Source organism: Variovorax rhizosphaerae (assembly GCF_037889975.1).
GTDB classification, from domain to species: domain Bacteria; phylum Pseudomonadota; class Gammaproteobacteria; order Burkholderiales; family Burkholderiaceae_C; genus Variovorax; species Variovorax rhizosphaerae.
Window position 1 is genome coordinate 113653 of the sequence record NZ_JBBKZT010000014.1, and the last position, 57671, is coordinate 171323.

General features: G+C 66.0%; 45 protein-coding genes (2 of these 45 only partly in view). 26 read left to right on the top strand and 19 right to left on the bottom strand.

Going from position 1 to position 57671, the window contains the following annotated elements; genetic code table 11:
• The 3 genes from mdeB to WKW82_RS27075 form a co-directional block, all read left to right on the top strand.
• A protein-coding gene (gene mdeB, locus WKW82_RS27065; RefSeq protein WP_340345627.1) for an alpha-ketoglutarate dehydrogenase crosses the window boundary here: on the top strand, window positions 1–742 show its 3' end. 1901 nt of this gene lie to the left of the window's left edge; 742 of the gene's 2643 nt are visible here — the last part of the coding sequence; its start codon lies off the left edge, out of view; it ends in the stop codon at window positions 740–742.
• Between the two features lie 195 nt (window positions 743–937).
• Window positions 938–1183, top strand: coding sequence for a DUF2281 domain-containing protein (locus tag WKW82_RS27070; RefSeq protein ID WP_340345629.1), 246 nt, complete (start codon window positions 938–940; stop codon window positions 1181–1183).
• Between the two features lie 41 nt (window positions 1184–1224).
• A complete protein-coding gene (locus WKW82_RS27075) occupies window positions 1225–1638 on the top strand; it encodes a putative toxin-antitoxin system toxin component, PIN family (RefSeq protein WP_340345631.1) in 414 nt (137 codons plus the stop codon).
• Window positions 1639–1685: 47 nt separating this feature from the next.
• On the opposite strand, the gene garD is transcribed toward WKW82_RS27075, so the two are convergent.
• The 3 genes from garD to WKW82_RS27090 all read right to left on the bottom strand — a co-directional run bounded on the left by garD (window position 1686) and on the right by WKW82_RS27090 (window position 5620).
• Window positions 1686–3236 carry a galactarate dehydratase gene (garD, locus tag WKW82_RS27080; protein WP_340345708.1) on the bottom strand — a complete coding sequence of 517 codons (1551 nt, stop codon included), beginning with the start codon at window positions 3234–3236 and terminating at the stop codon, window positions 1686–1688.
• A 123-nt stretch (window positions 3237–3359) separates the two neighbouring features.
• Complete coding sequence (locus WKW82_RS27085) at window positions 3360–4514, bottom strand: L-talarate/galactarate dehydratase (protein WP_340339095.1); 1155 nt, start codon at window positions 4512–4514, stop codon at window positions 3360–3362.
• 146 nt (window positions 4515–4660) lie between these two features.
• On the bottom strand, window positions 4661–5620 hold the full coding sequence (locus WKW82_RS27090; protein ID WP_340345633.1) for a Bug family tripartite tricarboxylate transporter substrate binding protein: 960 nt from the start codon (window positions 5618–5620) through the stop codon (window positions 4661–4663).
• A 302-nt stretch (window positions 5621–5922) separates the two neighbouring features.
• Between WKW82_RS27090 and WKW82_RS27095 the strand changes: the two genes are divergently transcribed.
• Window positions 5923–6924 carry a LacI family DNA-binding transcriptional regulator gene (locus tag WKW82_RS27095; RefSeq protein ID WP_340345635.1) on the top strand — a complete coding sequence of 334 codons (1002 nt, stop codon included), beginning with the start codon at window positions 5923–5925 and terminating at the stop codon, window positions 6922–6924.
• A 20-nt stretch (window positions 6925–6944) separates the two neighbouring features.
• Here WKW82_RS27095 and WKW82_RS27100 read toward each other — a convergent pair whose 3' ends face one another.
• Both WKW82_RS27100 and WKW82_RS27105 read right to left on the bottom strand, forming a co-directional pair.
• Window positions 6945–7955, bottom strand: a complete 1011-nt coding sequence (locus tag WKW82_RS27100) for a hypothetical protein (protein ID WP_340345636.1) — start codon at window positions 7953–7955, stop codon at window positions 6945–6947.
• On the bottom strand, window positions 7927–8697 hold the full coding sequence (locus tag WKW82_RS27105; protein WP_340345637.1) for an SDR family NAD(P)-dependent oxidoreductase: 771 nt from the start codon (window positions 8695–8697) through the stop codon (window positions 7927–7929). Before WKW82_RS27105 ends, WKW82_RS27100 begins: the two co-directional genes overlap by 29 nt.
• Before the next feature lie 247 nt (window positions 8698–8944).
• Here WKW82_RS27105 and hppD point away from each other — a divergent pair, with 247 nt between their 5' ends.
• The 3 genes from hppD (at window position 8945) to WKW82_RS27120 (ending at window position 12610) form a co-directional block, all read left to right on the top strand.
• On the top strand, window positions 8945–10030 hold the full coding sequence (gene hppD / locus WKW82_RS27110; RefSeq protein ID WP_340345638.1) for a 4-hydroxyphenylpyruvate dioxygenase: 1086 nt from the start codon (window positions 8945–8947) through the stop codon (window positions 10028–10030).
• Window positions 10031–10260: 230 nt separating this feature from the next.
• On the top strand, window positions 10261–11187 hold the full coding sequence (phhA, locus tag WKW82_RS27115) for a phenylalanine 4-monooxygenase (protein ID WP_340345640.1): 927 nt from the start codon (window positions 10261–10263) through the stop codon (window positions 11185–11187).
• Between the two features lie 46 nt (window positions 11188–11233).
• The gene (locus WKW82_RS27120) at window positions 11234–12610 is read left to right on the top strand and encodes a class II 3-deoxy-7-phosphoheptulonate synthase (protein ID WP_340345641.1); all 1377 of its coding nucleotides are present in this window, start codon (window positions 11234–11236) and stop codon (window positions 12608–12610) included.
• Between the two features lie 821 nt (window positions 12611–13431).
• Here the strand turns inward: WKW82_RS27120 and WKW82_RS27125 are convergent.
• Window positions 13432–13941, bottom strand: a complete 510-nt coding sequence (locus tag WKW82_RS27125; protein ID WP_340345710.1) for an Lrp/AsnC family transcriptional regulator — start codon at window positions 13939–13941, stop codon at window positions 13432–13434.
• A gap of 91 nt (window positions 13942–14032) precedes the next feature.
• On the opposite strand from WKW82_RS27125, the gene WKW82_RS27130 reads away from it, so the two are divergent.
• On the top strand, window positions 14033–17623 hold the full coding sequence (locus WKW82_RS27130; protein ID WP_340345642.1) for an indolepyruvate ferredoxin oxidoreductase family protein: 3591 nt from the start codon (window positions 14033–14035) through the stop codon (window positions 17621–17623).
• A 15-nt stretch (window positions 17624–17638) separates the two neighbouring features.
• Here WKW82_RS27130 and WKW82_RS27135 read toward each other — a convergent pair whose 3' ends face one another.
• Window positions 17639–17764 carry a hypothetical protein gene (locus WKW82_RS27135; RefSeq protein ID WP_340345643.1) on the bottom strand — a complete coding sequence of 42 codons (126 nt, stop codon included), beginning with the start codon at window positions 17762–17764 and terminating at the stop codon, window positions 17639–17641.
• 75 nt (window positions 17765–17839) lie between these two features.
• On the bottom strand, window positions 17840–18889 hold the full coding sequence (locus WKW82_RS27140; protein WP_340345644.1) for an AEC family transporter: 1050 nt from the start codon (window positions 18887–18889) through the stop codon (window positions 17840–17842).
• 53 nt (window positions 18890–18942) lie between these two features.
• On the opposite strand from WKW82_RS27140, the gene WKW82_RS27145 reads away from it, so the two are divergent.
• Window positions 18943–20148, top strand: coding sequence for a CaiB/BaiF CoA transferase family protein (locus WKW82_RS27145; protein ID WP_340345645.1), 1206 nt, complete (start codon window positions 18943–18945; stop codon window positions 20146–20148).
• 78 nt (window positions 20149–20226) lie between these two features.
• Here WKW82_RS27145 and WKW82_RS27150 read toward each other — a convergent pair whose 3' ends face one another.
• From WKW82_RS27150 to WKW82_RS27190, 9 genes are all read right to left on the bottom strand, one after another.
• Entirely contained in the window at window positions 20227–21174 is a 948-nt protein-coding gene (locus tag WKW82_RS27150; RefSeq protein WP_340345647.1) for an aldo/keto reductase, read from the bottom strand.
• On the bottom strand, window positions 21150–22451 hold the full coding sequence (locus tag WKW82_RS27155) for a TRAP transporter large permease (RefSeq protein WP_340345648.1): 1302 nt from the start codon (window positions 22449–22451) through the stop codon (window positions 21150–21152). The genes WKW82_RS27150 and WKW82_RS27155 overlap by 25 nt, the downstream gene beginning before the upstream one ends.
• 164 nt (window positions 22452–22615) lie before the next feature.
• Window positions 22616–23137, bottom strand: a complete 522-nt coding sequence (locus WKW82_RS27160) for a TRAP transporter small permease (RefSeq protein ID WP_340345650.1) — start codon at window positions 23135–23137, stop codon at window positions 22616–22618.
• 118 nt (window positions 23138–23255) lie between these two features.
• Entirely contained in the window at window positions 23256–24290 is a 1035-nt protein-coding gene (locus tag WKW82_RS27165) for a TRAP transporter substrate-binding protein (protein WP_340345652.1), read from the bottom strand.
• 102 nt (window positions 24291–24392) lie between these two features.
• Window positions 24393–25595, bottom strand: a complete 1203-nt coding sequence (locus WKW82_RS27170; protein WP_340345653.1) for an MFS transporter — start codon at window positions 25593–25595, stop codon at window positions 24393–24395.
• A 75-nt stretch (window positions 25596–25670) separates the two neighbouring features.
• On the bottom strand, window positions 25671–27287 hold the full coding sequence (locus WKW82_RS27175; protein ID WP_340345654.1) for an indolepyruvate oxidoreductase subunit beta family protein: 1617 nt from the start codon (window positions 27285–27287) through the stop codon (window positions 25671–25673).
• Window positions 27284–29467, bottom strand: coding sequence for a thiamine pyrophosphate-dependent enzyme (locus WKW82_RS27180; protein WP_340345656.1), 2184 nt, complete (start codon window positions 29465–29467; stop codon window positions 27284–27286). Before WKW82_RS27180 ends, WKW82_RS27175 begins: the two co-directional genes overlap by 4 nt.
• A 14-nt stretch (window positions 29468–29481) precedes the next feature.
• Complete coding sequence (locus tag WKW82_RS27185) at window positions 29482–30162, bottom strand: c-type cytochrome (protein WP_340345711.1); 681 nt, start codon at window positions 30160–30162, stop codon at window positions 29482–29484.
• 194 nt (window positions 30163–30356) lie between these two features.
• Window positions 30357–31550, bottom strand: a complete 1194-nt coding sequence (locus WKW82_RS27190; RefSeq protein ID WP_340345657.1) for a PQQ-dependent sugar dehydrogenase — start codon at window positions 31548–31550, stop codon at window positions 30357–30359.
• Window positions 31551–31654: 104 nt separating this feature from the next.
• Between WKW82_RS27190 and WKW82_RS27195 the strand changes: the two genes are divergently transcribed.
• The 6 genes from WKW82_RS27195 (at window position 31655) to dctA (ending at window position 38538) form a co-directional block, all read left to right on the top strand.
• Window positions 31655–32635 carry a LysR family transcriptional regulator gene (locus WKW82_RS27195; protein WP_340345659.1) on the top strand — a complete coding sequence of 327 codons (981 nt, stop codon included), beginning with the start codon at window positions 31655–31657 and terminating at the stop codon, window positions 32633–32635.
• Between the two features lie 63 nt (window positions 32636–32698).
• Entirely contained in the window at window positions 32699–33559 is an 861-nt protein-coding gene (locus WKW82_RS27200) for an HTD2 family dehydratase (RefSeq protein ID WP_340345660.1), read from the top strand.
• A gap of 140 nt (window positions 33560–33699) precedes the next feature.
• Window positions 33700–34890, top strand: a complete 1191-nt coding sequence (locus WKW82_RS27205; RefSeq protein WP_340345662.1) for a CaiB/BaiF CoA transferase family protein — start codon at window positions 33700–33702, stop codon at window positions 34888–34890.
• Between the two features lie 8 nt (window positions 34891–34898).
• On the top strand, window positions 34899–35729 hold the full coding sequence (locus WKW82_RS27210; RefSeq protein ID WP_340345663.1) for an HpcH/HpaI aldolase/citrate lyase family protein: 831 nt from the start codon (window positions 34899–34901) through the stop codon (window positions 35727–35729).
• A 42-nt stretch (window positions 35730–35771) separates the two neighbouring features.
• On the top strand, window positions 35772–37118 hold the full coding sequence (locus WKW82_RS27215; RefSeq protein WP_340345665.1) for a class-II fumarase/aspartase family protein: 1347 nt from the start codon (window positions 35772–35774) through the stop codon (window positions 37116–37118).
• Between the two features lie 88 nt (window positions 37119–37206).
• Window positions 37207–38538 carry a C4-dicarboxylate transporter DctA gene (gene dctA / locus WKW82_RS27220; protein WP_340345667.1) on the top strand — a complete coding sequence of 444 codons (1332 nt, stop codon included), beginning with the start codon at window positions 37207–37209 and terminating at the stop codon, window positions 38536–38538.
• 54 nt (window positions 38539–38592) lie between these two features.
• On the opposite strand, the gene WKW82_RS27225 is transcribed toward dctA, so the two are convergent.
• Entirely contained in the window at window positions 38593–39537 is a 945-nt protein-coding gene (locus WKW82_RS27225) for a LysR family transcriptional regulator (RefSeq protein ID WP_340345668.1), read from the bottom strand.
• A gap of 148 nt (window positions 39538–39685) precedes the next feature.
• On the opposite strand from WKW82_RS27225, the gene WKW82_RS27230 reads away from it, so the two are divergent.
• From WKW82_RS27230 to WKW82_RS27240, 3 genes are all read left to right on the top strand, one after another.
• Window positions 39686–40657, top strand: a complete 972-nt coding sequence (locus WKW82_RS27230) for a Bug family tripartite tricarboxylate transporter substrate binding protein (RefSeq protein WP_340345670.1) — start codon at window positions 39686–39688, stop codon at window positions 40655–40657.
• Window position 40658: 1 nt separating this feature from the next.
• Window positions 40659–42683: a 4-oxalomesaconate tautomerase gene (locus WKW82_RS27235; RefSeq protein ID WP_340345672.1), complete on the top strand. Its 2025-nt coding sequence runs from the start codon at window positions 40659–40661 to the stop codon at window positions 42681–42683.
• Window positions 42684–42798: 115 nt separating this feature from the next.
• Window positions 42799–44082 carry a porin gene (locus WKW82_RS27240; protein ID WP_340345674.1) on the top strand — a complete coding sequence of 428 codons (1284 nt, stop codon included), beginning with the start codon at window positions 42799–42801 and terminating at the stop codon, window positions 44080–44082.
• A gap of 472 nt (window positions 44083–44554) precedes the next feature.
• On the opposite strand, the gene WKW82_RS27245 is transcribed toward WKW82_RS27240, so the two are convergent.
• Window positions 44555–46516, bottom strand: coding sequence for a solute carrier family 23 protein (locus WKW82_RS27245; RefSeq protein ID WP_340345676.1), 1962 nt, complete (start codon window positions 46514–46516; stop codon window positions 44555–44557).
• Window positions 46517–47045: 529 nt separating this feature from the next.
• Here WKW82_RS27245 and xdhA point away from each other — a divergent pair.
• The 8 genes from xdhA to WKW82_RS27285 all read left to right on the top strand — a co-directional run.
• The gene (xdhA, locus tag WKW82_RS27250; RefSeq protein ID WP_340345678.1) at window positions 47046–48614 is read left to right on the top strand and encodes a xanthine dehydrogenase small subunit; all 1569 of its coding nucleotides are present in this window, start codon (window positions 47046–47048) and stop codon (window positions 48612–48614) included.
• A gap of 2 nt (window positions 48615–48616) precedes the next feature.
• On the top strand, window positions 48617–51040 hold the full coding sequence (gene xdhB, locus WKW82_RS27255; RefSeq protein WP_340345679.1) for a xanthine dehydrogenase molybdopterin binding subunit: 2424 nt from the start codon (window positions 48617–48619) through the stop codon (window positions 51038–51040).
• 10 nt (window positions 51041–51050) lie between these two features.
• Complete coding sequence (locus tag WKW82_RS27260; protein ID WP_340345680.1) at window positions 51051–52010, top strand: LysR family transcriptional regulator; 960 nt, start codon at window positions 51051–51053, stop codon at window positions 52008–52010.
• 107 nt (window positions 52011–52117) lie between these two features.
• The gene (locus tag WKW82_RS27265) at window positions 52118–53653 is read left to right on the top strand and encodes an ABC transporter ATP-binding protein (RefSeq protein ID WP_340345682.1); all 1536 of its coding nucleotides are present in this window, start codon (window positions 52118–52120) and stop codon (window positions 53651–53653) included.
• Window positions 53640–54794: an ABC transporter permease gene (locus WKW82_RS27270; RefSeq protein WP_340345683.1), complete on the top strand. Its 1155-nt coding sequence runs from the start codon at window positions 53640–53642 to the stop codon at window positions 54792–54794. Before WKW82_RS27265 ends, WKW82_RS27270 begins: the two co-directional genes overlap by 14 nt.
• Window positions 54795–54880: 86 nt before the next feature.
• Window positions 54881–55801: an ABC transporter permease gene (locus WKW82_RS27275; protein WP_340345684.1), complete on the top strand. Its 921-nt coding sequence runs from the start codon at window positions 54881–54883 to the stop codon at window positions 55799–55801.
• Window positions 55802–55858: 57 nt separating this feature from the next.
• Window positions 55859–57037: a BMP family ABC transporter substrate-binding protein gene (locus WKW82_RS27280; RefSeq protein WP_340345686.1), complete on the top strand. Its 1179-nt coding sequence runs from the start codon at window positions 55859–55861 to the stop codon at window positions 57035–57037.
• Window positions 57038–57281: 244 nt separating this feature from the next.
• On the top strand, window positions 57282–57671 hold the 5' portion of the coding sequence (locus WKW82_RS27285; RefSeq protein WP_340345687.1) for an adenosine deaminase. 651 nt of this gene lie beyond the right edge of the window; the window shows 390 of its 1041 coding nt (coding positions 1–390); it begins with the start codon at window positions 57282–57284; its stop codon lies beyond the right edge, outside the window.

Below are 57671 nucleotides of genomic sequence, written 5' to 3' on the forward strand. Positions count from 1 at the left end.
CCAGCGCTCGCGCGGCTTCCTGCTGGGTGCGACCTCGGGCCGTACCACGCTCGGCGGCGAAGGCCTTCAGCACCAGGACGGCACCAGCCACCTGGTCGCCGCGACCATCCCCAACTGCAAGGCCTACGACCCGGCCTTCGCGGGCGAGATGGCGGTGATCATCGATGCGGGCATCCGCGAGATGATGGTCGAGCAGCAGGACGTGTTCTATTACGTCACGCTGATGAACGAGAACTACGCGCAGCCGAGCCTGCCGGCGGAAGTGCATGGCGATGTATTGCGCGGGTGCTATCGCTATGGTCGCTTCCCTGCCGATGCCGCCGAGACGCAGGTGACGCTGATGGGCTCAGGCGCGATCCTCACGGAAGTGATCAAGGCCGCAGAGTTGCTGGCGGTCGAGGGCATCGCGACGGAGGTGATCAGCGTGACGAGCTGGAGCGAGCTGGCGCGCGACGGCGCGACCTGCGAGCAGGCCGGCTTGCGCGAAGAAGTATCAGGCCAGTCGTTCATTGCACAGCAGCTTGCTCGCGGCAACGGGCCCATCATCGCCGCCACCGACTATGTGCGCGCCGTGCCGGAAAGCGTGCGTGCCTACCTGCCGGCAGGCCGCCGCTACGTCACGCTCGGCACCGATGGGTTTGGCCGCAGCGATACGCGGGCCGCGTTGCGCGACTTCTTCGGGGTGGATGCCGCGAGCATCGTGCAGGCCGCGCGGCATGCGGCGCTGCAGCCACGTCCTTGAGCGCCGGATACGGGGATTGGCCGGGCCGTCGTTTGGGGACACAGCAGCTTGTATCGGCTACGGATGCTGCGGGAGGCCGAGCCTTTTTCCTTCATCGCTGTGTAGTCTGAAGTTCGGGCCACCGTGCAACACCGTGTTGCCGAACTACGGTACAAATGAAGATCGGCCGCCGCGTGCGGCTCAGGAGTCTTAGCCATGACCGCACTCGAGATCCGCTTGATTGAACGCCTGAAGCAACTGCCACCCGGCCGTATCGCCGAAGTGGCGGACTTCGTGGAATTTCTCACCGCACGAGAGCAACGCGCAGCCGCCATCGAAGGTCTGCGCGCACTGGACAAGCGCTTGCCTGACGACGAAGAGATGCCGCCCGAATTGGAGCAGGAACTCATGGAGGAGATCCGTCGCGATCGGGCCGAACGTCGTCAGGGCAACGGCAACTGATGGTGGGCTTTTCGGTCACGCCCGCCACGGAGGGCCGGCTGGTGCTGGACACCAACGTGGTCGTCAGTGCGTTGTTGTGGGGAGGCCCTCCGCGCCATCTGCGCAACCTGGCGCTGGACGGCCAGATTGTCCTGGTCAGCAGCCCGGTTCTGCTCGCCGAGTTGCATCGCATCCTGAACTACCCCAGGCTGACCCAGCGGCTGGTGCAGTTGGATACGAGCGTGGCCGAGCTGGTGACGCAGTATCAAGCCATCGTCACGATGGTTCACCCCTTCGACGTGCCCCGCGTTGTACCCAACGACGTTGACGATGACCACGTGGTGGCCGCGGCAGTGGCCGGCCAGGTCGAACTGATCGTCTCAGGCGACCGCGACTTGCTCCAGATGCAAAGCCATGCAGGCATCGCGATCCTCAACCCACGAGATGCTTGGGAACGCATCGCGGCGCAGCGCTGAGCAGGGGACGCGGCGTCCCTCGGGTGGACGCCAGCACAGTGATCTGTTCAGGTGACTGGCGCCGGATTGAACAGCACCAACGCGTTGTGCAGCTTCCAATGCTCCGCCCACGTCTTCTTGCGCCCGCTCGCCACGTCGAGCATCAGCTGGAACATCTCCCAGCCCACGTCCGCAATCGTCTTCTCACCCGTAGCGATGGTGCCCGCGTTGATGTCCATGAGGTCGTGCCAGCGACGCGCCAGGTCGGCGCGCGTGGCGACCTTGATGACAGGCACTTCCGCCAGGCCATAGGGCGTGCCGCGCCCGGTGGTGAACACATGCAGGTTCATCCCGGCGGCGAGTTGCAACGTGCCGCAGATGAAGTCGCTCGCGGGCGTGGCCGCGTAGATCAGGCCCTTCTGCTTCAGCTTCTCACCCGGCGAGATCACGCCCGAGATCGGTGAACTGCCGCTCTTCACGATCGAGCCCATCGCCTTCTCGACGATATTCGACAACCCACCCTTCTTGTTCCCCGGCGTCGTGTTGGCGCTTCGGTCCACGCGCCCCTTGTCCAGGTAGGCGTCGTACCAGGCCATCTCGCGGATCATCGCCTCGGCCACTTCGGGCGTCGTGGCGCGTGACGTGAGTTGGTCGATGCCGTCGCGCACTTCGGTCACCTCCGAGAACATCACGGTCGCACCGGCGCGCACCAGCAGGTCGGTGCAATAGCCCACCGCCGGATTCGCGGTCACGCCAGAGAACGCATCGCTGCCGCCGCACTGCACGCCCACCACCAGTTCGCTCGCCGGCACCGTCTCGCGCTTGCGCGCGTTGAGCCGCTCCAGGTGCTCCTCGGCCTGCCGCATGATCGACTCGACCATCGACATGAAGCCCACATGCGCGTCGTCCTGCAGGCAGACCACATCCAGCTTGGCGCCGGCGTTGTCGCCCACGTCCGCGACGTTGCGCTCGTCGACCAGGGGAATCGTGCCGGGTGGCATCAGGCGTTCCGGCTGCAGCTTCTCGCAGCCCAGGCTCACCACCATCACCTCGCCGCCGAAGTTCGGATTCAGGCTGATGTTGCGCAGCGTGCGGATCGGGATGACGGCGTCGGGTGCGTCGATGGCCACGCCGCAGCCGTAGCTGTGTTCCAGCGCGACCACGTCATCGACGTTCGGGAAGCGCGGCAGCAGTTCGGACTTGATGCGCGAGACCGCGAACTCGGTGACACCGGCCACGCATTGCACGGTCTGCGTGATGGCCAGGATGTTGCGCGTGCCCACCGAGCCATCGGCATTGCGATAACCCTCGAAGGTGTAGCCCTCCAGCGCCGGCTGCTCCGGCACCTTGACGGTGGCAATCGGCAGGCCGACAAGCTCGCGCGCGGCGGGCATCTTGAGCAAGCGCTCATGCACCCAGCTGCCCGCGGGAATGGCCTTGATCGCATAGCCGATCGGCACGTTGTAGCGGCGCACCTCGCCGCCTTCGGGAATGTCGACCAATGCGACCTTGTGCGCCTGCGGCACCTTGTCGACAAGCGTCAGGCCGGAGGTGAACACCGTGCCGGCGGGCAGGCCGCCGTCGTTGGCCACGATGGCCACGTTGTCGGCATCGTGCATGGTGATGTACAGGGGCGCCTGCGGCAGTGTTTCGTTTTTCACGTGGGACTCCGATGATTCAGTGTGACGTTGAAATGACGTATCGGCTTCGAATCATGTCTGAATGGAAGGGGCGTGGCGAGGTCAGGCCCGCTTGCCGATCTCGGCGACTTCGCGGGTCCAGGCCTGCGCCTGTTCGCTCAGGCTCAGGCCGAGGCCCGGGCGGGTCGGCACCAGCATGCGGCCGTCCTTGATTTCGAGGCGTTCGTTGAACAGCGGCTCGAGCCAGTCGAAGTGCTCGACCCAGGGCTCCGTCGCGTAGACGGCGCCCAGGTGCACATGCAGTTCCATCGCGAAGTGCGGGCCGAGGCTCAGGCCGGCGTTCTCGGCCTGCGCGGCGATCTTGAGGAAGGGCGTGATGCCGCCGACGCGCGGACCGTCGGGCATCAGGTAGTCGGCGGCGCGGTGGCGAATCAGCTCGCCATGCTCGGCGGCGCTGGTGAGCATTTCGCCGGTGGCGATCGGCGTGTCGAAGGTCGCGGCCAGGGCGGCGTGGCCTTCGAAGTCATAGGCGTCGAGCGGCTCCTCGATCCAGACCAGGTCGAACTGCTCGAAGATGCGGCACATGCGCTGCGCGGTCGGGCGGTCCCATTGCTGGTTGGCATCGACCATCAGCGGGGCGTCGTCGCCGAGGTGCTTGCGGATGGCTTCGACGCGCTGGATGTCCAGCTTGCGGTCGGGCTGGCCGACCTTGAGCTTGATGCCGCCGATGCCGCGTTCACGCGACGCCGCTGCGTTGACCTTCAACTGGTCCAGCGGCGTGTGCAGGAAGCCGCCCGAGGTGTTGTAGCAGCGGACCGAGTCGCGCTGCGAGCCGAGCAGCTTGGACAGCGACAGGCCCGCGCGCCGGGCCTTCAGGTCGTACAGCGCCACGTCGAAGGCGCCGATGGCCTGCACACCCATGCCGCTGCGGCCGACCGATGCGGCGGCCCAGCAGAGCTTGGTCCAGAGCTTGGAGATGTCGTTCGGGTCTTCGCCGATCAGGGCCGGTGCGATTTCCTTGGCATGCGCGAACTGGCCGGGGCCGCCCGCGCGCTTCGAGTAGCTGAAGCCAAGGCCGCGATGGCCATCCTTGGTCTCGATCTCGGCGAACAGCATCGCGATCTCGGTCATCGGCTTCTGGCGGCCGGTCAGCACCTTGGCGTCGCTGATCGGGTTGGCCAGCGGCAGGTAGCAGGAGGAGACGCGGACCCAGGTGATCTGGTCGGCGATGGAGATGGAAGAGGGATTGGTGGTCATGTCGAGTTGCTCGTGAACGGCGTTTTGAAGGGGTGAAGATTTCGTAGCGAGGGCGCCGAGCTTGGGTCGAGCACCGCAGCCGTACTCTCGTACGGCCGAGGAGCGCAGGCCCAAGATCGGTGGCCGCAGTAGAAAGATTCACCCCTTCAATCGATGGTGATCTTTCCGGCTTCGATGACCTTCTTCCAGCGCGCATATTCCTTCTGCTGGAACTCCGCGAACTGGGCCGGCGTGTTGGCGACCATCTCGAAGCCGATCGAGGTGAACTGCTCCTGCACCTTCGGATCGGCCAGCGCCTCGACGAAGGCGGCATGCGCCTTCTCCTTGACGGCAGGCGGCAGCCCCTTCGGCGCAACGATCGCCTGCCACGAAGCGACCTCGACACCCTTCACACCGGCTTCGGCCAGCGTCGGCACGTCGGGCAGCACCGGCGAGCGCTTCGGGCTCGTCACGGCGAGGGCGCGCATCTTGCCGCCCTTGATGTACTGGATCACCGAGTTGATGTTCTGGAACGAGGCGTCGAGCTGGCTGCCCATGAGGTCGGTGTGCACTGGCGCACCGCCCTTGTACGGCACATGCACGCCGCTCGTGCCGGTCTGTTGCCAGAACAGCTCGGCCGTCAGGTGGTCGCTGGAACCGTTGCCGGCCGAGCCGAAGCTCATCTTGCCGGGGTTGGCCTTTTCATAGGCGATGACGTCGGCGACCGCCTTGTGCGGCGAGTTGATCGGCACCACCAGCACGTTCGGTGACTGCACCGCGACGGTGATCAGGTCGAAGTCCTTCAGCGCGTCGTACTGCAGGCTCTTGACCAGGTGCGGCACGATGACCAGAGGGCCGAGCGAGGTGACGAGGAAGGTGTAGCCGTCCGGCGCGGCGCGCTTGACGAAGGTGGCGCCGATGGTGCCGGTCGCGCCGGCCTTGTTGTCGACCAGGAAGGACTGCTTGAACTTGGCGGTCAGCTTGGGGCCGACGGCACGCGCCACCTGGTCGGTGGAGCCGCCCGGAGGGAAGGGGACGACCAGCGTCACCGTCTTGTCAGGCCAGGTTTGGGCTTGCGCGGCGAGGGCGCTGAGGCCGAGAGCGAGGATGGACAGGATCTTTTTCATGGGGTGTCTCCAGACAAGATGGATAACGTTGTCATTTCTGGGCGCCGGAGGGCGCCGGTGGGTGATCCGCGCTGCTTGTCCCAATTCTTTCGGTGTCGTCGGGATGCAGCGTCGAATGCGTTGAATGATAGCGTTGTCATTGTTGGCGTCAATGAAAAGGTTGCGCGGGTTTTCCCTGAGAGACGGAGCGGCTTTCAGAGGCAGGAATGGTGAATTTTCCGCCAACGCAAACCGACTCCCAAGGCTTCTCATGTGCGGGCAATCCGCGCTATATTGCTAACGTTGTCAATCGCTCCGAGCCCATGAACGCACTCATCCCCATCAAGCCCGCCACGCTGCACGATGTCGCGCGCGAAGCCGGCGTCTCGCTGATCACCGCCTCGCGTGCCTTGAGCAACCCGGGGCTGGTGTCGGACAAGACGATCGAACGCGTGAAGCAGGCGGTCGAAGTCACGGGCTACATCCCCAACCTGCTGGCCGGCGGGCTGAAGTCGAAGCGCAGCCTGCTGGTCGCCGCGCTGGTGCCGGCGTTGTCGGTGTCGCAATTCCTGCCCACGGTGCAGGCGCTGAACGAGTCGCTGGCCGAGGCGGGCTACCAGTTGATCCTCGGGCAGACCGGCTACGACAGCGCGCGCGAGGAGGCCATGCTCAACACCATGATCAGCCGCCGCCCCGACGGCATCGTGATCACCGGGCTGGTGCAATCACCGGCGGGCAGGGAGCGGCTGCAGCGCGCCGGCATCCCGGTCGTCGAGACCTGGGATTTCAGCGACCGGCCGGTGGACATGCTGGTCGGTTTCTCGCTGCTCAAGGTCGGCGGCGCGGTGGCGGGCTACTTCCTCGGCAAGGGCTGGCACAAGGTCGGCGTTGCCACCGGGGGCGACCATCGGGCGCTGATGCGGCGGGACGGCTTCGTGGCCACCATCGGACGTGACGTGCCGACGGCCATCGTGCCAGCGCCGAGCAGCCTGGAGCTGGGCCGCCGGGCGTTGTCGGAGTTGCTGCAGAAGGAACCGGCGCTGCGGGCGGTCTGTTGCAGTTCCGATCAGTTGGCCCACGGCGTGCTGATCGAGGCCCAGGCCCGCGGGCTGCGCGTGCCCGAGGACCTGGCGATCTGCGGCTTCGGCAACGCGGATTTCTCGGCGCACACGGTGCCGTCGATCAGCACGGTGCACGTCGATGGTCCGGAGATCGGCCGGCTGGCGGCACGGATGATCGTCGACCGCTGTCGGGGCGAGGCCGTTGCCAAGCCTGTGGTCGATATCGGCTTTCGGATCGTGGAGCGCGGCTCGACTGCCGCCTGACGCGCTCGTGCGTTCAGCGTCTACCGTGTCTGGCCTTTGCAGCGATGCAGGAGGCCGGATCGCCTGAGCGCATCGCGCTCGAATTCGTTCTCCGGCGGCGGCCAACCGAGTTCCGCCCAGAACCGTTCAAGCCTCAACTTGCAGCCTTCGAGTTTGTTCCGTGCGTCGCTGCTGCGCTTGATCTCGACCTCTCGCGCGGCGCGCAAGTACCGCCGCACCTTCTTCTCCCGCTCGGTTTCGCGCACGGGGTCTTCCGGACCGCGCTTCGTACGCGGTACCGTCACCGCGGCGTCCGTGCGAGCGGCGGTCGTGACAACCGCTTCCCTTCCGTGAGAGGGCGCGCCGGTTGAACTGACAGCCGACGTGGCCATGTGCCGCGTCGACACCCCGCTGCGGTCCGCGGCCCCGCCGCCCGGCATGGTGGCCATACAGGCAAGCCTCATCCGCGCTCCGAGGTCGCGGGCCTCCGCCGAAGTCATGTTGGGCCGGCCAGCCGGGTGCATCGCGGCCTGATAGCCACGCACGCCCAGTGCATCGAGTGCCGCGCGTGCTTCGCCGCCCAGCGCCAGGATGATGCGCGGCTGCGTCGCTTCGATCAGGAACCCGAGCACGAAGTAGATGCGGTGAGTGGCGGGTATGTCGCGCGGCTTGCCGCAAGGGAAGGCAAAGGCGTTCGTCTGCAAGACCCGAAAGCCTTGGGCGGCTTGCGCGATCTGGTTGCGGCGCTCCCGCGTGATGCTTGTCCCGCGCTTGCCGGAGGACTCGCGCCATGCCGCGTAGTCACGTTCGAAGGCCTCGATGTCGTAGCCGCTTCCGGCGCGCCAGTGCATCCACCAATCGGTGGGCATGGCCGTCGCGGGGTTGGTGCCGACGACCATCGCCTCGCATCGAAGCGGGTCACCGTCGCAAGTGAACGGGCGCAGGAGCGTGGGCCTGCCGATCAGCCGCGCCAGATCGTGCTCGAACCGTTCGAGGTCGTGCCGCACCGCCCCCACCCGCGGCCTACAGCGACGAGCAAAGGTGCCCGCCATCCACCGGCACGCAAGCCCCCGTCATCCACGACCCCGCGTCAGTCGCCATCAACAGCAGCAGGCCATTGAGTTCCTCGGGCTTGCCCAGCCGGCGCATCGGGATGCGCTTGATCAGCGCCTTGCCGTGCTCCGTCTCCCAGATCGCATCGGTCATCTCGGTGCCGATGTAGCCGGGCTCGATCGCATTGACACGGATGTTGTAGCGCGCCCATTCGAGCGCCAGGCTCTTCGTCATGTGCACGACGGCCGCCTTGGAGGTCGAGTACGGCGTGATCCCCGGCATCACGCGCTCGCCCTGGATGGACGCGATGTTGACGATCGACCCGCCGCGGCCGGCCGCCTGCCAGCGTCGGGCGGCACGGACGGCGACCAGCCAGACCCCGCGCACGTTGATGTTCATCAGGTCGTCGAAATCCTTCGTCGGAAAGGTCAGGGCGGCGCCATCGGGGCCCACGCCCGCGTTGTTGACGACGACGTCAAGGAGGTCGCCCGAGGCGTCGATTTCCGCGAAGGCGTCATCGATCGACTGTTCGGAGGCCACGTCCATTTCCAGCACCGTGACCTGCGGCGACCCCAGCTTTTCCAAGTCGGCGGCCAAGGCATCGAGCCTGCTCTTGCGCCGCGCCGCGATCACCACCTTGGCCTTGCAACCCGCGGCAAGCCGCGCGAAGTTTTCGCCGAGTCCGGACGAGGCGCCCGTGACCAGTACCCGTTTGCCCGCGAGCATTTCACCCAGATTCATCTTGCTGTCTCCTGGAGTTGATTTGGGAAGCACTGTTGCAGGTCCATGTTCGCGCGCTTCGGTCGGCCGCGCAATGATGAAAAAAACGGCGCTCAACTGTCAATTCAACATGCGGAAGTGCAGTTGAACGAGTCAATACGCATGATTCATGCGTTTAGAACGCCTCCCATACAAAACTTGCAAGATTGTTGCGGCACAAATCCCTAGCATCGTGGGTATTCGATCCAACCCATACAGAGACCACCGCATGACCGACCTTTTCGAGAATCCCATGGGCCTTCAAGGCTTCGAGTTCGTTGAATTCGCTTCGCCCGTCGCGAACACCCTGGAGCCCTTTTTCGAGAAGCTCGGCTTCACGCTCGTCGCTAAGCACCGCTCCAAGGACGTGGTGCTCTACCGCCAGGGCGACATCAACTTCATCGTCAACCGCGAACCGCACAGCCCCGCCGCCTACTTCGCGGCCGAGCACGGCCCCGCGGCCTGCGGGCTGGCCTTCCGCGTGAAGGACTCACACAAGGCCTATGCCCGCGCGCTGGAACTCGGCGCGCAGCCCATCGAGATCGCCACCGGTCCGATGGAACTGCGCCTGCCGGCCATCAAGGGCATCGGCGGCGCGCCGCTGTACCTGATCGACCGCTACGAAGATGGCAAGTCGATCTACGACATCGACTTCGAATTCATCGAAGGCGTGGACCGCCATCCGCCGGGCGTTGGCCTGAAGGTCATCGACCACCTGACCCACAACGTCTACCGCGGCCGCATGACCTTCTGGGCGAACTTCTACGAGAAGCTCTTCAACTTCCGCGAGATCCGCTACTTCGACATCCAGGGCGAGTACACCGGCCTGACCTCCAAGGCGCTGACCGCGCCGGACGGCAAGATCCGCATCCCGCTGAACGAGGAATCGTCCAAGGGCTCGGGCCAGATCGAGGAGTTCCTGATGAAGTTCAACGGCGAGGGCATCCAGCACATTGCGCTGCTGAGCGACAACCTCATCGACACCATCGACCAACTCGGCCTGGCCGGCATTCCGCTGCTGACCGCGCCGAACGATATCTACTACGAGATGCTCGAGACCCGCCTGCCCGGCCACGGCGAGTCGATCCCGGAACTGCAAGCACGCGGCATCCTGCTGGATGGCACGACCGAAGGTGGGCAGCCGCGCCTGCTGCTGCAGATCTTCTCGGAGACGGTGTTCGGCGGCCCGGTGTTCTTCGAGTTCATCCAGCGCAAGGGCGACTACAGCGACGGCTTCGGCGAAGGCAACTTCAAGGCGCTGTTCCAGTCGATCGAGCGCGACCAGGTGCGCCGCGGCGTGCTGCAAGCCGCGTGACTTTGGCTCGCGCCCAGGTTCCGCGCACCGCGTGCGCTCCTCCAACCCCTACCGGGGGCGATACCAGCGGCCCGGCAAAGCCGGTTCCGCAAGGATGTTGCTCCTCCCCAGGTTGATCTCACTTCGTGCAGGCCGCCCATCCCCACCGGGGGCAACACCGGCGGCCCGCCAAAGCCGGCTCCGCGGTGTTCCTGGAACAGGATCGTGGCGGCGTGAAAGGTAATTGAACAATGCTGATGCAACTCAAGGAACTCACCCCCGAGGGTCTCAAGACCGGCCACGGCCTGGCCGGCGGCGACGCGCCCACGCGCGCCGACTGGACCATCGACCAGGGCTGGCACAACTACACCGCTGCCGAGCACGCCGTGTGGAAGACGCTGTTCGAGCGCCAGTCGAAGCTGCTGCCCGGCCGCGCGTGCGACGAGTTCGTCGCCGGCATGCGGGACCTGCCGATCGGCCCCGAGCAGATCCCCGACTTCGAACAACTCAGCGAAGTGCTCATGCAGCGCACCGGCTGGCAGGTGGTGGCAGTGCCGGGCCTGGTGCCCGACGAGGTCTTCTTCGAGCACTTGGCCAATCGCCGCTTCCCGGCGGGGCACTTCATCCGCAAGCCGAGCGAACTCGACTACCTCGAAGAGCCCGACGTGTTCCACGACGTCTTCGGCCATGTGCCGATGCTGATGAACCCCGCCATCGCCGACTACATCCAGGCCTATGGCGTGGGCGGCCTGCGCGCGCGCAAGCTGGGCGTGCTCGACAAGTTGGCGCGCGTCTACTGGTACACGGTCGAGTTCGGCCTGGTGAAGCAGGCGGACGGCTTGCGCATCTACGGCGCGGGCATCGCGTCCTCGTACACGGAGACGGTGTTCTCGCTTGACGACCCGTCGCCCAATCGCATCGGCTTCGACCTGGAGCGCGTGATGCGCACCAACTACCGCATCGACGATTTCCAGGAAAGCTACTTCGTCATCGACAACCTCGACAAGCTGCTTGACCTCGCTCACATCGACTTTGCGCCGCTCTACGAGCGCATCGCCGGACAGCCCGAGTACCAGCCCGGCACCGTGTTGCCCAGCGACACGCTGTTGACGCGCGGCACCGGCAGTTATCACGACGCAAAGCGAGCGGCCACACGCCCTGTCACCAGCCTGAACTGAAGTCGCGGTATCGTGCCGCACTCTTTCCGAGTGCAGGGACAAAACAATGATCGAAATCGCAACTTCGGCCACCACGACGTGGTCGCCCGACAGCTGGCGCCGCTTTCCGGTGGCGCAAATGCCGAGCTATCCGGACCCGGCCGCGCTGGCTTCCGCCGACAAGCAATTGGCCGCCTGGCCGCCGCTGATCTTCGGCCGCGAGGCGGCCACGCTGCGTGAGCGCCTGGCCGCCGTGTCGCGCGGCAAGGCCTTCCTGCTGCAGGGCGGCGACTGCGCGGAGAGCTTCGACGAACTCAGCGCCGGCACCGTGCGTGACTCGTTCCGTGTGATCCTGCAGATGGCGGTGCTGCTGACCTTCGCGGCGTCGTGTCCGGTCGTGAAGATCGGCCGCATGGCGGGGCAATATGCCAAGCCGCGCTCGTCCGACGCGGAGACGGTGGACGGCGTGAGCCTGCCGTCCTATCGCGGCGACATCGTCAACGGCGCGGAGTTCTCGCCGGAAGCGCGAATGGCCGACCCGCAGCGCCTGCTGCGCGCCTACTCGCATTCCGCAGCCACGCTCAACCTGCTGCGTGCGATGGCGCAAGGCGGCTTTGCGGACCTGCACGAGGTGCATCGCTGGACCTCCGACTTCGTGCGCCACAGCCCGCAGGGCGAGCGCTTCGAGGCGGTGGCGCAAAGCATCGAGGAGGCGCTGGCCTTCATGGAGGCCTGCGGCTTCGACGCGAGCAGTTCGCCGCAGGTGAAGGAGGTGGAGTTCTACACCTCGCACGAGGCGCTGCACCTACACTACGAGGAAGCGCTGACGCGTCGCGACGACGCGACCGGTCGCTGGTATGGCGGCTCGGCCCACATGCTGTGGCTCGGCGAACGCACGCGCTCGCTCGACGGCGCGCACGTCGAGTACATGCGCGGCATCGACAACCCGATCGGCTGCAAGCTCGGCCCCAACGCCAAGCCCGACGACCTGCTGCGCCTGCTCGACACGCTCAACCCCGGCAACGTCGAAGGCCGCATGGTGCTGATCACGCGCATGGGCGCCGACCTGCTGGCGGAGCGCCTGCCGGCCTTGATCGCGGCGGTGCAGCGCGAACAGCGCAGCGTGGTCTGGTGCTGTGACCCGATGCATGGCAACACCGTGACGACGTCGGCCGGCGTCAAGACGCGCGACTTCCCGCGCATCCTGGCGGAGGTGCGCAGCTTCTTCGACGTGCATGCGGCGGCCGGCAGCTATGCGGGTGGTGTGCATTTCGAGATGACGGGACAGGACGTGACCGAATGCACTGGCGGCGCGCAGGGGCTGACCGAGGCAGGATTGCAGGCGCGCTACCTGAGTGCGTGCGACCCGCGGCTCAATGGGTCGCAGAGCCTGGAGCTGGCGTTTCTCGTTGCGGAGATGTTGAAGGCGCGGCGCAGGGGGTGAGTTGAGTCCACCGCCGATGCGCGTGGAGTGCTCGCACTCGACACGCTGCAGAAGAAATCGCGCACGCTTCAAAGTCCGCCCGGCATGCGGTGCGCGCCGGGCGCCTTCACTGTGCCGGCCGCTTCGCGGCTCCCCTGCAGTGCTCGCGTTCGGCGGGGTCCACATGAACTCGCTTCGCTCAAACAGCATGTGGCCCTGATCCGCCAAACGCTGCGCGCTTCGGCGGCACAGAGGCGGCACCCGGCGCGCACCGCATACCGGGCTCCGGGGGGTGTTCAATGGTCGTTTTTCCCTTCGCCTCACCCCTGAGCTTGGGCCGACTACTGATCAACAGCAAACGCGAATGCTGTTGGTCGCACCGCTTGTTCAACTGCTCCGGTAGACCCGGGCTATTCGCTTTCGCTTGCTCGTGACGAGGACTCTCGCCCTGAATCCAGCGCAAGCTGCAAACGGGGCGCGCGTTTCTGCGTTTGCAAGAGAACAAGTCCTTCGAACAAACCCCGAGCCCGGTATGCCAAGCGCGATGGGCGCCGCCTCTGTGCCGCCGAGGAGCGGAGTCATTCGCGGATCAGGGCTCGCAGCTGTTTGAGTGGAGCGTCAGCGGAGCGAGTTCTGCGAGACCCCGCGAATGACGAGCACCGGAGGGGAGCCCCGAAGGGGCCGGCACAGTGAAGGCGACCAGCGCGCTTGGCATGCCGGGCGGCCCCCGCAGTGGGAAAGCATGCATCGAGTCGATTCGCACCGCCACGCCGTGACCGTCTTCGCCTTCAACAGCGCGCCATCCCACGAGACTCACCACGAAAAGGGTCGAGCCATCGTCATCAACGCGCGCCGCGTTGCCGTGAAGGCGACCCCAAATCGATCGGCAAGCTGCCTTCGTTCTTGACCTCCCGCAACACGATCGACGAGCGCACGTGCGTGACGCCCGCCTGTTCGAACAGCGTCGTGTGCAGGAATTTCTCGTAGTGCTTGATGTCAGGCACCAGCACCGTCAGGATGTAGTCGGCCGGACCCGTGGCCGCGACGCAGCGCACGATCTGCGGGCTGGCTTCCACCGCTTTCTCGAAGTCCCGCACCTTCGATTCATGATGCCGGTCCAGGTTGACCTCGGTCACCGCCGCGAGGTTGAGGCCGACCTTTTCGCGGTCCACCACTACCGTGTAGCCGCGGATTACACCGGAGGCTTCCATTTCCTTGATGCGGCGCCAGCACGGCGTGGAGGAAAGGCCGACCTTGTCCGCAATCTGCTGGACCGTCTGGCGGGCGTCGCGTTGCAATTCATTGAGAATCTGCAGCGAATGATTGTCGAGAGGAATGAGATCGTCGTTCATGGCTTGATTCGAGAACAGCGTTCTCGTATTGAGGGTCAATTCGGGCGCAAAGAAGAGAATATTCCTCGTCGATGCGAAGAACAATCCTCGCATGACTACCCATGAAGCAGCGCAGCCGCTGGCGCGCGCCGACTACAAGCTGTCCGATGGCCTCTGGGCGCATTCGGGCGCCATCTATCTCACCGGCACGCAGGCCCTGGTGCGCGTGCTCCTGATGCAGCGCCAGCGTGATGCGGCGCGCGGCCTCAACACGCAAGGCTTCGTCAGCGGCTACCGCGGCTCGCCGCTGGGCATGGTCGACCAGGCGATCTGGAAGGCCGGGGAGCGCTTCAAGGAGGCTGGCATCCGCTTCGTGCCGGCCATCAACGAGGAACTTGGGGCGACGCAGGTGCTGGGCACGCAACGCGTGGAATCGGACCCGGAGCGCACGGTCGAAGGCGTGTTCGCGATGTGGTACGGCAAAGGGCCGGGCGTGGACCGCGCGGGCGATGCGCTCAAGCACGGCAATGCTTACGGCTCGTCTCCGCACGGCGGTGTGCTGGTGGTGGCCGGCGACGACCATGGCTGCGTGTCTTCCTCGATGCCGCACCAGAGCGACCATGCCTTCATGGCGTGGAGCATGCCGGTGCTGCAACCAGCCAACGTGGCCGAGTATTTGGAGTTCGGCCTGTACGGCTATGAGCTGTCGCGCTTCTCGGGCGCGTGGGTCGGCATGGCGGCGCTGTCGGAGGTGGTGGAGAGTGCGGGCACCGTCGACCTCGACCGCATCAACGCCCGCGTCGCGGCCTGGGCCGATGCCGATTCGGTGCGCGGCATCACCGGTCATCTCGCGCCGGCCGATGGCCTGCACTACCGCTGGCCCGACCTGCCATCGCTGCGCATCGAATCGCGCCTGGCCGACAAGCTGGAGGCCGTCGCCGCCTTCACGCGCGTCAACAGCATCGACCGCCACGTGATCGAGAGCCCGCATGCCACGGTCGGCATCGTCACTTGCGGCAAGGCGCACTACGACCTGATGGAAGTGCTGCGCCGCCTGGAAGTGACGCCCGAAAGCCTCGCGCGCGTGGGCGTGCGGCTCTACAAGCTGGGCCTGAGCTTCCCGATCGAGCAGTCGCGCATGAAGGACTTCGCGAAGGGTCTGCGCGAGATCCTGGTGATCGAAGAGAAGGGCGCCATCGTCGAGACGCAACTGCGCGACCTGTTCTACAACGCGCCGTCCGATGCGCGCCCGGCGCTGGTCGGCAAGCTGGACCGCGACGGCAAGCCGCTGGTCTCCGCACTCGGCGAACTGCGGCCTTCACGCCTCATCGAACTGGTGGCGCACTGGCTGGCGCAGCACTTCCCCGACAACACCGACCTGGGCAATCACTTCCAGCATGTGCGCGACTTCACGTTGCCCGAGTTGCTCAGCAACGGCGGCGATTCGGTCAAGCGCCTGCCGTACTTCTGTGCCGGCTGCCCGCACAACACCAGCACCAAGGTGCCCGAAGGCTCGACGGCGCGCGCCGGTATCGGCTGCCACTTCATGGCCAACTGGATGGACCGCAGCACGGCGGGGCTGATCCAGATGGGCGGGGAGGGCGTCGACTGGGTCTCGCATTCGATGTTCACGCGCACGCCGCATGTGTTCCAGAACCTCGGCGACGGCACCTACTACCACTCGGGCTACCTCGCGATCCGGCAGGCCGTGGCGGCGAAGGCCACGCTGACCTACAAGATCCTGTTCAACGACGCGGTGGCGATGACCGGCGGGCAGCCGGTGGATGGCGTCATCAGCGTCGATGCGATCGCGCGGCAGGTGGAGTCCGAAGGCGTGAAGCAGGTGGTGGTCGTGAGCGACGCGATCGACAAGTACGACGCGCTCAAGGGCCGGTTCCCGGCCGGCACCGAGTTCCATGACCGCAGCGAGCTCGATGCCGTTCAGCGCCGCCTGCGCGAAGTGCCCGGCGTCACGGTGCTGATCTACGAACAGACCTGCGCGGCCGAGAAGCGCCGGCGCCGCAAGAAGGGCGAGATGGTCGATCCATCGAAGCGCCTGTTCATCAACGAGGCCGTCTGCGAAGGCTGCGGCGACTGCACCGTGCAAAGCAATTGCGTCGCCGTGCTGCCGCTGGAAACCGGACTCGGCCGCAAGCGCCAGATCGACCAGACCAGTTGCAACAAGGACTATTCCTGCGCCAAGGGCTTCTGCCCCAGCTTCGTTGGCGTGACCGGCGGCAGCTTGCGCAAGAAGAGCGGTGCGCTCGCGGCGGGGCGCGCGGCCTTCCTGGAGCATGTGGCCGAGTTGCCCGTGCCGGGCGAGCACCGGTGGGATGTCCCGTACGACCTGCTGGTCACCGGCGTCGGCGGCACCGGCGTGGTGACAGTGGGCGCGGTGATCGCGATGGCCGCGCACCTGGAAGGCATGTCGGCCAGCGTGCTCGATTTCATGGGCTTTGCGCAGAAGGGCGGTGCGGTGCTGAGCTTCGTGCGGTTGGCCGACAGGCCTGAGCGGCTCAACCAGGTCCGCATCGACACGCAGCAGGCTGACGCGATCCTGGCCTGCGACGTCGTCGTCGGCGCTTCTGCGGACGCGCTGCAGACGGTGCGCCACGGCCGCACGCGCATCCTCGCGAACACGCACGAGATCCCGGTCGCCGAGGCGTTGCGCAATCCGGATGCGGACCTCAAGGTCGAGCTGTTGCTGGAGAAGATGCGCTTCGTTGCCGGCGACGAACAGGTCGAGACCTTCGATGCGCAGACGTTGGCGCAGGAGTTCATCGGCGACACGCAGGCCTCGAACATCCTCGCGATGGGTTACGCATGGCAGCGCGGGCTGATACCGCTGCGCCTCGAATCGATCATGCGGGCGATCGAGCTCAACGGCGTGGCGGTCGAGGCCAATCACACGGCCTTCTCGCTGGGCCGGCTCGCCGCGGCGGATGCGAATGCGATCCATGGACTGCGCAACGCCGCGGCGCATGCGCCACAGGATGAGACGGCGCAGGCGCTGATCGCCGACGCGGTCGCTCGGTTGTCTGCCTATCAGAACGCCGCCTGGGCCCGGCGCTACGAATCACGCCTGCGCGAGGTGATGGCGCGCGAGTCCGCGCTGGTGGGTGGCGATGCCAGCCTGCCGGTCACGCGCAATGCGGCCCGCAGCCTGCTCAAGCTCATGAGCTACAAGGACGAGTACGAGGTGGCGCGGCTCTACACCGATGGCAGCTTCCGAGAGAAGCTGGCCGAGCAGTTCGAGGGCGACTTCCAGCTTGAATTCCACATGGCGCCGCCCTTCCTGTCGCGGCCGAAGGATGGCCAGCCGCCACGCAAGATCCGCCTCGGCGGCTGGATGCTGCCGGCGATGAAGTGGCTGGCACACGGGAAACGTCTGCGCGGCACGGCGCTCGACCTGTTCGGCCACACGGAGGAGCGGCGGCTGGAACGCGCGCTGATCGGCCAGTTCGAAGCGCGGTTGGACGAGCTGATGGCGGAGCTGTCACCCGCTAACCAGAAGCTGGCGGCGCTGATCGCCGCAGTGCCGATGACCATTCGCGGCTACGGTCATGTGAAGCTGGCGAACCTTGCGATGGCCCGTGCGCGGGAGGCCGAGTTGCTGCATCGTTTCGCGCCGTCGCGCTATCCACGGCCGGCGGGTGAAGCCAAGGCCGGTCAGCTACGGGGCATTGCGGTGGTGGCCGGCTGACCCGGATTCATTGGCTCAACGCGCATCGAGCTCAACCGAGGGCCATTGCCAGTCCACCGACGCAGCCTCGGCCGGGATGGTCACGGTCAACACGGCAGCAGCCGCCAAGGAAGCCAGCGCAGCAAGAAGGAATTGGGTCATGCGGGCAAGTTTCCGCAGGGCGCGCGCACACCTGTGTCAGAACGTACCGCATCGCCCTGAGCGCGAATGCCATGTTCAAGGCGCCGGTATCCACCCCGGCAACTCCCCGAGCAGCCACAGCAGCACACTGATCGTCACGAAGGACAGCACCGTCGCCAGCAACAGCGCCGCTGCGCAGAGCGTGTCGAAGCCGTACTTTTGCGCCAGGATCGGATAGATGCTGAGCATCGGCACGCCGGCAAACACCACGGCGGCTGCGCGCAGCGAAGGGTCGCTGGGCGGCAACAGCCACACCAGCAGCCCGACCACGAGCGGGTGCAGCACCAGCTTGCCCAGCGCGATGGCGGTCACGTCGCGCCGCATGCCCTTGATCGGCAGCCCGACCAGTGCCCCGCCGATCACGAACAGCGACACCGCTGCCGAGGACATCGCCAGCATGTTGATCGTGCGTGCCAGCACGCCGCCTGCGATCGGCAGTTCCAGCAAGGCCACGCCGAAACCGCCGAGCATGGCCAGGATGACCGGATTACGCGCCAGCTTGCCCATCGATTCCAGCGCGATGCGATACCACTTGCCGGCGCCCGAACTGCCGCTGTCGGCCATCGCCAGCGTCAGCGGAATCATCACCAGGTTCTCGATGACCATGTTCATGGCCAGCGCGACTGCGGCGGTGGAGGGGCCGACCACCTGCACCGCGATCGGGTAGCCGATGAAGCCGCTGTTGGAACTGGACATGCCCAGGCCGCACAGCGAGCTCAGCGTGAAGCTCTTGCCCTGCCGCCGCCAGCCCCATGCAAAGGCCACCATCATCACGATCAGCGAGCCCACCGCGTAGTCGAGCATGTAGCGCCCGTTCAGGATGTCGCTCACCGGCCGTTGCGACAACGCGGTGAACACCAGCGCAGGCAGCGCGAACTTCACGACGTAAGTGCCCAGCACCCGCATGTCGGCCTTGGTGAAGATCTCCAGGCGCCCCGCCAGGAAGCCCAGCGCGATGACGAGGTAGATCGGGCCGGTGATGCCAAGGATTTCGGTCATGTGCCACGAACGATAGCAAGGTGTGGGCCGGTGAACCCAGGCGATCTCCGTTGGCAGTGCGAACTTGCGCTGGACGGCGTCGGGCATTTCAGGCTTTCCACGCATGGTTCCTGCCGACAGCTCGCCGGATACTGGCCCGCATGACGATCCCCGCTTCCTCCCCCACCGCACCGCCCCTGCTCGAAGGCGTGCGCGTGCTCGACTTCGGCCGCTACATTGCCGGCCCCTATTGCGCTGCGCTGCTGGGTGACCTCGGCGCCGACGTCATCCGCATCGAGCGCGTGGAAGGCGGCGAGGACCGCCGCGTGCCGCCGGTGCTGGCCAGCGGCGAGGGCGGCATGTTCCTGCAGTTGAATCGCAACAAGCGCTGCCTCACGCTCGACCTGGCCAGCGCGGAGGGCCGTGTCATCGTCGAGCAACTGGTGGCCACCGCCGACGTGGTCGTCGCCAACCTGCCGCCCGAGACCCTGCGCAGCCTGGGCCTCGACTACCCGACCCTGAGTGCGCGCAATCCGCGCATCGTGCTGGTGAGCGTCACGGCTTTTGGCACCCAGGGGCCGTCGGCTCGGCAGGCCGGCTTCGATTCGGTCGGCCAGGCGATGAGCGGCGCGATGTTCCTGTCAGGCCTGCCGGATGCGCCGGCGCGCACCGCAGCCACTTGGGTCGACTTCGGCACCGCGCACGCCTGCGCCATGGGTGCGCTGGCCGCGCTGTGGACGCGCGAGCGCACCGGGCGCGGTCAGTGCGTCGAAGGCTCGTTGCTGCAGACGGCGCTGGTGCACACCAACGGCGCGCTGATCGAGCAGGCGGTGCTCGAGAAGAACCGCGTGCCGCAGGGCAATCGCGGCTACCTTGCGGGGCCCAGCGATGTGATTCGTGCAAGCGATGGGTGGCTGATCGTGCAGACCATCGGGCAGGCGATGTTCGGGCGCTGGTGCGACTTGGTGGGCCAGCCCGCGATGAAGTCCGATCCGCGCTTTGCCAACGACGAGTTGCGTGCCCAGAACGGCGAGGCGATCAGTGCCGTCATGAGCGACTGGTGCGCGACGCGCAGTCGCGGGGAGGTGCTGGCGGCGCTGGCGGGTTGCAAGATTCCAGCGGCGCCCGTGCATGACCTGCAGCAGGTGCTGGAGGACGAGCAGATCCAGGCCAACGGGATGCTGCAGCCGCAGAGCTTCGGTGCGCAGAGCTATCCGGTGGCGCGGCATCCGGTGCTGATGTCCGATACGCCGTTGGAGTTCAGCCGCGCAGCGCCGGCCCTGGGCGAGCACACGGAGGAGATCCTTGGGGAACTGGGCTATACGTTGGAGCAGGTGGCGTCGCTGAGGGCAAGGAAGCGCGTGTAGATGTCGGTCGCGCGCGGCATGTGCGTTGCCTCGCCGACGCCCATCGCCGGTTCCGACCAAACCGCCACTTTCGACTGTCTACGTAGGCAAGTCCGCCGCGTGCCGCTTCCAGAAGGCCGCGTCGGGCATCGCGCCCATGCCCGCCTTCGCGTTCTCGGCCATGTGTTCCGGCCGGCTGGTTCCGGGGATGGTGCAGGTCACCGACGAATGGCTCAGCACGAACTTCAGCAGCACCTGCGCCCAGCTCGTGCAGCCGATCTCGCCTGCCCATCCGGGCAGCGGCTTGTCGCGCAGCCGGCGCAGCAGGCCACCGCCGCCGAAGGGCATGTTCACGATCACCGCCACGCCGCGCTCGGCCGCGAGCGGCAGCAGGCGCTTCTCGGCGGTCCGCTCGTCCACCGAATAGTTGATCTGCAGGAAATCCAGCTTCTCCGCGCGCAGCACGGCCTCCACGTCCGTGTACGCCGACGCGGTGTAGTGCGTGATGCCGATGTAGCGCACGCGGCCCTGCGCCTTCCAGTTGCGCAACGTCGCCAGGTGGGTGCGCCAGTCGACCAGGTTGTGCACCTGCATCAGGTCCATGCGCTGAGTCTTCAGGCGCGCGAAGGATTGCTCCATCTGCGCGATGCCGGCCTCTCGCCCGCTGGTCCAGACCTTGGTGGCGATGAAGGCCTTGTCGTGCCCTTTCGCCGCGGCCAGCAGGTCGCCCGTGTTGGCCTCGGCGCGGCCGTACATCGGCGAGCTGTCGATCACGCGCCCGCCAGCGTTGAACAGCGCTTCGAGCACGCCCGGCAAGCGCGCGTATTCCGGCGTGCCGGGCGAGTAGTCGAAGCCGAGCCAGGTGCCGCAGCCGATCACCGGGAGCGCTTCTTGCGTCGAGGGTATGGGGCGGGTGTTCATGCGCGTAGGTGATGCGGCTGTCTGGGCTGCAGCGTGAAAGGGTAGGGCAGCGCACGCGACCGCGCCCACGCCACCTCGCAATAGTTGCGAGCGCGAGAGGCCTATCCCATGCGAGTCGGTAGCCATAGCGCAGTGATGGGGAAAGCGATCAGGATGATCAAGCGCAATAGGTCCGTCACGATGAAGGGCAATACGCCCTTGAAGATGGTGGTGAAGCTCACGTCCTTCACCACGCTCTTGATGACGAAGACGTTCATGCCCACTGGCGGATGGATCAGCCCCAGCTCCACCGTCATCACGATGATCACGCCGAACCAGATCGGGTCGAAGCCCAGCGCCACGATCACCGGGAAGATGATCGGCACGGTGAGGATGATCATCGCCATCGCATCCATCAGGCAGCCCAGCACCAGGTACATGAGCATGATCAGCGCCAGCACGCCGTAGCGGCCGATGCCCAGGCCGGTGAGGAAGCCGGTGAGCTTCTGCGGGCTCTGCGTGATGGTGAGGAAGTAGCCGAACAGCAGCGCACCGATCAGGACGGTGAACACGGCGGCGGCGGTGCGCGTGGCCGAGAGCAGGGCTTCGCGGATCTTCGGGCCGTCGAGCTTGCGGCGCAGCAGGCCGAGGATGAAGGCGCCGCTCGCGCCGACGCCGCCCGCTTCGGTCGGCGTGAAAAAGCCGCCGTAGAGCCCGCCGATGACGAAGACGAACAGCACCAGCGGCGCCCACACGGCCTTCAGGTCGACCAGCCTTTCCGACCAGGGCTTGTGCTCGCCGGCCGGCAGCCAGCCGGGCCGCACGCGCACGATGATCGCGATGGTCAGCACGTACATCGTCATCGCCAGGATGCCGGGCACCACGCCCGCCATGAACAGCTTGCCGATGTCCTGCTGCGTGAGGATGGCGTAGACCGCCAGCACGGTCGACGGCGGCAGGATCGCGCCGAGCGTACCGCCGGCCGCGATCACGCCGGTGGAAAAGGACTGCGGGTAGTTGAAGCGCCGCATCTCCGGATAGGCCACCGCGGAGAAGGTCGCCGCCGTCGCCACCGACGAACCGCAGATCGCCGCGAAGCCGCCGCAGGCCAGCACCGTGGCCACGCCGAGCCCGCCGCGCAAGTGGCCGATCAACGAATTCGCCGCCCGGAACAGTTCGCGGCTGACGCCCGAGACCGACACCAGCGCCCCCATCAGCATGAACATCGGGATCACGCCGAAGGTGTAGTCGGTGACGGTGCGCATCGAGGTCTGGCCGACCAGCTTGAGCGCGGGGCCGGGCCCGACGATCCAGCTGTAGCCGACCACGCCCACCAAGCCCATCGCCATGCCGACCGGCACGCGCAGCAGCATCAAGGCGAAGAGGACCACGAAGCCCAGGACTGCGATAGCGTCGGTGCTCATTTCAGTTTGCCAACACGCTATCGCATGACTCGCGACGAATGAAACGTAGGCAAGCACTGCCTGTTCGAGGGCACCCGCGGAACCGGCTTTGCCGGGCCGCTGGGTGCGCCCCCTTGAGGGGGAGCGCCGCAGGCGCATTCGGGGGTGGGCCTCATTTCTCTCATTCAGTCCGCCTTCTGTTCCGGCTTCTCGTCTTCCAGCAACTCCGGCTGGAAGATCAATCGCCAGGTGCGTATGGCGATCAGCACCACCGCGCAGACGTCGCCGAACCAGGCCACCGCATAGAAGGGCCAGACAGGGATGTTCATGTCGAAGGTCTGTACGTTGTCGGCATAGGTGCCGCGCACCTTGTCGAACAGCATGGCGGTCTGCACGGCCACCACGAACAGCAGCACCAGCGTCGCGAACACGTCGATCACGCGCCTCATGCGCGGGCCCGCGGCGGTCCACACCAGGTCGACCGTGATGTGCCCGCCGCGATAGCTCGTTGCCGCGATGCCCCAGAAGATCAGGATGCCCAGCAGCATGCGGCCGAAGTCGTAGGCGTCCGGGATGGAGGTGTCGAAGAACTTGCGCAGCACCACCGCGATGAAGATGTTCAGCGCCACGATCCCCACGAACATGGCCGCGAGCCATTCGATCGTGTTGATCATCCTGTCCATCACGCGGGTGGAGCGCTGGGTCATGTCTTGCTCCATCGCCCTTTGGAGGAAGGCAGGGATGGGGGCACGCTGCCTTGGCTATCGACCGCAGATTGCCCCCACCCCAGCCCTCCCCCAGCGGGGGAGGGAGATTGTTTCGCCATCACAGCGCCGAATTCGATTTCGCCAAGCTGGCCTTCAACGCATCCATGGCCGCCTTCGGATCGCCGCCCACCTTCTTCACGCCTTCGGCCCACTGCGCCTCCCCCGGCGCCACGGCCTTGCGCCATGCGTCCAGCTGATCAGGCGTCAGCTTGTAAACCTCATGCCCCGGCAGCGCCGCGATCTTCGCGCGACCGGCAAACTCGAAATCCGCCCACGGCGACGCCACCTTCTCCGCCCATTCGCTGGTGCAGTGGTCGTCGATCACCTTCTTCTGTGCGACGGACATGCTGTCGTACTTGTCCTTGTTCATGGCCCAGACAAAGGGCGTGACGTAGAGCGGCACGTCCATGTGGAAGTTGACCACCTTGTCGATGCCGAACAGCCCGATCGAGCCCCACGGGAAGGTGATCGCATCGGCCACGCCGCGCTCCAGCATGTCGCGCGATTCGGGCGCCGACGCCTGCACGTTGGTGCCGCCGAGCGAGGTGACCATCTGCCCGATCGTGCTGGTGGCCGGGCGGATCTTCATGCCCTTGATATCGGTCGGCAATGTGATCTTCTTGCGCGAGTGGAAAGTGCCGGGGTCGTGCACAAAGGCGAAGCAGAACTTCACGTCCTTCATCTCCTTGGCCGCGTAGTTGCGGTACCAGGCGTCGATGGCGGCCGAGCCGCCCTTGGCATTGGAGAACAGGAAGGGCAGCGAGGCGCCGGCCATGATCGGGAAGCGGCCCGGCTGGTAGCCGGGGTTGACGTAGGCGAAGTCGGCGATGCCGTCGCGCGCCATGTCGTAGTGGTCGAAGGCCTTGCCGAGTTGCTCCGAAGGGAACAGCGTGGCCGTGATCGTTCCGCCGGATGCCTTCTTGATGTCCTCCGCCCACGCGATCAGCGAGGGGTTGAGCGGATGCTGCGCCGGCACCCAGCTCGACATCTTGAGGATGACCGGCTTGTCTTGCGCCTGTGCACTGAAGCTGTATGCGGCCAGCGCGGCGATGGCGGCGCCCAGGGCGAAGGTGGTGAGGCGATGGCTCGTCATGCGGTGTCTCCTTGAGGCGGATGCGTGGAAAGCAGTCGAAAAGGTTATGTTCTATAAGAACGTGGGCAGCGTATATCCGCGTTTACCTGTGTTGGCAGGGTCTCAGGGCGTGGCCGGTTCTCCGACGCTGGCCGCCGCCTTGGTGTCGGCGGTCATGACGGCCAGCGCCAGGCATGCGGCCAGTCCCAGCATCGCCGAGAACCACAGCGATCCGACACCCCAGCGCTCGACCGCGAGCCCGAACAGGAAGGGCGCCGCCGCTTGCACGACGCGCGCCGGCACCATGAGAAGTCCCTGGCGCTGCCCGTAGCCCTTGGCACCAAAGATCAGCAACGGCAGCGTTCCAATGGCGATGGTCAAGATCCCGTTGCCCAGCCCGTGCAACATGGCGAAGGCCACTGCCGCCGAGGTACCGAAGAGCCCGAGGCACAACGCACCCAGCGGATGCGCCAGCGCTGCCAGGCGCGCGGAAAGCAGCGGATGTGCCCGCTTCAGGAGCGTGAACTCGATCAACCGCCCCGCCACCTGCGCAGGCCCGACGAGCGCGGCGATGCCCACCGCGACGGCCAGGGTGGCGCCTGCGGCCCGCAACAGGTCCGGCAGGTGTGCAGCCATGGCCGTGCTGTTGAACCATGCCACCGCGAAGACGAAGGCCATGAGGAAGGCGGCACGGCGCTGCTGCGCGGGCGAGAGTGCGGAGCCTCCATCTCGCGGGTCCACGTCCGCCTTCGACACCGGGAGCGCGGGTGCGGCCCTTGGCAGCAGCGCATAGAGCGGCAGGCCGATCAACAGGTGCAGCGCGGCCCAGGTCAGGCAGGCGCCTCGCCAGCCCACCACGCCATCGAGGTACGTCGACAGCGGCCAGCCCACGGTGCTGGCGAACCCTGCGAACAAGGTGATGCCCGTGATGGCGCGCCGGGCATCCACACCGTGCAGCCGCACCACGGTGGCGAACGCCGCTTCGTAAAGCCCGCTGCCCATGGCCAGCCCCATCACCGCCCATGCACCGAAGACATGGATCGGCGCACGGGCCTGGCTCAGCGCTGCAAGTCCTGCGGCAAACACCAGGCTGCTGGCGATGAGCACGGGCCGCCCGCCCAGCCGGTCGATCAGCCGGCCCGCGAACGGTCCGATGGCCGCGGCGACCAGGAGCGCCAGCGAAAAGGCGCCGAACACCGTGGACGCCGATGTACCGACGTCCCTGCCGATGGCGCCTGCCAGCACCGCGGGAAGGTAGTACGACGAAGCCCATGCCAGCGTCTGTGCGATGCCCAGCATCACGGTGGTGGTGGTTCTGCTCTGCAAGGGAGGACGAGGTGAAGGCGATTGCGATGCCGGAACGGGCGCTCCCGTTTTACAGGAGTGGCGGATGAGGCCGCCTCATCGGACCTGCGGCGCGCGCTTCATCCACCGGATCGGCTGCGCCACGACGGGGCGCGGCGGCGCGCCGTGGCGCACCAATGCGGCATCCAGCGCGATGCCGGCGTCGTCGGCCAGGGCCGCGGTGCGCGCGGCGGCGATGGCGTCGGCGCGCTTGGTGGGCGTGCATTTCGGCAGCGGTTCGCTGGCCAGGTGGTTGATCACGTGCAGCAGGTTGGCCTTGCCGCGCTCGTTGGTGCTGCCGTAGCCCTTGATGAGCCGGCCGCACAGCGCAATCTCATGGCCGAGCCGCCAGTTGTTGCGCGTGCCCGCGACCACGGCCGCCAGCCACCGGTCGATCAGCGCCTGCTCGTCGGCAAAGCGGCTGCCGCGCTGGCGCAGTCCGCGCAGCGAGGCCAGCCAGCGCAGCGAGGCCATGCCCAGCACGGAGTGCGCGCCGATCTTCAGGGGCACGGCCCATGGCGCCTTGCCCCTGGCCTGCCGCGCACGGTCCCATGCGATGACGCGGTCGGCCAGCGCAGCCGGCAACAGTGCCGCCACCTCGGGCGCGCCGGGCTTGAAATGGTCGTAGACCTTGACGATGTCGTCCGGGCCGGCCTTCACCTCCGCGTGCACGCGCCGTATGCGGCTCGCGCGGCTCTTGAGTTCGGCCACGCGCACGATGTCATCGAAGGCCATCCACAGTGCCAGCCAGCGCGCGATCTCGCGCGTGATGGCAAAGGCGTTGGTGCCGGCCGGGTCGGCGGCTTGCTCGGTGGCCAGCACCCGTTGCAGGCGCTCGATGTAGAGCGCAGCGTAGTCAGCGCCCTGATAGTCGAGCACCCGCGCATGGCCGAGTGCCAGCATCGCATGCACCGGCTGCGGAAAGGCCAGTGCCAGGTCGTCCGGCAAAGGTGTCGGCGCCAGTGCGTCGGGCTCCGGTGTGGCCAGCAGGCGGGTCACCAGTGCGGCCTGCGCACGCGGTGTGCTGACCGCATCGAATGCGCGGGCAAAGCCACGCAGGCTCGCGGCAGTCGCCTTGTCGACTTGCGCGCGCGGGTCGGACGCGTGGCCCCGCACCACGGCCTCATACGCCTCGCGTGGAAAGGGCAGCAAGCCGCTGCCTGCGATGGCGCCGAGCATCACCGCACTCACCACCGTGCCGCATTCGCGCGCCATCGCACTCATGTCGAACACATGGTGCTCGCGGCTGAAGGACTTCACCGTGTCGAGCAGGCGCTGCGCATCTGCACGCCCATCGCCGGGCTGCATGCGCTCGGCGGTGGTCAGCGTGCGGGCGGAGGAGGTGATGACCAGCGTGCGCTGCGGTACCGCCATGCCGTTGCCGACCTGCCGTGCGGTCTCCAGCATTTCCGACGAGACGATGCCGTCCAGCGTGCCCGGCACCGGGCTGAGGCTGAAAACGGGTCGCCGGCCGCCGAGTTGCGCGAGCGGCACCGGGAACACCTCGAGGTAGTAGGTGGTCGCGCCGGTGCGCTGCGCCACGCCGGGGATCGAGGTGCTCTGCGCCGCGTACCCCGCATGGCGCGCGATGTCGACCAGCCATTCGGTCAGCACGCCGCCGCCTTCGCCGCCGAGGGCGCAGATCAGCAGGGTGATGGGTGATGTGCGGTTCATGCTGGCGAGACCGGTTGCCCACCTCGCTGCGCCGGCTGGAGCCAGCGAAGGAAGCGCGCACGCCATTCATGCAGCAAGCGCTCGTACCACTTCGGGTTCTGCACCACTTCGGCGCGATAGAAGCTCGGGCACAGCGTGGCCGCATGCGCGTTCTCGCCGCACAGGCCGCAGCCCACGCAGCCATCGATGACCGTGGCCACCGGGTCGACCTTGAGCGGGTCGGGGTTGTCCTTCAACGTCAGCGTCGGGCAGCCGGAGAGGCGGATGCAGGCATGGTCGCCGTTACACACGTCTTCATCGACACCGTACTTCACGCGCACCACGCGTTCACCGCGCTGCAGCAGGCTGGCGAGCCAGGGCTTGATGCGGCGCTGACGCTCGAGCTGGCATTCGCCTTCGGCCACGATCACCTTGAGGCCGTTGTAGTCGCTGGTGAAAGCCTCGTTGAGCGTCGCGCGCATCCTGTCGACGCGGTAGGTGTGGACGGTGCGCATCCATTGCACGCCCAGGCCCTTGAGGGTGGTCTCGATGGTCTGGTTCTCCGCGACCATGCTTTGCAGCTTGTCGATGGCGCGTGCCTTCGATTCATCGTCCGGCGTCGAGATGATGTCCTGCGTGCCGGTGGCCGAGGTGTAGCCATTCTTGAAGATCAGCAGCACCGCATCGTCACCGTTGAACAGCGCGCTCTGCACCCCGGTGAGCAGCCCGTTGTGCCAGAAGCCGCCGTCGCCCATGATCGACAGCGCGCGCCGGTTCATCATCGGCGACACGCCCGCGCGGCTGGCCAGGCTCATGCCGTAGCCGAGGATCGAATGGCCCATCGAGAAGGGCTCGAAGGTGCCGAAGGCATGGCAGCCGATGTCCGCCGCGATGTGGACCGGGCCGTTGTCCAACTGCGCCAGCTTGAGCGCGGAGAACACGGGCCGTTCCGGGCAGCCGATGCAGAAGCTTGGCGGGCGGTTCGGCAGCGGCGCATCGAGCTGCGCGGCGACAGCGGCGCGGCGCGACTTGTTGCCGTCGAGCCAGCCTTGCGCTGAATCGATCGAATGGCCCGGAAGCCACTTTCGCGCGAAGGCGGTCAAGCCGGTCGCCAGCACTTCCACGCCGTATTCGCCCGCCGCCTGCAGCATGTCCTTGCCATGCAGGGGGGTCTGGATGTCGCGCCGGCGCAGCAGCGTTGCCAGTTCCTGCTCGATGTACTCCGGCTGGCCTTCTTCCACCACCAGCACCGCGCGTTTGCCCACGCAGAAGTCCGCGAGTTGCTCCGGTACCAGCGGGTAGGTCACGTTGAGCACCATCAACGGGATCGCGCTCTCGCCGAAGGCATCGGCCAGGCCGAGTTGTTGCAGGCCGCGGATGAGCGCGTTGTAGAGCCCGCCCTGCACCACGATGCCCAGGTCCGCTTGCTCGCCCGGCATCGTCTCGTTCAGCCCGTGCTCGATGATGTAGCGCCGCGCAGCCGGCAGCCGCTCCTCGCCCTTCAACTTCTCATGGCGGAAGGTCACGGGCGGATGCGCGAGCCGCATGTAGTCGAAGCCGGCCGGCTCGCTCATCAGCGCGCGCGTGGAGATCTTCGGCGCGATGTTGTCCCTGCATTCGAAGCTGCCGCGCACATGGCAGGTTCGGATGCGCAGTTCCATCATGCAGGGCATGTTCGATTGCTCGGAGAGGCGAAAGCCGTGCTCTACCATGTCGACCATCCGGCCGAGGTCCGGCCGCGGATCGAGCAGGCACATGCTCGACTTGAGCGCATAGGCATGCGTGCGCTCCTGGATCACGCTGGCGCCTTCGCCGTAGTCCTCGCCGACCACGATCAGCACGCCGCCCGTCACGCCCGGCGACGACAGGTTCGACAGCGCATCGGCTGCGACGTTGGTGCCGACGATCGATTTCCATGTGACCGCGCCGCGCAACGGGTAGTGGATCGATGCGCCCAGCATCGCCGCCGCGGAGGCCTCGTTGGAACAGGCTTCCACATGCACGCCCAACTCATCCATGTACGGCTTGGCCTGCACCATCACATCGAGCAGGTGGGACACCGGCGCGCCCTGGTAGCCGCCGACGTACGACACGCCGGACTGCAGCAGGCCCTTGGTGATGGCCAGGATGCCTTCGCCATGGAAGATGTCGCCGGCGCCCAGGCGCAGCGCCTCGATTTCCTTGCTGAAGGAAACTTCCATGGCAACCCCCTCCGTTACTTGCCGGGCGTGCCGGCGGGAAACCGCGCGATGTAGTAGGCGAGGGTGTCGAGGTCCTCGACGGAAATTTGCGACACGGCCGCGCTCATTGCCATCGTATACCCGGGGCGCTTGCCGCTCTTGAATTCGCGCAATGTGGTCTGGAGGTAGTCCTCGCGCTGCAGGGCGATGCGCGGCACCTGCTGCCCGCCGCTCAGGTCGGCGCCGTGGCAGAACAGGCACTTGTGCTCCTGCGCCAAGGCCTGGCCCTTGGTCATGCGTGCGGCGTCGTTGGGCGTGGCCGGCGCGGCGGGCGGCACCGGAGGCAGCGTCGCGATGAAGTCCGCGAAGCCCTGCATCTCGGCGTCCTTCATGCCCTTGGCCACCGCCGTCATGGCCGCGTTGTCGCGCCGGCCTTCGCGGAACAGGAAGAGCTGCGTGATGGCATAGAACGAATGCTGCCCGGACAGCGCCGGCGTTCCCGGCATGGCGTCGTTGCGCCCGTTGGCGCCATGACAGGCCGCGCAGACCTGGGCGAATCGCTGTGCATAGGGCACCGCCGCCGCAGCGGCAGGCGCCGCCGCGGCCGGCTTGGGTTTGGTCCCCTGCGCGGTGGCCGGCAGGGCGACCAGCGCAACGAGCGCGAACGCAGTGGCCGCCCGGCCGATCACGCGGGCCGACACCCTTACCACCCGCATGTCCGGCACTTCGAGTCCTCGTAGCCGCTTACAGCGGAGCTAGCCTGCTCGGGGAGGCACCTCGCAGCGCCGAGAAGGCGTGAAGATTTCGTAGCGAGGGCGCCGAGGTCGGGCTGAGGAGCGGAACTGCACTCCCGTGCACTGAGCACCGCAGGCCCGAGATCGGTGGCCGCAGTAGAAATATTCACACCTTCTCACTTGCCGTAGCTGATGCGATAGATGGCACCCGCGTGGTCGTCGCTCACCAGCATCGAGCCATCCTGCAGCACCAGGAAGTCGACCGGCCGGCCGAGGTAGGTGTTGTTGTCGACAAAGCCCGTCATGAACGGCTCGACCTTGGCGCCACCCTTGCCATCAGGCCAGGCGACCGACACGTCGGCGTACTTGACGGTGCGGTTCCACGGACCATGACGCGCGATGAACATCGCGCCCTGGTACTTGGCCGGGAACATCTTGCCTTTGTAGAAGGTGAGGCCCAGCGAACCTGCGTGCGGGCCGAGCAGCGCCGCGGGCTTCTTGTAATCGCTGCACGACTTGCCCCAGCCGAATTCAGGATCCGGGATGTTGCCCTGGTGGCAGAACGGATAGCCGAAGTGCTGGTTCGGGCCGGTGACCACGTTCAGCTCGTCGTTCGGCAGTTCCTCGCTGAACCAGTCGCGGCCGTTGTCGGTGAACCAGAGGTTGCCGGTCTTCGGGTCGAAGTCGAAGCCCACTGTGTTGCGCACGCCGGCCGCCACGGTTTCCATGCCGCTGCCGTCCAGGTTCATGCGGTAGATCTTGGCGTACTCGCCCGGGTCGCAGATGTTGCAGGGCGCGCCGATCGCGAAGTAGAGCTTGTCGTTGTGGATGCGCAGGTACTTCCAGCTGTGGTCCTCGCCGCCGGGCAGCTTGTCATACAGCACCGTCGGGGTGCCGGGGTTGTCGAGCTTGGAGTCGATGCTGTCGTAGCGAACGATCTGCTTGTTCGTGGCCACGTAGAGCGCGCCCTTGTGGTATTCCAGGCCGGTCGCCATCGGCATCTTGTCGATGATGACCTTGGCCTCGCGGTTCGGGCCCTTCTCATTGATCGCGTAGACCTTGTTGCCGACGAACAGCGTGCTCACGAACACCGTGCCCTTGCCGTTGCTGCGCAACTCGCGCGCATCGAGCACGCCAGAGGCCCAGGTCTCGACCTTGAAGCCCGGCGGCAGCTTGAACTTGGCCGTGGGCAGCTTGTCCGCCGCAGTCGGGACGGGGAAGGCCGGCACCGGCGCCATGCGGCCGGCGGCCTCTGTCTTGGGCCGGCCCTTGGCCCAGCCGGGTTCCTCGGCGGGTGGCGTCTGAGCCAGCGCGCCAGTACACATCAGGGCGACCAGGGCCGGAGCGAATCGGATCGTCTTCAGTATCACTTTGTCTCCTCACTTCGGTGGGAAAGGGCGAAATGCCGGGGTGCAGTGTCGGAGTCTCGTGACAGTGATTCAATAAATGTGACTAACTAAGTAACATGCATTGAATGCATATCGATGCCCTTGATCTCAACCTGCTGCGCCTGTTCGACGCGGTCTATCGCGCGCGCAGCGTCAGCCGCGCCGCGGACGCGCTGGGCCTCACGCAGCCCGCTGCCAGCCACGGACTGGGCCGGCTGCGCACGCTGCTGCAGGACGCGCTGTTCACTCGCGCCCCCGGCGGCGTTGCGCCCACGCCGCGCGCCGAGCGCCTCGCCGTCGCGGTGCGTGCCGCGCTGCAGACGCTGCAGCAGGCGCTGGATGAGCCCGAGCGCTTCGACCCAGCCGCGTCGACCAAGCGCTTTCGCATCCACATGAGCGACATCGGCGAGGGGCGCTTCCTGCCGCCGCTGATGACCCGCCTGGGCGAACTGGCGCCGGCCGTGGGCATCGAGACGCTGCCGCTGCCGCAGGCCGACATCGGCGCCGCGCTCGACAGCGGGCGGCTCGATTTCGCCTTCGGCTTCCTGCCGCAGGTGAAGGACACGCAGCGCACGCTGCTGCTGAAGGATCGCTACATCGTGCTGCTGCGCGAGGGCCATCCGTTCCTGCAGCGCAAGCGCAGCGGCACCGCGCTGCTCGACGCATTGCACAAGCTCGAATACGTGGCCGTGCGGACCCATGCCGACACGCTGCGCATCCTGCACCTGCTGAAGCTCGACGCCCGCGTGCGGCTGACGACCGAGCACTTCATGGTGCTGCCCTCCATCGTGCGTGCCACCGATCTCGTGGTGATCATGCCGCGCAACATCGCGCGCGGCTTCGTGCAGGAACAGGGCGGCTACACGATCGTCGAGCCTGCCTTTCCGCTGCGCGATTTCAGTGTGTCGCTGCACTGGAGCAAGCGTTTCGAGATGGACCCCGCCAACAGGTGGCTGCGGGGCGTGCTGGCGGAGCTGTTTGCCGATGGGGCGGCGCAGGCTCCAGCCCGATCCAGTATTGCATCCCGTGCATCAATCAGTCCAAACAATGCACTTCTCTTGCGCTGACTCGCATCGCACACTTCGTCCCCAGAGCTGCCGCCTTCCGCTGCAGTCAATGAAGGAGACACCGTGGATTCGAAGCGAGATGAACTGCAAGCCTGGATCGGGCGCAGCGAGACGGTGCATGACGCCGTCAACCCCACGCCCGTCATTGCGCTCACCGCGACGCTGGACCATCCTGCCAGCCCGGTGGTCGCAGGCACGGCACTGCCGCCGCTGTGGCACTGGCTCTATTTCCTGCCGATGCACCGCCAGAGCGACATCGGCGCGGACGGCCATGCGAAACGTGGCGGCTTCCTGCCACCGGTGCCGCTGCCCCGGCGCATGTGGGCCGGCAGCCAGTTCGAGTTCCGCTCGCCGATCCGCGTCGGCGACCGCGTCGCGCGCACGTCGACGATCGACGACGTCAGCACCAAGGAAGGCCGTACCGGCAAGCTGGTGTTCGTGAAGGTGCGCCATGAGGTGCGTTGCAATGAGGCAGCGGAGCCCGCGCTGGTCGAATTCCACGACATCGTCTACCGAGAAGCCCAGGGTCCGAACGATGTGGCGCCGCCTCCGCAGGCCGCACCCGCCGAGGCGGCTTGGCGTCGCCAGATCGTGCCGGACGACGTGCTGCTGTTTCGCTATTCGGCGCTCACCTTCAACGGCCACCGCATCCACTACGACCGCCAGTACGTCACGCAGGTCGAGGGTTACCCGGGGCTGATCGTGCACGGTCCGCTGATCGCCACGCTGCTGATGGACCTGCTGCGCCGCCAGCTGCCCGATGCAGAGGTCGCAAGCTTCCGCTTCAAGGCGGTGCGCCCGACCTTCGACCTGAACGCGTTCCACGTGAGCGGGCAGCCGCAGGCCGATGGCAAGACGATCCGCCTCTGGGCCTCCGACCACGAGGGCTGGCTGACGATGGATGCCACTGCCGTCCTGCGCTGATACGACATCGCCATCAAGCGCATCACTGCGTTGGATCGCCTTGCCGTGCTACAGCACTGTCTGCGGCGCTCCGCCTTGCTCTGCGCTCGATTCCGAAGTCGTATGAATCACCCCCCACCAACATCCAGAGAGACAAGCACATGCAGCCACTCAAGGGCATCACCGTCGTCACGCTCGAGCACGCGATCGCGGCGCCGTTCGCCACGCGACAACTCGCCGACCTCGGCGCCCGCGTCATCAAGATCGAGCGACCCGGCTCGGGCGACTTTGCCCGTGGCTACGACGAGCGCGTGCATGGCCTGGCATCGCATTTCGTCTGGACCAACCGGTCCAAGGAAAGCCTCACGCTGGACGTGAAGCATCCCGAGGCAGCGCGAATCCTGGAGAAGCTGGTGATGGAGAAAGCCGACGTCGTGGTCCAGAACCTCGCGCCCGGCGCAGCGTCGCGCCTCGGGCTGGGCTACAAGAAGCTGTCCGCGGCCAAGCCGGGATTGATCGTCTGCGACATCTCCGGGTATGGCGACGATGCGGACAACCCGGGACCGTACCGCGACAAGAAGGCCTACGACCTGCTGATCCAGAGCGAAGCCGGCTTCGTCTCCGTCACCGGCACACCCGAGGAACCCTGCAAGGCCGGTCCTTCCATTGCCGACATCGCCGCGGGCATGTACGCCTACAGCAGCATCCTTGCCGCACTGCTGCAGCGCGGCCAGACCGGCAAGGGCCAGCGCATCGACATCTCGATGCTGGAGTCGCTGGCCGAATGGACCAGCTACCCGCTGTACTACGCCTATGAAGGCGCAGCGCCTCCGCCCAGGACCGGCGCGAGCCACGCCACCATCTACCCCTACGGCCCATTCCCGGCCGGCGACGGCACGACGGTGATGCTCGGGCTGCAGAACGAGCGCGAATGGGTCAGCTTCTGCGACAAGGTGCTCCAGCAGCCCGGCCTCGCGACGGACCCACGCTTCACCGCCAATTTCAAGCGCGTCGCCGAGCGCGTGGCGTTGCGCCAGATCATCGTGGACGCCTTCCAGCCGCTGACCGGGGGCCAGGTCGTCGAGCGTCTGGAACTGGCGCAGATCGCGAATGCGCAGGTCAACACGATGGCGGATGTCTGGGCCCACCCGCAGCTCAAGGCGCGTGGGCGCTGGACCGAAGTCGGTACGGCCAAGGGCCCGGTGCCGGCGATGCTGCCGCCTGGCACCTGGGACACCGGGCCGCGCATGGACCCGGTGCCCGCGTTGGGCGAGCACACCGACGCGATCCTGGCCGAACTGGGCTACGGCGCGGCCGAGATTGCCGGCTTGCGCACCTCCAACGCGGTCTGAGGCGCGCCATGAAATCCGACGCAACGACATTGCCACGCACCTACCTGTTCGTGCCCGGCACTCGGCCGGAACGCTTCGCCAAGGCGCTGGCAAGCGGCGCCGATGCCGTCATCCTGGACCTGGAAGACGCAGTGGCCGCGGACGACAAGGCAACGGCACGCAGCGCGATTGCCATCTGGTTGGCCTCCGCCTCCAACGAAGACCGCTCGCGCATCGTGGTGCGCATCAACGACGCCGAATCGACGTGGTTTGCCGACGACCTCTCGGCCATGCGTGAGGCCGGGGTGACCGCCGTGCTCCTGCCCAAGGCCGAGTCGGCCGAGCAGATCGCCGCAACGCGCGCCGCGCTACCCGGCGCCACCGTGCTCGCGCTGATCGAAAGCGCTCGCGGTGTGGCCCGCGTGGACAGCGTGGCGTCGGCCGGCGCATCGCGGCTCGTCTTCGGCACACTCGATTTCGCACTCGATCTCGACATGGACATCAGCACGGATGCATCCGGTCTGGCCTGTGCCGCAAGCCGCATCGCCATCGCCTCCCGTGTCGCGGGATTGCCGGCGCCCGTGGCAGGCGTCACGCCGCAGCTCGACGACGAAGCCCGCCTGCTGGCCGACCTTGCCGAAGCCCGCCGCCACGGCTTCGGTGCCAAGCTGTGCATCCACCCGCGCCAAGTCCTTGCCATCCACGCCGCGCTGCGCCCCGACGCAGACGCACTCGACTGGGCCCGCCGCGTGCTCATCGCCGATGCCGCATCACCCGGTGCCGCACGCCTCGATGGCCGCATGGTCGACAGGCCCGTGGTGCTGCAGGCCCAACGCACGCTGGCCCTGGCCCGCGATTGATCCCCCAATTCCCCAACTTCCAGAGCAGAAAGAGACAACAACATGGCTTCCACCATCATCGATTCGCGGATCTTCGGCGACATGTTCAGCGACGTGCGAATGCGCGACGTCTGGTCCGACGAGAACCGCACCGCCAAGTACCTGGACATCGAACGCGCACTCGCCAAGGTGCAGGGCGAACTGGGCATCATCCCGAAGGAAGCAGCCGACGAGATCGTCAGGAACTGCGAGCTGTCGCAGATCGACTGGGACAAGCTCAAGGCCAAGACCGAGCAGATCGGGTACCCGATCATCGCGGTGGTCAACCAGATCAATGCCAACTGCCGCGACAAGCTCGGCGAGTACTGCCATTGGGGCGCCACCACGCAGGACATCACCGACACCGCCGCGGTGCTGCAGATGCGCGAAGGCTTGGCGCTGGTCGAGGAAGACCTGAACGAGATCGGCGACGCACTGGCATCCCTCGCGACGAAGTACCGCGACACCCCCATCATCGGCCGCTCCAATCTGCAGCAGGCCACGCCGATCACCTTCGGCTACAAGATGGCGAGCATCCTGGCCGGCATCGATCGTCATCGTGAGCGCCTGCAGCAACTCAAGCCGCGCGTGCTGATGGGCGAGTTCGGCGGCGCCTCCGGCACGCTGTCCTCGCTGGAGAAGGCCGCGATGGAAACGCAAGCCGGCCTGATGAAGGAACTGGGCCTGGCCCAGCCGCTGATCTCCTGGCACACGGTGCGCGATACCATCGCCGAAGTCGGCGCCTTCCTCGGCTTGGTGGGCGGATCGCTCGGCAAGATCGCGATGGACGTCAAGCTCATGATGCAGACCGAAGTCGCCGAGGTGTTCGAGCCCTTCGCGCCCGGCCGCGGCTCGTCGTCGACCATGCCGCAGAAGCGCAACCCCATCTCCTGCCTCTACATCCATGCGAACGTGTCGGTGGCGCGCCAGCATGCCGCCGCGCTGATGGACGCGATGGTCGCCGACCACGAGCGCTCCACCGGCCCGTGGGAAATCGAATGGGTGTCTCTGCCCGAGATCTTCTGCCTCATGTCCGGCGCTTTGAAGCAGACCAAGTTCGTCCTCAAGGGCCTGGAAGTGGATGCCACGCGCATGCGCGCCAACATCGATATCACCAACGGGCTGGTGATGTCCGAGGCCGTGATGATGGGCCTGGGCCCGTACATCGGCCGCGAATACGCGCATGACCTGGTCTACGACCTGTGCCGCCAGTCGATCACCGAGAAGCGCCCGTTGATCGAGATCCTCGCAGCGCATCCGGAGATCAACAAGCACGTCACCCGCGCGCAACTGGACGCCATGTGCGACCCCGCCAACAACCTCGGCCAAGCCGGCGTGATGGTCGACCGCGTCTTGGCCGCACGCCGCTGAGCGTCCGCGTCCGCCTTTCATTCCACTGGGAGACCGAACCGGCACAGACCGGTACGCATTCGTGCGCGCTCAACCCAGGAGACACACCGTGAACATCCGCAAGCTCTTGAAGCTCCTCTACGTCCAGGTCCTCATCGGCCTGGTCCTCGGCATCACTGTCGGCCACTACTGGCCCGACTTCGGCGCCAGTCTCAAGCCGCTCGGCGACGGCTTCGTCAAGCTGGTCAAGATGATGATCGCGCCCGTGGTGTTCTGCACCATCGTCAGCGGCATCACCTCGCTCGGCGACTCGAAGGACATCGGCAAGACGCTGCTGAAGGCGATGGGCCTGTTCTATGCGCTGACGATCATTGCGCTGATCACCGGCCTCGTCGCCGTGTTCGCGCTGCAGCCAGGGGCCGGCATGCACATCGATCCGAAGAACCTCGACGCTTCCGTGGCGGCGAACTTCGCGAAGCAGATCCACATCCACGGCTTCACCGACTTCGCGCTGCACATCATCCCCAACGCCTTCTTCGGTGCGTTCGCGGAAGGTGAGGTCTTGCCCGTACTCCTGCTGGCGGTGCTGTGCGGTTTCGGCCTCACACGCATCGGCGCGGCAGCCAAGCCGGTGCTCGACGGCATCGAGGGGCTCTCGCACATGCTGTTCGCCGCCTTCGGCATCATCATGCGACTGGCGCCCATCGGTGCGTTCGGTGCGATGGCCTTCACCGTGGGGCGCTACGGCATCAAGTCGATCGGCTCGCTCGGCCTGTTGATCGGCACCTTCTACGTGGCGTGTTTCTTCTTCGTCTTCATCGTGCTCGGCGTGCTGTGCCGCATCCACCGCTTCAAGCTCTGGCAACTGCTGCGCTACATCCGCGAGGAACTGCTCGTGGTGCTTGGCACCTCGTCGAGCGAGCCGGTGCTGCCGCGCCTGCTGATGAAGCTGGAGCGCCTGGGTTGCAAGAAGGGCGTGGTCGGTCTGGTGCTGCCCACGGGCTACTCGTTCAACCTCGACGGCACCGCGATCTACCTCACGCTCGCATCGATGTTCATTGCCCAAGCCTGCGACATCCACCTGTCATGGGGCCAGATCGCGGCGATGCTGGGCATCATGCTGCTCACCTCGAAGGGCGCCGCAGGCGTCACCGGCAGCGGCTTCGTCGCCCTGGTCGCGACGCTCACGGTGATGCCGGAACTGCCGGTGGCCGGCGTGGCGCTGATCGTCGGCATCGACCGCTTCATGTCGGAAGCGCGCGCACTGACCAGCACGATCAGCAACGCAGTGGCCTGCATCGTGGTGTCGAAGTGGGAGAACGCCTGCGACCATGAGGTGCTGACGCGCGAGCTGTCGTCCAACTATGCGAACACGGAGCACGAGCTGGAAGAGGGCGACATGCAGCCTGCGCCGATCGGGCGCGCCAGCACGGCTCACTGAGCCCGTCCGAACGGAGGATGCGCGATCTGCCGGGGAGCTTGCTCAGAGTCTCCCTCAAGCAGCACGACCCGGCGCGGCAGCGCGGCCCTTGGCCGCCTTGCCGCGCTTTGCTTTCATCTCCAGGAAGAATCCATAGAGCTGCTGCGCCGCGGGCGACAGCGAGCGGCCCTTGCGCTTGATCAGCCCGATCTTGCGCGTGATGAGAGGCTCGGACAGCGGCACGCTCACCAGCAGTGGATGCTCTGGTCCCGGCATGGCCATCGACGGCACCGCGGCCACGCCCAGCCCCGCCTCGACCAGCCCCAGCATCGTCGTCACATGCTGCGTCTCGTAGATGGCTTGCGGCCGGCCCGGCAGGTTCGACAACGCCTGGTCCAGCAGCAGGCGATTCCCTGAAACCTTGCTGACCGAGATGTAGTCGTACGCGGCCAGCTCGGTCCAGGTCACGCGACGCTTCTTCGCCAGCGGATGGTCGCGCCTGCAGGCTGCGACGAAGCGCTCCTCCAGCAGCGGCGTGAAGTCGATGTCGGTCTCCTGGCTGCCGACAAAGTTCAGTCCGAAGTCCGCCTCCCCGCGTGACACAGCCGACAACACATCGTTGGCGCTGGCGTCGAACACCTTGACCCGGATCTTCGGGTAGCGCTCGTGATAGCGCGAGATCACCTGGGACAGGTAGTAGTAGACGGTCGACGGCACGCAGGCGATCGTCACCTCGCCCATGCGCGTGCCCGCCACGCCGCGAATGCCAAGCAGCGTCTGGTCGAGGTCATCGAGCAACTGTTGCACCTTGCGGTCGAAATCGCGGCCCACCGAAGTCAGGCTCACGCGCCGCGTCGTCCGCTCCAGCAGTCGCACGCCCAGTGCCTCTTCCAGCTTCTCGATGCGCCGGCTGAACGCGGGCTGCGACACGTGCAACGCGTCCGCTGCCTTCCTGAAGCTGCTGAGCTCGGCCACGGCGCGAAAGGCCTGCAAGTCATTGAGGTTGAAGTTGATGGCCATGCGCATCTCCGGGCGGATTTGACTGATCGACAGTGTGCATCAATCCATCCTAAACATGCAATTCACAGCATGGATCAATCCAAAGACCATTGGGTCACCGTCAAGGAACAGACCTTGGCACACAGATCCAAACCATCGGAGACATCAAATGCAATTTCGTCGAAACCTCGTCCTGGGCGCCCTCGCTTCCGCCGCCCTGCTTGCCTGCGGGAGCGCACTGGCCGCCTTCCCGGAAAAGGCGATCACCATCGTCGTGCCAACGGCCGCCGGCGGCGCCAATGACGCCATGGCCCGGGTCATCGGCCAGGCCATGTCGGTCGCCCTGAAGCAGCCGGTGATCGTCGACAACAAGGCCGGTGCCAACGGCGCCATCGCCAGCGAGTTCGTCATGCGTGCCCCGGCCGATGGCTACACGCTCATGCTCGGCTACATCGCCACGCATGCGATGAATCCGGCGCTGCAGAAGTTGCGCTATGACCCCGTCAAGGACTTCGAGCCGGTGGGCATGGTCGGTTCCTCCGCGACCCTGATGGTCGTCAGCCCCTCCGTGAAGGCCAGCAACGCCAAGGAACTGGTGGCCTACATCAAGGCGAACCCCAACCAGGTCAGCTACGCGTCGGCCGGCAATGGCACCGCACCGCATTTCGCTGCGGAGATGTTCAAGCTCTCCACCGGCACCACCATGCTTCACGTGCCCTACAAGGGTTCCGCTCCCGCGGTCACGGACACCATCGGCGGCCAGACGCAGGTGATGTTCCCCAGCCTCTTCACCGCCATGCCCTACGTCAAGGGCGGCAAGCTGAAGGCCATCGGTGTCGCGGGCAGCAAGCGCTCGCCCTTGATGCCCGATGTTCCGACGCTCAAGGAGCAGGGCGTCGACAACGTCGATGTGTCGCAGTGGTACGCCATCTTCGCGCCGGCGAAGACGCCCAAGGCGGTGATCGAGCAGCTGAACAAGGCGCTCAACGATGCCCTCGCCGACAAGACCGTGATCAAGAAGCTGGAGGACCACGGCGCCGAAGTCGAGACCATGTCGACCGAGCAGATGCGCACCTTCGTCCAGCAGGAGCAGGTCAAGTGGAAGAAGGTCGTCCAGGCCGCGAAACTGACGGCAGACTGAGATGAGCAGGACACTCCCTTGCGTGCTCATGCGCGCCGGCACTTCACGCGGGCCCTTCTTCCTGAAGGAGTGGCTGCCCGCGAATGAGGAGGAGCGCGACCAGGCACTCATCGGCGCGATCGGCGCGTCCGATCCTCTGCAACTGGACGGCGTCGGCGGCGGCAGCAGCCTCAACAGCAAGGTGGCCATCGTCTCGCGCTCGCAGGAGCCCGGCTGCGACCTGGACTACCTCTTCGCGCAAGTGGGGGTGGGGCATCGCTCCGTCGACACGCGGCCCAACTGCGGGAACATGCTCTCCGGCGTCGCACCCTTTGCGATCGAGCAGGGCCTCGTCGAGGCGCAGGATGGCACGACCCGCGTGCGCGTCTTCAACGTCAACACCCGGTCGCGCATCGATGTGGTCGTGCGGACGCCCGGTGGCCGTGTCACCTATGAGGGCGATGCGCGCATCGACGGCGTCGCAGGCACGGCCGCACCGATCCTGCTGAACTTCCTCGATGCCTGGGGTGCCGTCACGGGCAAGGTGTTCCCGACCGGCAAGCGCATCGACACGATCGATGGCGTCGAGGTGACATGCATCGATGCCGCCATGCCCTTGATGATCGTCCGCGCACGCGACCTCGGTGTCACCGGCAGCGAGAAGCCGGCGGCGCTGGATGCGAATCCCGCGCTACTCCAGCGCCTGGAAAAGCTGCGCCTTCAGGCCGGGTTGCTGATGGGCCTCGGCGATGTGTCCGGCAGCGTCATCCCCAAGCCGGTGCTGGTCAGCCCGGGCGACTCGCCAGACAGCATCACCTCGCGCTATTTCACACCGCGTCGCTGCCATGCCTCGCATGCGGTCACTGGCGCCATCGGTGTGTTGAGTGCCTTCGCGCTGCCCGGCACGGTCGCGAGTGCGATGGCGCGCGATCCGGGCCGGCACAAGCTGGTCCTGTTGCACCCGGCGGGCCAGATCGATGTCGAGGTCGAACTGGAAGGCCACGGCGACCAGGCGACGGTTACTGCAGCGTCCCTGGTGCGGACAGCCAGGAAGATCATGCAAGGCGAGATGCAGTTGCCCGACTATGTCTTCACAAGACCCGAAGCCGCGGACCAGGCGCCTGCGACCTTCCCGCGCAAGCCCATCACGATCATCGTCCCGACGCGCGCGGGCGGCGGCAACGACACGATGGCCAGGATCATCGCGGCCAAGCTGAAGCCGCTGCTGGGCCAGGACGTGCTCGTGGACAACCGTGCCGGCGCCAACGGCGCCATCGCCAGCGAATACGTGGCGCGGGCCGAACCCGACGGCCACACGCTGATGTTCGGCTACGTCGGGACGCATGCGATGAATCCGGCGCTGCAGAAACTGGCCTACGACCCGGTTGCCGATTTCGAGCCCATCGGGCTGGTGGGCTCCTCGCCGACCTTGATGGTTGCGAACACGGAAAGCGGACTCGCAGACGTACGAAGCCTTGTTGAACGATTGACCCGGTCCCCCCGCAGCATCAGCTACGCGTCGGCCGGTGACGGGACCCCGCCGCATTTCGCGGCCGAGCTGTTCAAGCAGAACACCGGCACGAAGATGAACGGCAGGACCTCCGATGGCGCGGCCCCCGCGATCCTCGACACCCTCGACGGGCGGACGCAGGTCATGTTCCCGAGCCTTTTCACCGCCTATCCGTTCATCCTCGATGGCCGCCTGCGCGCCCTGGCCGTTGCGGCCGCAACGCGCCTGGATGCATTGCCCGGAGTGCCGACGCTGTCGGAGACGGGCATCGAGGGCGTCGATGTCTCGCAGTGGTACGGACTGTTTGCGCCGGCACGGACACCGGTCGCCGTGATTGCACAGATCAACCGGGCATTGAACGAAGTGCTCGCCGACCCGCAGGTGGTCGCGCGTTTCGAGAGCCAGGGCGCCAAGGTCGAGGCCGGACCACCGGCGGCACTGCGCAAGCGCGTTCATGAAGACCTCGGTCGATGGCAGGGCGTTGTTGCCCATGGCGCGCTCGCGCATCAGGAGTCCGGCCTCCTTGCGCTGGACTGATGAGCCAGTCCGGAAATTGCCGGACCCAAGAAAGCGACTTGCAAGTCGCACCCGCGTCGGTGCTTCGAGTTCACGCACCGCGCCCAAATCATTTTTTCACTGGGAGACACTGGACATGAAAAAGACTTCGATCACCCTGGCGGCCCTTGCTGCTTCCGGCGCCGCGATGGCGCAATCGTCCCTGACGCTGTTCGGCGTGGCGGACGCTGCGGTCAGCTACTACAGCGCAAAGGGCGTCTACTACGCCACGCCCGTTGGGTCGCGGGCTCCGCTGGCTACGCCATTCGAAGTGGAGCGCTCTTTGACGGCACTGTCGAGCGGCGGCAATGCCTCCAGCCGCATGGGCTTTCGCGGCTCCGAGGATCTTGGTGGTGGATTGGCTGCCAGCTTCTGGCTCGAATCCGGCTTCAACCAGGACACCGGCGCCAATGGCATCGCTACTTTCGTCAGGCGTTCCACGGTCAGCCTGTCGGGTGGTTTCGGTGAGCTGCGCCTGGGTCGCGACTATGTACCAACCTACTGGAACGAGAGCGTTTTCGATCCCATGGGAGCGGTCGGCGTTGGCGAGAACCTCATCAAGACCGTCAGCGGCAACATCGCGACCGTGCGCGGCCCGGGCTCGCTCATCGCCCCGACCGACAACGCGATTCGCGCGTCGAACAGCATCGGCTATTTCCTGCCGCGCAACCTCGGTGGCTTCTTCGGACAGGTCATGTATGCGCTTCCTGAGAACGTGGATTCGAGCAACGTTCCGGGCAGTTCGACCAAGAAGGGGCGCTACTACGGCGGTCGCTTCGGCTATGCCAGCGGTCCCTTCGATGCAGCGATTGCCTACGGTGAAAGCACGGCGGCCGACACCACGACCCTGACCGCCGCAGGCGTCGTGACCGGCGCCCGCTTCTCCGACAAGTTGAGGACCATCAACTTGGGTGCGTCCTATGACTTCGGCATCCTGAAGTTGATGGGAGAACTGTCCCAGGTGCGCGACAGCACCTCCACCGTGACCCCGGTCCGCGGTGTGGCCGGCCCCGCGATCAAGGAGAACGACAAGTACAACGGCGCGATGCTCGGGATGACGATCCCCGTGGGCGTCGGAATGATCAAGGCCTCGGTCGCCCGTGTGAAATTCGACAACGACCTGGGTGTCGTCCTGCCGGGGACGCCGGATCGTGACGCTTCGGCACGCAAACTGGCGCTGGGCTACGTTCACAACTTGTCAAAGCGGACCGCCTTGTACGCATCCGTGGCACATGTCCGGGTCAAGGATGGCCAGAACAATCCGGCCATCATGGGCGTCTACGCAGGCGGGCTGGCGAACGTGGCGGGCGGCACCGCCACCTCGGGCATCGCGCCGCGAAGTGCAAGAGGCTATGACCTTGGCATCCGCCATTCCTTCTGATGGACACACCGATCCTGCAAGCCCCGTGTGAGCATGCCGGCGGGTGCGTGGCGCTGTGCGTGAGCCGCGGCCGCTGACTCTCGCCTGTGCTTTCGGCGTGCTGCCGCACAGCCGCACAGCCGCACAGCCGCTACGCGCGCGTGGCCGGGTGCGACCCCTTGCCCTTGAGCCGCGCCGTGAAAACGCTCAACGCTTGGGGACTGCGGCATCTCACGCTGCTTTCGCCGGCGCTTCACTGTCGACTGCACAGCGACCTTCACCCCAGTCGACGCCTGCGAGATCCTTCTCAAGGGTGACCAGGTGGGAAGGGCGATGTGTTCGAGCGCCTGTGCACGAGACGGCCTGATCCGCGCCGTCGAGGCAGCACAGGAAACTCTCCGGAAACCGGCGGAAGAACCAAAAAAAAGTGCATCACTTGCGCGATGCACTTTCAAGGCCGCAGTGATGCGGCTCTGCTCAACCAAGAACTTTTCTAGTGCCCGTGCGCGTGCGCTTTTCTAAACGCTTGTGCGCGAGCCGTTCCGATCGGGTTGGCGTTGGCCACCAACTCGTTGAAACGGTAGTTCGCGATCTTGGCGATTTCGATCAGCCCAGCCGATCGCTCCACCCCCGTTGAATTGGCCATGCGATGCCATCCGTTGGCAAGCACCCGCTCGTAGCGCTCCACTTCCTTGGCGCACACGATCAGCGGGAAGCCGAAGTGCTTGCGATAGGCGATTGCAAGTTCCAGCACTTCGTCATGTTCTTTTTCTTCCAGGCCGCCCATGCCGGCGTCGGCGTGGTCCAGCAGGTAGGCGTTGTGCGCGTCGCCCTCGCTGCCGAGGTCAGCGAACGAATTCATCAACTGCAGTTGCTCATCCTTGGTGCCGGTCAGCAAGGCGTCCTGGAAGGCCGAGCGCAGCGCGATGGTGTTGGCGAAGGGCTTGCGCGCATAGGCCGCATCCAGCACCCAGGGGGTGTTCTCCACCAAGCCGCCAAAGGTCTTGGTGAACTCGGCGCGGGTCATCGCATTGACCTGGTCGAGCCCTACAAGGTTGCCCGGAACACCCGCCACCGCGGTGTGCGGGCTGCCGCCGGTGTGATTGAAGATCACGTTCAGGATCATGGCCGACAGCGCGCCCAGCGTGATGCCGCTGCCAAACACGATTTCCGCCCACTTGGGAAAGGCGCCAGCCACGAAGGGCTGCGCGGTCACCAGCATGCCCAGGCCCAGGCTGGTGCCCAGGATCACGATGTTGCGGTGATCGTTGAAGTCGCACTTCGACAGCGTCTGGACGCCCACCACGGCCACTGCGGCGAACATGGCCAGCGCGGCACCACCGAGCACCGGGTGCGGAATGCCGGCCACGATGGCCGCGGCCTTGGGCAGCGAACCCAGGATGATCATGATGATGCCGGCCGCCACCACCACCCATCGGCTCTTGATCTGCGTCAGGCGCACCAGGCCCACGTTTTCCGCGAAGCAGGTGTAGGGGAAGGAGTTCAGCACGCCGCCCAGGAAGGTGGCCAGGCCGTCAGCGCGGATGGCGCGGGCGATGTCGTCCGGGCGGATGCGTTTCTGCACGATCTCGCCGGTGGCGTACACGTCACCCGTGGTTTCTACCATGGTGATCATCATCACGATGATCATCGACAGGATGGCAGTGAAGCTGAAGGTCGGCATGCCGAAGTGGAATGGCGAGGTGTAGCCGAACATCGAGGCCGAGGCGACGTCCCCAAAGTGCGCATCACCGAGTGCCCACGCCACCAGGGTGCCGATGACCAACCCGATCAAGACGGCGATGGTGGCCATGAATCCACGGAACACCCGCTGGATGGCGACGATCAGCGCCAGTGTGCCGAAGGCATAGGCCAGGTGCTTGAGTTGCACCGGATCCTGGATTGCGAACGGTCCCTTGCCCACGACGATGTCGTTGGCCGCCACGGGCAGCAGCGCGATGCCGATGATCAGGATCACCGAACCCGTGACGATGGGGGGGAAGAAGCGCACCAGCTTGGCGAAATAGGGCGCCGCGAAGAAGGTGAACAGCCCGGCGACCAGCACCGATCCATAGATGGCCAGCAGCCCGTCGGTGCCACCACCGACGCCCATGCCGATGGCGATCATGGGGCTCACCGCCGTGAAGGTCACACCCTGCAGCAGTGGGAGCTTCACACCCACCTTGCCGAAACCCCACGCCTGGATGATCGAGGCGATGCCGCAGGTGAACAGGTCGGCGTTGATCAGGTGGATGAGTTGTTCCTTGCTGAGACCCAGGGCGCCCGCCAGGATGATGGGTACCAGCACCGCGCCTGCATAGAAGGCCAGCACGTGCTGCAACCCGTACGCTGCGAGTTGCGGCACCGGCAGGACCTCGTCGACCGGATGGACCTTGGTGGCCCGAGCCGACCCCTTGGACGATGCGCCGCCGACGGCGGTGCTGGATGAGCTCATGATGAATTCCTCTCTGTGCTGGTTTTTTGAATGTGCGAGCGGGGGGGGCGGGGAAGTTCGGGCTGTGAACTCAGCCGAAGGGCGCGCGTTCCAGGCCGACTGGTCCTGGTGAGCTTTCGACGGGCGCGAGGCGCCCGCAAGTCGCGAACGGCGGGGTGTGGCAGGGCCCGGCATCGCGGGCGGCCATGGTGACTGGCTTCATCTAATTCCTCCCTAACGACTTCAATCTTGTCGCTATATATTTTTAATTGCAATCAAGTTCGTTCAACTGCGGGAAAACGTGAATCACAGCCATTGCATTCACACAACATGCAACTCAAGCGTTCAATTTACGGACCCTGGCCATGCAGGAGGCGCAGAATCAGGGTGATTGCCGTCGAGCCTCGATCGTTGATGAAATGTTGGCCCAGCGACATATCGGCCAGCGAATGTTTGATATCGATGCAGCAGTATTCCGCTGGGCACTAGAACCACTAACTTAGCGCGATAGTCCGCATACGCGGCGTCTTTCTTGCGAGCACCCACGAGCATGAGCACTCAACCCATCCGATTTTTCCACCAGGGACGCGTTGTCGACGTCTCGGACGTCCATCCCACCCGCACGGTTCTCGACTGGCTGCGCGAGGACGCGCGCTGCACCGGCACCAAGGAGGGCTGCAACGAAGGCGATTGCGGTGCCTGCACCGTGGTCATCGGCGAGCTGGCGGCGCCGGAAGCCGTCGGCACGGTCGGCGGGCTTCAGCTGCAGACGGTCAACGCCTGCATCCAGTTCCTGCCGACGCTGCATGGCAAGGCGCTGTTCACCGTCGAGGACCTGAAGCGCCAGTGCGGCAAGGCCGTCGACACCGAGCAGCATGGCAAGCACGCAGTGCAGTGCCTGCACCCGGTACAGCAGGCGCTGGTCGAGTGTCATGGCTCGCAGTGCGGCTTCTGCACGCCGGGCTTCGTGATGTCGCTCTGGTCGAGCTACGAACACCACCAGACGGCCGGCACCCAGCCTTCGCGCCAGCAACTGGCCGATGAACTCTCCGGCAACCTCTGCCGTTGCACCGGCTACCGGCCCATCCTCGACGCGGGCCAGCGCATGTTCGACCTGCCCGCCGTGCGGCTGGACACCCAGCCCGTGGTGCAGGCGCTCACAGCGCTGCAGCGCGAAGGCACCTTCGAGTACAGCGCCGCCGCGGGCGCGCGCACCGACCACTTCCACGCACCGAAGACCCTGGCCGAACTGGCCGCGTTGCGCGAGCGCATGCCGGGCGCCCAGGTGCTGGCGGGCTCGACCGACGTCGGCCTGTGGGTCAACAAGCAGTTCCGCGACCTCGGCGACATCATCTACGTGGGTGACGTGGCCGAGATGAAGGTCGTCGACGAGCGCAATGGCGAGCTCTATATCGGCGCTGGCGCGTCGCTCGAGGACGCGTGGCGCGCACTGGCCCAGCGCTTCGAAGGCCTGACCGATGTCTGGCTGCGCTTTGCCTCGCCGCCCATCCGCAATGCAGGCACCATGGGCGGCAATGTCGCCAACGGTTCGCCCATCGGGGATTCGCCGCCGGTGCTGATGGCCCTCGATGCGCAGATCGAGTTGCGGCAGGGCGCGCGCGTCCGCCGCATGCCGCTGGTCGATTTCTATGTCGACTACATGAAGAACAAGCTGGAGCCCGGCGAGTTCGTGCAGGCGGTTTCGGTGCCGCTGTCGGTCGCGTCGCGGCGCGTGCGTGCCTACAAGATCAGCAAGCGCTTCGATTGCGACATCTCGGCGCTGTGCGCGGGCTTCTCGATCGAACTCGATGGCGACGTGGTCAAGGAAGTGCGCCTCGCCTACGGCGGCATGGCCGCGATCGTCAAGCGCGCTGCGGGCGCGGAGGCCGCGCTGCTCGGCAAGCCGTTCGCGCAGGCCAGCGTGGACGCGGCGAAGCAGGCGCTGGCGCAGGATTTCAAACCACTCTCGGACATGCGTGCATCGGCCGCTTATCGGCTGCAGGTGGCGCAGAATCTGATCCAGCGTCTCTGGCTCGAAACGCGCGCCGCGGACGCCTTGCCGGTGGAAGCCACCAGCGTCTGGAGCGTCATGCCGCACGTCGTTGCCGAAGGAGCCTGAAGATGAACAAACCCATCGACGCACGCCTGCTGCAAACCGCGGAGGCCTTTGCGGACTATCTCAAGAACGCGGCCGCCCGCATCGACGTTGCAGCCGAAGCCAAGGCCCATGGCGACGGCGCCCGTGTCGGCATCAGCCGCCCGCACGAATCGGCGCAATTGCACGTGGCCGGCGAGGCCACCTACATCGACGACATCCCCGAACTGGCTGGCACGCTGCATTGCGCGCTCGGCCTGTCGCCCGTGGCCAATGGCCGGCTGACCGGCATGAACCTCGACGCCATCCGTGCGATTCCGGGCGTGGTGGCGGTGCTCTCCGCCTCCGACATTCCCGGCACCAACGATTGCGGCTCGATCATCCATGACGACCCGATCCTCTGCCAGGGCGACATCCGCCACCTTGGTCAGCCTGTGTTCGCAGTCATTGCCGAAACGCGCGACATCGCACGCCGCGCTGCCGCCAAGGCCAAGTCGGTGCTCACCATCGACGCCGAGCCGCCGGTGCTGACCCCACGCCAGGCCCATGAGAAGGGCCAGTACGTCCTGCCGCCGATGCACCTCGAGCGCACGACGAACGAAGGCGGCGCCAAGGCCGCGATCGCCAAGGCGCCGCATCGCCTCAAGGGCAGCTTCGACGTGGGCGGCCAGGAGCAGTTCTACCTGGAAGGGCAGATCAGCTACGCCATCCCCAAGGAAGCCGGCGCGATGCACGTCTATTGCTCGACCCAGCATCCGAGCGAGATGCAGCACATGGTCGCGCATGCGCTGCACCTGCATGCCAATGAAGTGCATGTCGAATGCCGGCGCATGGGCGGCGGCTTCGGAGGCAAGGAATCGCAGTCGGGGCTGTTCGCCTGCGTGGCGGCCATTGCGGCCAATCATGTGAAGCGTCCGGTCAAGCTGCGGCTCGACCGCGACGATGACTTCATGATCACCGGGCGCCGCCACTGCTTCTGGTACGAGTACGAGGTGGGCTACGACGACGAGGGCCACATCCTCGGTGCGGAGATCACGATGGTCTCGCGTGCCGGCCATTCGGCCGACCTGTCAGGCCCGGTGATGACCCGCGCCATGTGCCACTTCGACAATGCCTACTGGTTGCCGGACGTGTCGATGCACGGCTATTCGGGCAAGACCAACACGCAGAGCAACACGGCCTTCCGCGGCTTCGGCGGACCGCAAGGCGCGATCGCCATCGAGAACATCATGGACACGGTCGCACGCAAGCTCGGGAGAGATCCGCTCGACGTGCGCCGCACCAACTTCTACGGCAAGACCGAGCGCAACGTCACGCCGTACGAGCAGGTGGTGTCGGACAACATCATCGACAAGCTGGTCACCCAGCTGGAAGACAGCAGCGACTACCGCGCGCGCCGCGCCGCAGTCGAGGCCTTCAATGCGACGAGCCCGGTGCTCAAGCGCGGCATCGCGCTGGCGCCATTGAAGTTCGGCATCTCCTTCAACGTCAAGCACTTCAACCAGGCCGGCGCGCTTGTCCACGTCTACACCGATGGCTCCATCCTGGTGAACCATGGCGGCACCGAAATGGGCCAGGGGCTGAACACCAAGGTGGCGCAGGTCGTGGCGCATGAACTGGGCGTGAGTTTCGAAAGCGTGCGCGCCACCGCCACCGACACCACCAAGGTTGCCAACACTTCTGCCACCGCGGCATCGACCGGCGCCGACCTCAACGGCAAGGCCGCGCAGGATGCGGCACGCCAGATTCGCGAGCGCCTGGCCGCCTGCGCCGCCGCGCGTCATGGCGGCGAGGCATCCGCCGTGCGCTTCGCCAACGACAAGGTCGAGGTCAACGGCCGCACCATCGACTTCGCCACGCTCGTCGGCGAGGCTTACATCGACCGCGTGCAACTCTGGTCGGACGGCTTCTACGCCACCCCGGGGCTGAGCTGGGACCGCGAGAAGATGAAGGGCAACCCGTTCTACTACTTCGCCTATGGCGCGGCCGTGAGCGAAGTCGTCATCGACACGCTCACCGGCGAATGGAAGCTGCTGCGCGCCGACATCCTGCACGACGCGGGCCGCTCGTTGAACCCGGCAGTCGACATCGGCCAGGTCGAGGGCGCCTTCATCCAGGGCATGGGCTGGCTCACCACCGAAGAACTGGTCTGGCACCCGCAGAGCGGCAAGCTCACCACGCACGCACCGAGCACCTACAAGATCCCGACGGCCAACGATTGCCCGCCGGTGTTCAACGTGCAGCTGTTCGAAGGCGACAACTTCCAGGACTCGATCCACCGCAGCAAGGCGGTCGGCGAACCGCCGCTGCTGCTGCCGTTCTCGGTGTTCTACGCGATCCGCGACGCGGTGTCGGCCGTGGCCAACCACAAGAACGACCCGCCGCTGCGCGCGCCCGCGACCAGCGAGGCCATCCTCGACGCCATCACGGCCGTGCAGTCCGCGGCTTGATCGAGGCGTCATGAGAGACAACGCGCTTTTCGACAAGATCGACCTGCATCTGATCCGGGTGCTGTACACGGTTTTGACGGACAGGAGCGTGTCGCGCGCGGCGATCCGGCTCGGCATGTACCAGCCAGCGGTCTCGGCCGCGCTCAAGCGCCTGCGTGATCTTTCTGGCGACCCGCTGCTGGTGCGCTCCGGTACCGGCATGGTGCCCACCGATGCCGGCCTGCGCATGATCGAGCCCAGCGCCAGCATCCTGCGCGCGGCGGAGGTGCTCTTCAGTGACGCGCGCGGCTTCGATCCGCAGAAGGCCACCGCCACCTTCCGCATCGCCGCGAGCGATTACCTTGACCCGCTCTTCCTGCCGATGCTCGTGGCGCAGATCAAGAGCCAGGCGCCGCTGTGCAAGATCGAGATCCATCCGCTGTCGCCGGATTCCGACTACCACGCCCACCTGTCGCTGGGCCATGTCGACCTGGTCATCGGCAACTGGCTCAAGCCGCCGGAAGACCTGCACATGGCGAAGCTGTTCGCCGACGAGGTGGTGTCGCTGGTCAGCAAGGACCATCCCGCGGCGCGGCGCGGCTGGGATGCCCGCACCTGGCTTGCCGCCGAGCACATCGCACCGACGCCCACGCACCCGGGCGCGCGCGGCGTCATCGACCAGATGCTCGATGAACTCAACCTGCAGCGCAACATCACCGCCCGTTGCGCGCATTTCAGCCTGATGCCCGACATGGTGGCATCGAGCTTGCTGGTGCTCACCACGGGCCGCCAGTACTGCGAGCGCCTGGTGGGGCGCATGCCCGTCACCATCATGGAATGCCCGGTCGCGCTGCCGCAGTTGATGTACTACCAGCTCTGGCACGAGCGAACCCACACCTCCATCTCCGCGCAGTGGTTGCGAGAGCGAAGCAAGAACGTCGCCGCATCGCTGCGGTCCAGTAGCGGAGGGGCGATCAAACAAAAGGCCTAGGGCCGGTCCAAGAGTAGGGGGTGATAAAAAGGATGGCGACTGGCGTCGTTCCGCGGGACGGACGGTCAGCGACTGATCCAGATGAAGAATGACAACGCGCAAAGGTCATGACACCCTACAGACTCCAGCTTTCGAACATCACGAAGCGCTATCCCGCCGTGGTCGCGAACAGCGACGTTTCCCTCACCGTCCAGCCCGGTGAAGCCCATGCCGTCCTCGGCGAGAACGGCGCCGGCAAGTCGACACTGATGAAGATCATCTACGGCTCGGTGAAGCCGGATGAAGGCACCGTCAGTTTCAATGGCCAGCCGGTCAACATCCGCAATCCGCAAGAGGCGAGGGCGCTGGGCATCAGCATGGTGTTCCAGCACTTCAGCCTGTTCGACACACTCACAGTAGCCGAGAACGTCTGGCTCGGGCTCGACAAGAGCCTGGCGCTGGCCGAGGTGGCGCGCCGCGTCGAAGCCAAGGCCAGCGAATACGGGCTGGACATGGATCCGACGCGTCCTGTCCACACCTTGTCGGTCGGCGAAATGCAACGCGTCGAGATCATCCGCGCGCTGCTCACCAATCCCAAGCTGCTGATCCTTGACGAGCCGACTTCGGTGCTGACGCCGCAGGCGGTACAGAAGCTGTTCGTGGTGCTCAAGCAGTTGTCGTCCGAAGGCTGCAGCATCCTCTACATCAGCCACAAGCTGCATGAGATCCGCGAGTTGTGCAGCGCCTGCACGGTGCTGCGCGGCGGCAAGGTCACGGGCGTGTGCAACCCGCAGCAGGAGAGCAATGAGTCGCTGTCGCGCCTGATGATCGGTGCCGAGCCGCCGCCGTTGCAGCATCGCCAGGTCAAGGTCGGTGGTGTTGCGTTGCGGGTCAAGGGGCTGACGCTGGCCCGCGAAGACCAGTTCGGCGTCGACCTCGACGGCGTGAACATGGAGGTGCGCGGCGGCGAGGTGGTCGGCATTGCCGGGGTCTCGGGCAACGGGCAGAAGGAACTGCTCTATGCACTGTCGGGTGAGGACACGCGGGCCGAGGCCGGCATGATCGAGATGTTCGGCCAGGCCGCGGCCCGATTGCGACCTCGCGGCCGACGCAAGCTGGGCATGCATTTCGTGCCCGAGGAGCGACTGGGTCGCGGCGCGGTGCCGACGCTGAGCCTGGCCCACAACATGCTGCTGACGCGCGACAACGCGATCAGCAAGAGCGGCTGGATCCGCACCGGCGCCCTGCAGGGCCATGCGGCCGAGATCATCAAGCGCTTCAACGTGAAGGCCGGCGGGCCGGGCTCGGCAGCGCGGTCGCTGTCGGGCGGCAACCTGCAGAAGTTCATCGTCGGTCGCGAGATCGATGCCAACCCGAAGCTGTTCATCGTGGCGCAGCCGACCTGGGGCGTGGACGTGGGCGCCGCGGCGCTGATCCGTGCCGAGATCCTTGCACTGCGCGACGCGGGCTGCGCGGTGCTGGTGGTGAGCGAAGAACTCGACGAACTCTTCGAGATCAGTGACCGCCTGTATGTGATCGCCAAGGGGCAGTTGTCGCCCTCGGTCGATCGGGCCGCGGCCACGGTGCCGCAGATCGGTGAATGGATGAGCGGACTCTGGCAAGGCGCCGCCGCAGCAAGGGAGGCCGCACATGCTCAAGCTTGAAGCCCGTCCACAGCTTTCCAAATTCTGGAGCTATGGCTCGCCCATCCTGGCGCTGCTGATCACGGTACTGATCGGCATGGCGCTGTTCGCCGCGCTCGGCAAGGACCCGGTCAAGGGCCTGCTGGTGTTCTTCTACGAGCCGATCAAGAACGGCTATGCGCTCGGCGAGTTGATGGTCAAGGCGACACCGCTCCTGATCATCGCGCTGGGCCTGGCCGTGTGCTTCCGCTCGAATGTGTGGAACATCGGCGCGGAGGGCCAGTTCGTGATCGGCGCGATCTGTTCGTCCTTCGTGGCGGTGCTGGCCGACAAGAGCACCGGCCCCTGGATCGTGCCAGCCATCATCCTGGCAGGGGTCCTGGGCGGCATGGCCTGGGCGGCGATCGCGGCGGTGCTGCGCGACAAGTTCAACGCCAACGAAATCCTCGTGACGCTGATGATGGTCTACATCGCCATCCTGGTGCTGGGCTATGTGGTCGCCGGACCGCTGAAGGATCCGGCGGGCTTCAACTTTCCGCAGAGCAAACCCTTCGATGTGATCACGCAGATACCGCGCCTCATGAAGGGCTCTCGTGTGAGCATCGGATTGATCATCGCGTTGATCGGCGTCGCGGCGCTGTGGATCTTCCTGTTCCGCACGCGGGCCGGCTTTGCGCAGCAGGTCGGTGGCCTCGCGCCGGCGGCTTCGCGTTACGCGGGCTTCTCGGCCCGGCGCGCGGTGTGGATCGCCTTGCTCACCTCGGGCGCTGCGGCCGGCTTGGCCGGTGCCCTCGAAGTCGCCGGTCCGATCGGCCAGCTCACGCCCTACCTGCCGGTGGGCTATGGCTTCGCCGCCATCATCGTGGCCTTCGTCGGACGGCTGCATCCGGTCGGCATGGTGTTCTCGGCCATCCTGATGAGCATGTTCTACATCGGCGGTGAACTCGCGCAGTCGCGCCTGGGCTTGCCGAAGTCACTGACCGGCGTGTTCCAGGGCTTGCTGCTGTTCACGCTGCTGGCCTGCGACACGCTCATCGCCTATCGCATCCGGCGCAAGGCGGCGCCCCGACCGGTATCCGTTTCCAGCGGAACGGCTTCGCTGCAAGCCAGCACCCCCCTCACTGCGCAACCCGTTGCACGCGTTACCGAAGGAGCGCTCTGACATGACCCCCCACACTCTTTACTTCGTGCATCGCTGCCCCCCGAGGGGACACTCAACGTCCTTCGGGCGGCCGGGCGGACGTTGACATGGACTCGTACGCACTCCTGCTGGGCTCGATGCTCAGCGCCGGCACCGTGCTGGCCATTGCCGCGCTCGGCCTGCTCATCAACGAGAAGGCCGGCATCGTCAACCTCGGCGCCGAAGGGCTCATGCTCTGCGCCGCCATCGCCGGCTTCGCGGTCACCGTGAAGACCGGCAGCAGCTGGTTCGGCTTCCTGGCGGGCATGTCGGTCGGCGCCTTCCTGTCGATGCTGTTCGGCTTCCTGGTGATCTGGCTCAACACCAACCAGTACGCGACCGGGTTGGCGCTGAGCCTGTTCGGCGTCGGGTTCTCGGCCTTTGCCGGCAAGGACTATGTGCAGGCCAAGCTGCCGGAGAGTCTGAAGTTCAGCATCCCGGGGCTGGGTGACTTGCCAGTGGTCGGGCCGGCGCTGTTCCAGCACCATCCGATCGTGTACTTCGCGGTGTTCCTGACCTTTGGACTGATCTGGTTCCTGTTCCGCACGCGCTCGGGCCTGGTGTTGCGCTCGGTCGGCGAGTCGCCGGAATCGGCGCATGCGCTGGGGTACCCGGTGCGTCGCATCCGCTTGCTGGCGGTGATCGCCGGCGGTGCGCTGTGCGGTCTTGCAGGCGCCTACCTGTCGGTGGTCTACACAGGGCTGTGGGTGGAGAACATGGTGGCCGGCAAGGGCTGGATCGCGTTGGCACTGACCACCTTCGCGACCTGGCGGCCGGCACGCGTGTTGCTTGGTGCCTACCTGTTCGGCGGCGTGACGATGCTGGGCTTTCACCTGCAAAGCGTGGGTGTCGACATGCCCAGCCAGTTCCTGAACATGATGCCGTACGTCGCCACCATCGTCGTGCTGGCGCTGATCTCCCGCAACCCCGCGTTCATCCGCGTGAACATGCCGGCGTCGATCGGGAAACCGTTCTACCCCGGCTCATAATCCGCACCTGTGATTTCTTGTAGTTCTGCCAACCTGTCTCTCTGAGGATTTCCAACAATGACCGATCTGATGAACAAGCGTTCCCTGCTCAAGCTGGCTGCATTGACGGCCATCGCTTCGGCTGCCCTCGTGGGCTGTGGCAAGAAGGAAGAGGCTGCGGCTCCGGCTGCCCCCGCCGCTCCGGCGCCCACCGCTGCCGCACCTGCGCCGGCACCTGCCGCCTCGGGCCCGCTGAACATCGCCTTCGCCTATGTCGGCCCTGTGGGCGACGGCGGCTGGACCTTCGCGCACGACAACGGCCGCAAGGCGCTGGAGAAGGAGTTCGGCGACAAGATCAAGACCAGCTTCGTCGAAAGCGTGCCCGAATCGGCGGATGCCGAGCGCGTGTTCCGCGAAATGGCCAGCTCGGGCGCCAAGCTGATCTTCGGCACCACCTTCGGCTACATGGAGCCCATGCTCAAGATCGCGCCGGACTTCCCGGACGTGAAGTTCGAGCATGCCACCGGCTACAAGACCGCGCCGAACATGCGCACCTACGACAGCCGCACCTATGAAGGCGCGTACATGGCCGGCGTCATCGCTGGGGGCATGACCAAGAGCAACCAGCTCGGCGTGGTCGGCTCGGTGCCGATTCCTGAGGTGCTGCGCAACATCAACAGCTTCACCATGGGCGCGCAGTCGGTCAACCCGAAGATCACGACCAAGGTCGTGTGGGTCAACGAATGGTTCAGCCCGCCGAAGGAAACCGAAGCCGCCACCGCCCTCATCAACGGCGGCGCCGACGTGCTGTTCCAGAACACCGACTCGCCAGCCGTGCTGAAGACGGCGCAAGAAAAAGGCAAGCGCGCCTTCGGCTGGGATTCGGACATGACCGCCTACGGCCCGAAGGCCCACTTGGCATCGGCCATCATCAACTGGACCCCGTACTACATCAAGGCCACGCAGGATGCGCTCGACAACAAGTGGACGACCGGCCAAGCCTGGTGGGGCGTGAAGGAAGGCGCGATCGACATCGTCTCGATCGCCGAAGACGTGCCGGCCGAGATCAAGACCAAGGTGGAAGAAGTCAAGAAGGGTCTGAAGGACGGCAGCTTCCAGATCTGGAAGGGCCCGATCGTCGGCAACGACGGCAAGGAACTGATCGCCGGTGGCGCCGTGGCCGACGACAAGTTCCTGTCCGGCGTGAACTTCTACGTCAAGGGCGTGGACGGCAAGGTGCCGGGCGACAAGAAGTAATTCGATCTTCGGATCGACAAGGGGCCGCTTTCGAGCGGCCTTTTTGTTTTGAGGCTGAGGAATGCGCGTAGCCGAACGCAGAAGGAAGAAAAAAGAACGCAGAAGTCGCAGAAGGATTCAAGGAAAATTTCAGGCATTCCTTTTGCGATTTCTGAGAAACCTCTGTGACTTCTGCGTTCGGCTGCCCGCTCCGAATTCAAGGCCATTGCAACGCCCAGCGCTCAACCTGACTACGACACCCACCATGACCACTGTCCGCCCCATCGCCCAAGACCGCCTGCCCGCGCTGCTGCGCGCGATGCCCAAGGCTGAACTGCACATGCACATCGAGGGCTCGCTGGAGCCTGAGCTGATCTTCGCGCTGGCGCAGCGCAATGCGGTGAGCCTTCCCTACGCGAGCGTCGAGGAACTGCGGCGCGCCTATGCCTTCACCAACCTGCAGAGCTTCCTCGACATCTACTACGCCGGCGCCAGCGTGCTGCTGAAGGAGCAGGACTTCTATGACATGGCCTGGGCCTATCTGGAGCGCGCGGCGGCCGACAACGTGATCCATTGCGAGATGTTCTTCGACCCGCAGACGCACACGGCGCGCGGCGTCGACGTGAAGGTCGTGATCGACGGCCTGCACCGCGCC

Bases quoted from the DNA above. Each gene is read 5' to 3' on its own strand.
- WKW82_RS27145 (WP_340345645.1), top strand. From the start codon at position 18,943: ATGACGATCCCCGCTTCCTCCCCCACCGCACCGCCCCTGCTCGAAGGC.
- hppD (WP_340345638.1), top strand. From the start codon at position 8,945: ATGACCGACCTTTTCGAGAATCCCATGGGCCTTCAAGGCTTCGAGTTC.
- WKW82_RS27100 (WP_340345636.1), bottom strand. From the start codon at position 7,955: ATGGCGGGCACCTTTGCTCGTCGCTGTAGGCCGCGGGTGGGGGCGGTG.
- WKW82_RS27215 (WP_340345665.1), top strand. From the start codon at position 35,772: ATGGCTTCCACCATCATCGATTCGCGGATCTTCGGCGACATGTTCAGC.
- WKW82_RS27180 (WP_340345656.1), bottom strand. From the start codon at position 29,467: ATGGAAGTTTCCTTCAGCAAGGAAATCGAGGCGCTGCGCCTGGGCGCC.
- WKW82_RS27160 (WP_340345650.1), bottom strand. From the start codon at position 23,137: ATGACCCAGCGCTCCACCCGCGTGATGGACAGGATGATCAACACGATC.
- WKW82_RS27275 (WP_340345684.1), top strand. From the start codon at position 54,881: ATGGACTCGTACGCACTCCTGCTGGGCTCGATGCTCAGCGCCGGCACC.
- WKW82_RS27245 (WP_340345676.1), bottom strand. From the start codon at position 46,516: ATGAGCTCATCCAGCACCGCCGTCGGCGGCGCATCGTCCAAGGGGTCG.
- xdhA (WP_340345678.1), top strand. From the start codon at position 47,046: ATGAGCACTCAACCCATCCGATTTTTCCACCAGGGACGCGTTGTCGAC.
- WKW82_RS27260 (WP_340345680.1), top strand. From the start codon at position 51,051: ATGAGAGACAACGCGCTTTTCGACAAGATCGACCTGCATCTGATCCGG.
- WKW82_RS27270 (WP_340345683.1), top strand. From the start codon at position 53,640: ATGCTCAAGCTTGAAGCCCGTCCACAGCTTTCCAAATTCTGGAGCTAT.
- WKW82_RS27135 (WP_340345643.1), bottom strand. From the start codon at position 17,764: ATGACCCAATTCCTTCTTGCTGCGCTGGCTTCCTTGGCGGCTGCTGCC.
- WKW82_RS27165 (WP_340345652.1), bottom strand. From the start codon at position 24,290: ATGACGAGCCATCGCCTCACCACCTTCGCCCTGGGCGCCGCCATCGCC.
- WKW82_RS27175 (WP_340345654.1), bottom strand. From the start codon at position 27,287: ATGAACCGCACATCACCCATCACCCTGCTGATCTGCGCCCTCGGCGGC.
- phhA (WP_340345640.1), top strand. From the start codon at position 10,261: ATGCTGATGCAACTCAAGGAACTCACCCCCGAGGGTCTCAAGACCGGC.
- garD (WP_340345708.1), bottom strand. From the start codon at position 3,236: ATGCACGATGCCGACAACGTGGCCATCGTGGCCAACGACGGCGGCCTG.
- WKW82_RS27210 (WP_340345663.1), top strand. From the start codon at position 34,899: ATGAAATCCGACGCAACGACATTGCCACGCACCTACCTGTTCGTGCCC.
- WKW82_RS27130 (WP_340345642.1), top strand. From the start codon at position 14,033: ATGACTACCCATGAAGCAGCGCAGCCGCTGGCGCGCGCCGACTACAAG.
- WKW82_RS27235 (WP_340345672.1), top strand. From the start codon at position 40,659: ATGAGCAGGACACTCCCTTGCGTGCTCATGCGCGCCGGCACTTCACGC.
- WKW82_RS27140 (WP_340345644.1), bottom strand. From the start codon at position 18,889: ATGCCCGACGCCGTCCAGCGCAAGTTCGCACTGCCAACGGAGATCGCC.
- WKW82_RS27150 (WP_340345647.1), bottom strand. From the start codon at position 21,174: ATGGCTACCGACTCGCATGGGATAGGCCTCTCGCGCTCGCAACTATTG.
- WKW82_RS27230 (WP_340345670.1), top strand. From the start codon at position 39,686: ATGCAATTTCGTCGAAACCTCGTCCTGGGCGCCCTCGCTTCCGCCGCC.
- xdhB (WP_340345679.1), top strand. From the start codon at position 48,617: ATGAACAAACCCATCGACGCACGCCTGCTGCAAACCGCGGAGGCCTTT.
- WKW82_RS27195 (WP_340345659.1), top strand. From the start codon at position 31,655: ATGCATATCGATGCCCTTGATCTCAACCTGCTGCGCCTGTTCGACGCG.
- WKW82_RS27125 (WP_340345710.1), bottom strand. From the start codon at position 13,941: ATGAACGACGATCTCATTCCTCTCGACAATCATTCGCTGCAGATTCTC.
- WKW82_RS27155 (WP_340345648.1), bottom strand. From the start codon at position 22,451: ATGAGCACCGACGCTATCGCAGTCCTGGGCTTCGTGGTCCTCTTCGCC.
- WKW82_RS27085 (WP_340339095.1), bottom strand. From the start codon at position 4,514: ATGACCACCAATCCCTCTTCCATCTCCATCGCCGACCAGATCACCTGG.
- WKW82_RS27120 (WP_340345641.1), top strand. From the start codon at position 11,234: ATGATCGAAATCGCAACTTCGGCCACCACGACGTGGTCGCCCGACAGC.
- WKW82_RS27240 (WP_340345674.1), top strand. From the start codon at position 42,799: ATGAAAAAGACTTCGATCACCCTGGCGGCCCTTGCTGCTTCCGGCGCC.
- WKW82_RS27185 (WP_340345711.1), bottom strand. From the start codon at position 30,162: ATGCGGGTGGTAAGGGTGTCGGCCCGCGTGATCGGCCGGGCGGCCACT.
- WKW82_RS27205 (WP_340345662.1), top strand. From the start codon at position 33,700: ATGCAGCCACTCAAGGGCATCACCGTCGTCACGCTCGAGCACGCGATC.
- WKW82_RS27090 (WP_340345633.1), bottom strand. From the start codon at position 5,620: ATGAAAAAGATCCTGTCCATCCTCGCTCTCGGCCTCAGCGCCCTCGCC.
- WKW82_RS27070 (WP_340345629.1), top strand. From the start codon at position 938: ATGACCGCACTCGAGATCCGCTTGATTGAACGCCTGAAGCAACTGCCA.
- WKW82_RS27280 (WP_340345686.1), top strand. From the start codon at position 55,859: ATGACCGATCTGATGAACAAGCGTTCCCTGCTCAAGCTGGCTGCATTG.
- WKW82_RS27265 (WP_340345682.1), top strand. From the start codon at position 52,118: ATGACACCCTACAGACTCCAGCTTTCGAACATCACGAAGCGCTATCCC.
- WKW82_RS27095 (WP_340345635.1), top strand. From the start codon at position 5,923: ATGAACGCACTCATCCCCATCAAGCCCGCCACGCTGCACGATGTCGCG.
- WKW82_RS27225 (WP_340345668.1), bottom strand. From the start codon at position 39,537: ATGGCCATCAACTTCAACCTCAATGACTTGCAGGCCTTTCGCGCCGTG.
- WKW82_RS27105 (WP_340345637.1), bottom strand. From the start codon at position 8,697: ATGAATCTGGGTGAAATGCTCGCGGGCAAACGGGTACTGGTCACGGGC.